General features: G+C 70.8%; 54 protein-coding genes and 1 pseudogene (1 of these 55 running past the window's edge). 29 read left to right on the top strand and 26 right to left on the bottom strand.

What is annotated here, in order from left to right; all coding sequences use genetic code 11:
- From BJY18_RS32080 to BJY18_RS32065, 4 genes are all read right to left on the bottom strand, one after another.
- On the bottom strand, positions 1–444 hold the 5' portion of the coding sequence (locus tag BJY18_RS32080) for a cobalamin B12-binding domain-containing protein (RefSeq protein ID WP_184783613.1). Its footprint begins 39 nt before the window's first position; 444 of the gene's 483 nt are visible here — the first part of the coding sequence; it begins with the start codon at positions 442–444; its stop codon lies beyond the left edge, outside the window.
- Positions 441–1,655 (bottom strand): type III PLP-dependent enzyme domain-containing protein, encoded by a 1,215-nt coding sequence (locus tag BJY18_RS32075; protein WP_184783612.1) that lies wholly within the window; start codon positions 1,653–1,655, stop codon positions 441–443. The genes BJY18_RS32080 and BJY18_RS32075 overlap by 4 nt, the downstream gene beginning before the upstream one ends.
- Positions 1,652–3,112, bottom strand: coding sequence for an AMP-binding protein (locus tag BJY18_RS32070; protein WP_184783611.1), 1,461 nt, complete (start codon positions 3,110–3,112; stop codon positions 1,652–1,654). Before BJY18_RS32070 ends, BJY18_RS32075 begins: the two co-directional genes overlap by 4 nt.
- 163 nt (positions 3,113–3,275) lie before the next feature.
- On the bottom strand, positions 3,276–3,866 hold the full coding sequence (locus BJY18_RS32065; RefSeq protein ID WP_184783610.1) for a TetR/AcrR family transcriptional regulator: 591 nt from the start codon (positions 3,864–3,866) through the stop codon (positions 3,276–3,278).
- A gap of 100 nt (positions 3,867–3,966) precedes the next feature.
- On the opposite strand from BJY18_RS32065, the gene BJY18_RS32060 reads away from it, so the two are divergent.
- Positions 3,967–4,968 carry an SAM-dependent methyltransferase gene (locus BJY18_RS32060; protein ID WP_184783609.1) on the top strand — a complete coding sequence of 334 codons (1,002 nt, stop codon included), beginning with the start codon at positions 3,967–3,969 and terminating at the stop codon, positions 4,966–4,968.
- 4 nt (positions 4,969–4,972) lie between these two features.
- Here the strand turns inward: BJY18_RS32060 and BJY18_RS32055 are convergent, their stop codons facing one another.
- Positions 4,973–6,496, bottom strand: coding sequence for an AMP-binding protein (locus BJY18_RS32055; protein ID WP_184783608.1), 1,524 nt, complete (start codon positions 6,494–6,496; stop codon positions 4,973–4,975).
- Between the two features lie 133 nt (positions 6,497–6,629).
- Between BJY18_RS32055 and BJY18_RS32050 the strand changes: the two genes are divergently transcribed.
- Complete coding sequence (locus tag BJY18_RS32050) at positions 6,630–6,875, top strand: phosphopantetheine-binding protein (protein WP_184783607.1); 246 nt, start codon at positions 6,630–6,632, stop codon at positions 6,873–6,875.
- Here the strand turns inward: BJY18_RS32050 and BJY18_RS32045 are convergent.
- Together BJY18_RS32045 and BJY18_RS32040 are read right to left on the bottom strand one after the other, a co-directional pair.
- A complete protein-coding gene (locus tag BJY18_RS32045) occupies positions 6,868–7,824 on the bottom strand; it encodes an ACP S-malonyltransferase (RefSeq protein ID WP_184783606.1) in 957 nt (318 codons plus the stop codon). The two genes, BJY18_RS32050 and BJY18_RS32045, sit on opposite strands and share 8 nt — an antisense overlap.
- Positions 7,817–8,752, bottom strand: coding sequence for a proline iminopeptidase-family hydrolase (locus BJY18_RS32040; protein ID WP_184783605.1), 936 nt, complete (start codon positions 8,750–8,752; stop codon positions 7,817–7,819). Before BJY18_RS32040 ends, BJY18_RS32045 begins: the two co-directional genes overlap by 8 nt.
- A gap of 230 nt (positions 8,753–8,982) precedes the next feature.
- Here BJY18_RS32040 and BJY18_RS32035 point away from each other — a divergent pair, with 230 nt between their 5' ends.
- From BJY18_RS32035 to BJY18_RS32025, 3 genes are read left to right on the top strand one after another with little or no spacing between them, the layout of a single operon-like run.
- Positions 8,983–10,245, top strand: a complete 1,263-nt coding sequence (locus BJY18_RS32035; RefSeq protein ID WP_184783604.1) for a nucleotide disphospho-sugar-binding domain-containing protein — start codon at positions 8,983–8,985, stop codon at positions 10,243–10,245.
- Positions 10,236–11,354 carry a sensor histidine kinase gene (locus BJY18_RS32030; protein ID WP_184783603.1) on the top strand — a complete coding sequence of 373 codons (1,119 nt, stop codon included), beginning with the start codon at positions 10,236–10,238 and terminating at the stop codon, positions 11,352–11,354. The genes BJY18_RS32035 and BJY18_RS32030 overlap by 10 nt, the downstream gene beginning before the upstream one ends.
- A gap of 20 nt (positions 11,355–11,374) precedes the next feature.
- Complete coding sequence (locus BJY18_RS32025) at positions 11,375–12,028, top strand: response regulator transcription factor (RefSeq protein WP_184783602.1); 654 nt, start codon at positions 11,375–11,377, stop codon at positions 12,026–12,028.
- A 1,272-nt stretch (positions 12,029–13,300) separates the two neighbouring features.
- On the opposite strand, the gene BJY18_RS38165 is transcribed toward BJY18_RS32025, so the two are convergent.
- From BJY18_RS38165 to BJY18_RS32010, 3 genes are read right to left on the bottom strand one after another with little or no spacing between them, the layout of a single operon-like run.
- On the bottom strand, positions 13,301–13,729 hold the full coding sequence (locus tag BJY18_RS38165) for an acyl-CoA carboxylase subunit epsilon (protein ID WP_184783601.1): 429 nt from the start codon (positions 13,727–13,729) through the stop codon (positions 13,301–13,303).
- Complete coding sequence (locus BJY18_RS32015; protein ID WP_376774774.1) at positions 13,729–15,330, bottom strand: acyl-CoA carboxylase subunit beta; 1,602 nt, start codon at positions 15,328–15,330, stop codon at positions 13,729–13,731. The genes BJY18_RS38165 and BJY18_RS32015 overlap by 1 nt, the downstream gene beginning before the upstream one ends.
- The gene (locus tag BJY18_RS32010; RefSeq protein ID WP_184783599.1) at positions 15,296–16,066 is read right to left on the bottom strand and encodes a thioesterase II family protein; all 771 of its coding nucleotides are present in this window, start codon (positions 16,064–16,066) and stop codon (positions 15,296–15,298) included. The genes BJY18_RS32015 and BJY18_RS32010 overlap by 35 nt, the downstream gene beginning before the upstream one ends.
- Before the next feature lie 214 nt (positions 16,067–16,280).
- Here BJY18_RS32010 and BJY18_RS32005 point away from each other — a divergent pair, with 214 nt between their 5' ends.
- Positions 16,281–17,123, top strand: a complete 843-nt coding sequence (locus BJY18_RS32005; protein ID WP_184783598.1) for an alpha/beta hydrolase — start codon at positions 16,281–16,283, stop codon at positions 17,121–17,123.
- Here the strand turns inward: BJY18_RS32005 and BJY18_RS37175 are convergent.
- On the bottom strand, positions 17,110–17,787 hold the full coding sequence (locus BJY18_RS37175) for a protease (protein WP_184783597.1): 678 nt from the start codon (positions 17,785–17,787) through the stop codon (positions 17,110–17,112). The genes BJY18_RS32005 and BJY18_RS37175 overlap by 14 nt on opposite strands.
- A gap of 219 nt (positions 17,788–18,006) precedes the next feature.
- On the bottom strand, positions 18,007–18,780 hold the full coding sequence (locus BJY18_RS31995; protein WP_184784974.1) for a GNAT family N-acetyltransferase: 774 nt from the start codon (positions 18,778–18,780) through the stop codon (positions 18,007–18,009).
- Between the two features lie 124 nt (positions 18,781–18,904).
- On the opposite strand from BJY18_RS31995, the pseudogene BJY18_RS38160 reads away from it, so the two are divergent.
- Both BJY18_RS38160 and BJY18_RS38155 read left to right on the top strand, forming a co-directional pair.
- Positions 18,905–19,054, top strand: a pseudogene (locus BJY18_RS38160) (hypothetical protein); the annotation flags it as partial.
- Positions 19,055–19,489: 435 nt separating this feature from the next.
- Positions 19,490–20,083 carry a VOC family protein gene (locus BJY18_RS38155; RefSeq protein ID WP_376774773.1) on the top strand — a complete coding sequence of 198 codons (594 nt, stop codon included), beginning with the start codon at positions 19,490–19,492 and terminating at the stop codon, positions 20,081–20,083.
- Between the two features lie 291 nt (positions 20,084–20,374).
- Here BJY18_RS38155 and BJY18_RS31985 read toward each other — a convergent pair whose 3' ends face one another.
- Positions 20,375–21,322, bottom strand: coding sequence for an SDR family oxidoreductase (locus tag BJY18_RS31985; RefSeq protein WP_184783596.1), 948 nt, complete (start codon positions 21,320–21,322; stop codon positions 20,375–20,377).
- Between the two features lie 119 nt (positions 21,323–21,441).
- On the opposite strand from BJY18_RS31985, the gene BJY18_RS31980 reads away from it, so the two are divergent.
- Complete coding sequence (locus tag BJY18_RS31980) at positions 21,442–22,077, top strand: TetR/AcrR family transcriptional regulator (RefSeq protein ID WP_184783595.1); 636 nt, start codon at positions 21,442–21,444, stop codon at positions 22,075–22,077.
- A gap of 9 nt (positions 22,078–22,086) precedes the next feature.
- Positions 22,087–22,590: a GNAT family N-acetyltransferase gene (locus tag BJY18_RS31975; RefSeq protein WP_312874028.1), complete on the top strand. Its 504-nt coding sequence runs from the start codon at positions 22,087–22,089 to the stop codon at positions 22,588–22,590.
- Between the two features lie 7 nt (positions 22,591–22,597).
- On the opposite strand, the gene BJY18_RS31970 is transcribed toward BJY18_RS31975, so the two are convergent.
- Positions 22,598–23,029 (bottom strand): Lrp/AsnC family transcriptional regulator, encoded by a 432-nt coding sequence (locus BJY18_RS31970; protein WP_184783594.1) that lies wholly within the window; start codon positions 23,027–23,029, stop codon positions 22,598–22,600.
- Positions 23,030–23,198: 169 nt separating this feature from the next.
- Here BJY18_RS31970 and pdhA point away from each other — a divergent pair, with 169 nt between their 5' ends.
- The 3 genes from pdhA to BJY18_RS31955 are packed head-to-tail and all read left to right on the top strand — an operon-like array spanning position 23,199 to position 26,568.
- Positions 23,199–24,296: a pyruvate dehydrogenase (acetyl-transferring) E1 component subunit alpha gene (pdhA, locus tag BJY18_RS31965; protein ID WP_184783593.1), complete on the top strand. Its 1,098-nt coding sequence runs from the start codon at positions 23,199–23,201 to the stop codon at positions 24,294–24,296.
- Positions 24,293–25,312 carry an alpha-ketoacid dehydrogenase subunit beta gene (locus BJY18_RS31960; protein WP_184783592.1) on the top strand — a complete coding sequence of 340 codons (1,020 nt, stop codon included), beginning with the start codon at positions 24,293–24,295 and terminating at the stop codon, positions 25,310–25,312. Before pdhA ends, BJY18_RS31960 begins: the two co-directional genes overlap by 4 nt.
- Complete coding sequence (locus tag BJY18_RS31955; RefSeq protein ID WP_184783591.1) at positions 25,312–26,568, top strand: dihydrolipoamide acetyltransferase family protein; 1,257 nt, start codon at positions 25,312–25,314, stop codon at positions 26,566–26,568. Before BJY18_RS31960 ends, BJY18_RS31955 begins: the two co-directional genes overlap by 1 nt.
- A gap of 19 nt (positions 26,569–26,587) precedes the next feature.
- Here BJY18_RS31955 and BJY18_RS31950 read toward each other — a convergent pair whose 3' ends face one another.
- A complete protein-coding gene (locus BJY18_RS31950; RefSeq protein WP_184783590.1) occupies positions 26,588–27,076 on the bottom strand; it encodes a carboxymuconolactone decarboxylase family protein in 489 nt (162 codons plus the stop codon).
- Between the two features lie 46 nt (positions 27,077–27,122).
- Between BJY18_RS31950 and pdxR the strand changes: the two genes are divergently transcribed.
- From pdxR to BJY18_RS31935, 3 genes are read left to right on the top strand one after another with little or no spacing between them, the layout of a single operon-like run.
- On the top strand, positions 27,123–28,520 hold the full coding sequence (pdxR, locus tag BJY18_RS31945) for a MocR-like pyridoxine biosynthesis transcription factor PdxR (protein ID WP_184783589.1): 1,398 nt from the start codon (positions 27,123–27,125) through the stop codon (positions 28,518–28,520).
- Between the two features lie 56 nt (positions 28,521–28,576).
- Complete coding sequence (locus BJY18_RS31940; RefSeq protein WP_184783588.1) at positions 28,577–29,185, top strand: acyl-CoA-like ligand-binding transcription factor; 609 nt, start codon at positions 28,577–28,579, stop codon at positions 29,183–29,185.
- Positions 29,186–29,202: 17 nt separating this feature from the next.
- Complete coding sequence (locus tag BJY18_RS31935) at positions 29,203–30,732, top strand: FAD-dependent monooxygenase (RefSeq protein ID WP_184783587.1); 1,530 nt, start codon at positions 29,203–29,205, stop codon at positions 30,730–30,732.
- Here BJY18_RS31935 and BJY18_RS31930 read toward each other — a convergent pair.
- Positions 30,713–31,762, bottom strand: a complete 1,050-nt coding sequence (locus tag BJY18_RS31930; protein ID WP_184783586.1) for a methyltransferase domain-containing protein — start codon at positions 31,760–31,762, stop codon at positions 30,713–30,715. The genes BJY18_RS31935 and BJY18_RS31930 overlap by 20 nt on opposite strands.
- A gap of 54 nt (positions 31,763–31,816) precedes the next feature.
- Between BJY18_RS31930 and BJY18_RS31925 the strand changes: the two genes are divergently transcribed.
- Positions 31,817–33,244 (top strand): xylulokinase, encoded by a 1,428-nt coding sequence (locus BJY18_RS31925; RefSeq protein ID WP_184783585.1) that lies wholly within the window; start codon positions 31,817–31,819, stop codon positions 33,242–33,244.
- Positions 33,245–33,256: 12 nt separating this feature from the next.
- Entirely contained in the window at positions 33,257–33,931 is a 675-nt protein-coding gene (locus tag BJY18_RS31920) for an alpha/beta hydrolase family protein (RefSeq protein WP_184783584.1), read from the top strand.
- A 60-nt stretch (positions 33,932–33,991) separates the two neighbouring features.
- Here the strand turns inward: BJY18_RS31920 and BJY18_RS31915 are convergent, their stop codons facing one another.
- Entirely contained in the window at positions 33,992–35,155 is a 1,164-nt protein-coding gene (locus BJY18_RS31915) for a S1C family serine protease (protein WP_184783583.1), read from the bottom strand.
- Positions 35,156–35,528: 373 nt separating this feature from the next.
- A complete protein-coding gene (locus BJY18_RS31910) occupies positions 35,529–35,762 on the bottom strand; it encodes a hypothetical protein (protein WP_184783582.1) in 234 nt (77 codons plus the stop codon).
- A 388-nt stretch (positions 35,763–36,150) separates the two neighbouring features.
- On the opposite strand from BJY18_RS31910, the gene BJY18_RS31905 reads away from it, so the two are divergent.
- The 4 genes from BJY18_RS31905 (at position 36,151) to BJY18_RS37165 (ending at position 39,632) form a co-directional block, all read left to right on the top strand.
- Complete coding sequence (locus tag BJY18_RS31905; protein ID WP_184783581.1) at positions 36,151–36,474, top strand: hypothetical protein; 324 nt, start codon at positions 36,151–36,153, stop codon at positions 36,472–36,474.
- 91 nt (positions 36,475–36,565) lie between these two features.
- On the top strand, positions 36,566–37,633 hold the full coding sequence (locus BJY18_RS31900) for a VanZ family protein (protein ID WP_184783580.1): 1,068 nt from the start codon (positions 36,566–36,568) through the stop codon (positions 37,631–37,633).
- 50 nt (positions 37,634–37,683) lie between these two features.
- On the top strand, positions 37,684–39,168 hold the full coding sequence (locus BJY18_RS37170; RefSeq protein WP_184783579.1) for an AlkA N-terminal domain-containing protein: 1,485 nt from the start codon (positions 37,684–37,686) through the stop codon (positions 39,166–39,168).
- Positions 39,159–39,632 (top strand): methylated-DNA--[protein]-cysteine S-methyltransferase, encoded by a 474-nt coding sequence (locus BJY18_RS37165; protein WP_184784971.1) that lies wholly within the window; start codon positions 39,159–39,161, stop codon positions 39,630–39,632. Before BJY18_RS37170 ends, BJY18_RS37165 begins: the two co-directional genes overlap by 10 nt.
- A gap of 15 nt (positions 39,633–39,647) precedes the next feature.
- On the opposite strand, the gene BJY18_RS31885 is transcribed toward BJY18_RS37165, so the two are convergent.
- On the bottom strand, positions 39,648–40,655 hold the full coding sequence (locus BJY18_RS31885; protein ID WP_184783578.1) for an alcohol dehydrogenase catalytic domain-containing protein: 1,008 nt from the start codon (positions 40,653–40,655) through the stop codon (positions 39,648–39,650).
- A 59-nt stretch (positions 40,656–40,714) separates the two neighbouring features.
- Positions 40,715–41,347 carry a peptide deformylase gene (locus BJY18_RS31880; protein ID WP_184783577.1) on the bottom strand — a complete coding sequence of 211 codons (633 nt, stop codon included), beginning with the start codon at positions 41,345–41,347 and terminating at the stop codon, positions 40,715–40,717.
- 79 nt (positions 41,348–41,426) lie between these two features.
- On the opposite strand from BJY18_RS31880, the gene BJY18_RS31875 reads away from it, so the two are divergent.
- The 5 genes from BJY18_RS31875 to BJY18_RS31855 all read left to right on the top strand — a co-directional run bounded on the left by BJY18_RS31875 (position 41,427) and on the right by BJY18_RS31855 (position 45,878).
- Positions 41,427–42,623: a cysteine desulfurase-like protein gene (locus BJY18_RS31875; protein ID WP_184783576.1), complete on the top strand. Its 1,197-nt coding sequence runs from the start codon at positions 41,427–41,429 to the stop codon at positions 42,621–42,623.
- Between the two features lie 374 nt (positions 42,624–42,997).
- Positions 42,998–43,420, top strand: a complete 423-nt coding sequence (locus tag BJY18_RS31870) for a hypothetical protein (protein WP_184783575.1) — start codon at positions 42,998–43,000, stop codon at positions 43,418–43,420.
- A gap of 115 nt (positions 43,421–43,535) precedes the next feature.
- Positions 43,536–44,168 (top strand): Rv1733c family protein, encoded by a 633-nt coding sequence (locus tag BJY18_RS31865; RefSeq protein ID WP_184783574.1) that lies wholly within the window; start codon positions 43,536–43,538, stop codon positions 44,166–44,168.
- A gap of 737 nt (positions 44,169–44,905) precedes the next feature.
- Complete coding sequence (locus BJY18_RS31860; protein ID WP_184783573.1) at positions 44,906–45,340, top strand: helix-turn-helix domain-containing protein; 435 nt, start codon at positions 44,906–44,908, stop codon at positions 45,338–45,340.
- A gap of 7 nt (positions 45,341–45,347) precedes the next feature.
- Positions 45,348–45,878, top strand: a complete 531-nt coding sequence (locus BJY18_RS31855; RefSeq protein ID WP_312874025.1) for a toxin — start codon at positions 45,348–45,350, stop codon at positions 45,876–45,878.
- Here the strand turns inward: BJY18_RS31855 and BJY18_RS31850 are convergent.
- The gene (locus tag BJY18_RS31850; protein WP_184783572.1) at positions 45,817–49,317 is read right to left on the bottom strand and encodes an aminotransferase class I/II-fold pyridoxal phosphate-dependent enzyme; all 3,501 of its coding nucleotides are present in this window, start codon (positions 49,315–49,317) and stop codon (positions 45,817–45,819) included. The two genes, BJY18_RS31855 and BJY18_RS31850, sit on opposite strands and share 62 nt — an antisense overlap.
- 568 nt (positions 49,318–49,885) lie before the next feature.
- Here BJY18_RS31850 and BJY18_RS31845 point away from each other — a divergent pair.
- Positions 49,886–51,022, top strand: a complete 1,137-nt coding sequence (locus BJY18_RS31845; protein ID WP_184783571.1) for an MAB_1171c family putative transporter — start codon at positions 49,886–49,888, stop codon at positions 51,020–51,022.
- Here the strand turns inward: BJY18_RS31845 and BJY18_RS31840 are convergent.
- The 4 genes from BJY18_RS31840 to BJY18_RS31825 all read right to left on the bottom strand — a co-directional run bounded on the left by BJY18_RS31840 (position 51,004) and on the right by BJY18_RS31825 (position 53,657).
- Positions 51,004–51,657, bottom strand: a complete 654-nt coding sequence (locus BJY18_RS31840) for a DUF998 domain-containing protein (RefSeq protein WP_184783570.1) — start codon at positions 51,655–51,657, stop codon at positions 51,004–51,006. The genes BJY18_RS31845 and BJY18_RS31840 overlap by 19 nt on opposite strands.
- Before the next feature lie 71 nt (positions 51,658–51,728).
- Entirely contained in the window at positions 51,729–52,037 is a 309-nt protein-coding gene (trxA, locus tag BJY18_RS31835) for a thioredoxin (protein WP_184783569.1), read from the bottom strand.
- Positions 52,034–52,423, bottom strand: a complete 390-nt coding sequence (locus BJY18_RS31830; RefSeq protein ID WP_184783568.1) for a MerR family transcriptional regulator — start codon at positions 52,421–52,423, stop codon at positions 52,034–52,036. The genes trxA and BJY18_RS31830 overlap by 4 nt, the downstream gene beginning before the upstream one ends.
- 46 nt (positions 52,424–52,469) lie before the next feature.
- Entirely contained in the window at positions 52,470–53,657 is a 1,188-nt protein-coding gene (locus tag BJY18_RS31825; protein WP_184783567.1) for an FAD-dependent monooxygenase, read from the bottom strand.
- A gap of 285 nt (positions 53,658–53,942) precedes the next feature.
- Between BJY18_RS31825 and BJY18_RS31820 the strand changes: the two genes are divergently transcribed.
- Positions 53,943–55,499 (top strand): alpha/beta hydrolase, encoded by a 1,557-nt coding sequence (locus BJY18_RS31820; RefSeq protein ID WP_246459028.1) that lies wholly within the window; start codon positions 53,943–53,945, stop codon positions 55,497–55,499.
- Between the two features lie 42 nt (positions 55,500–55,541).
- Here the strand turns inward: BJY18_RS31820 and BJY18_RS31815 are convergent, their stop codons facing one another.
- Positions 55,542–55,949 carry a hypothetical protein gene (locus BJY18_RS31815; protein WP_184783566.1) on the bottom strand — a complete coding sequence of 136 codons (408 nt, stop codon included), beginning with the start codon at positions 55,947–55,949 and terminating at the stop codon, positions 55,542–55,544.
- Positions 55,950–56,012 lie beyond the last annotated feature (63 nt).

The following is a 56,012-nucleotide window of genomic DNA, read 5'->3' as shown; positions in this document are numbered from 1 at the left end:
TGCAGCGGCGAACCGGCGGAACGCGGCCGCGCCCTGCTGGTCGTCGAACACCGCGTCGAACCCGGCGAACAGCAGTTCCGCGGTCTGCTCCTCCGACAGCGGGCCTCCGGTGCCGAGCTTCCCGCCGATGACGATCGGCAGGCTCCGCAGCTCCGGAAACGACCGCAGCCGCTGCACGACACGCAGCCCGTCCTGGTAGCCATGCCCGTTGACGCTGCTCAGCACGAGCATTTCCGGCCTGCGACTGAGGGTTTCGGACTCCAGTAGTTCATCCGGCACGCAGGCGCCGAGGTTCACCACGTCGAAGCCGAGTTCACCGACCAGCAGCTCGAGGTAGACCAGGTTCCACGTGTGCGAATCGGAGGCCATGCTGCTCACGATCACCGTGCTACGGCCGGGTTCGGTGACCACCCCACCGCCGTACGCGCGGACCTCCTCACTCATGACGAAACCTCGTACGCGCGCTGGTAGTCCAAACGCGACACCGACACGATCTCCTCACCACGCACCACCACCTCGGTCGGCGCGGGTCGGCCCAGGAAGCTGATCAGGCTCGCGGTCACGCCGTAGGCGCCGACGTTCGGCACCGTGACCACGTCACCCGGGGCCAGCTCGGGCAGCTTCGCCGCCTTCGCCAGAGAATCGCCTGGTGTACACAGTGGACCGACGAGGTGTCCCGGCTCGTGGCCGGCCTGCTCGATGCCCACCGCGGCGGGCAGCAGCCGTCCGATCCCGGAAAGCCCGCCGACCACGTTGATCCCGGCGTCGAGGATCACGAACCGGCTGCCCCGGCTCTCCTTCACGTTCACCACGCCGGCCAGCAGCGTGCCGCAGCTGCCGGCGAGGTACCGGCCGGATTCGCACGCCAGCTCCACCTCGCCGGTACGCCAGCCCGGCAGGTACAGGTCGAGCAGCTGCTCGAGTCCGGCGCGCAGCTTCGGATAGTCGGTCCGCTGCCCGACAACCGCGTATGGCGACGAGAAGCCGCCGCCGATGTCCAGTAGCTCCAACGGAAGCCCGGCTTCCTGCCGAAGCTGCGCGGCGGACTGCAACACGAACTCGTACTCGCCGAGCAACGAGTCCTCGTCCTGGGCATTGCTCATGGTGAAGAAGTGCGCACCGACCACCCGTGTCCCGGCCACAGCCTTGAACGCGGGCATCGATCCCGGCAGGGTTTCGGCGTCGATCCCGAACTGTGAAGGCCTGCCCATCATCCGGATACCGGTCGAGGCACTGCCCTGCGTGGTGTTCACCCGCAGCAGGCAGCGCGCGACGGTGCCGTGCCGGTCCGCGACGGCGCCGACGTGCCGCAGGTCGGTCAGCGACTCCACCGAGAACAGCCGCACGCCCGCGGTGATCGCGGCGTCCAGTTCTCCGTCGGTTTTGCCCGGTCCGGTGTAGAGGATGTGCTCCGGGGCGAACCCGGCGGTCAGCGCGTTGGCCAGTTCGCCGGTGGAACTGATCTCCGCACGACAGCCGCCCTCGCGAAGCTCCCGCGCGAGGTCCGGGTGCGGGTTGGCCTTGAGTGCGTAGTACAGCGCGAAGTTCTCCGGCAGCAGGCCGAACAGCTGGTCCCGTGACCGGGCCGCGACGTCGAGGTCGTAGACGTAGGCCGGCGTGCCGAACCGCTCGGCCAGCGCGTCGTGGTTGCTCATTTCGCGACACCTTCCACCAGCAGGGCGAGTTCCTTCGTGGCGTTCTTGCCGTGCGCGGTGAGCGGGAACTCGTCCACGACGTGGCACAGCGCGGGCACCTTCTGCGGTTCCAGCCGTTTCGCCAGCTCCTTGAGCACAGTCGTCGGCGGCAGATCGCTCTCCACGCACAGAGCCAGATCCCGGGTGTCGCTCGGCGGAATCGCGCCGGCCGCGCGTACTCCGGGAATGTCCATCGCGGCCGCTTCGATTTCCACAGTGGACATACGGATGCCCTTGCGCTTGAACATGTCGTCGCGGCGGCCCTCGAAGTAGAGGTAGCCGTCCTCGTCGAGCCTGCCGTAGTCGCCGGTGTGCAGCCGCAGCTGCCCGGTCGTTTCGTCACGGCGGAACGCACGGGCGGAAAGCTCCGGCGCACGCCAGTACCCGGGCATCACATGCGGTCCGGCGGCCACGATCTCGCCGATCTCCCCGGCGGGCAACGCCGTGCCGTCCGCGGCCAGGATGTGCACCGAGGTGCCAGGCAGCGGCAGACCGGACGAACCGGGACGGTCGCGGTCCTGCTCCGGCGGCATCACGGTGATCCGTTTGCACTCGGTCTGCCCGAACTGCCGGACCACTCGCACACCCGGAAACGCCTCGCGCAGCTTGCTGATCGTCGAATCCGGCAGCGCCGCACCGGTGTTGGTGAACAGCCGCACCGGGGCGGCCGGACCCGCGTCGCGCTCGGCGAGAGTGGCGATCATGCTCGCCAGCGACGGCACGATCGGCACCACGGTCGCACCGACCTCGCGCATCCGCCGCAGCAGCCGCAGGTCGGATTCGGCATCGGCGAGGACGATCTCACTGCGCCCCAGCGTGGCCAGGAGAACCTTGTACAGCCCGTAGTCCCAGGACATCGGGAACCGGCAGAAGACGACGTCGTCGCGGCGGTAGCCGAGCACCTGCTGGATCGCCCTCGAAGCGAAGGTGACCTGCCGATGCGGGCCGATCACGCCCTTGGGAGCGGCGGTACTGCCGGAGGTGTAGACCAGTACCGCGATGTCGTCCGGCTCCACCGCGGTGGCCGCGGCCCGCTCGCCGTCCGCGTGGGCTTGTTCGACTTCGGTCCAGAGTGGACCGAACTCGTCCGGACGCAGGACCAGCACCGGATCCGCGTTGGCCACCACGGAATCGAAGTGGAACCGCTTCATCGCCGGATTGATCGGCACGAACACCGCGCCCCGGCGCGAGGTGCCGTGGAACAGCGCGACGAGCGCCCGGTCCGTGGGCAGCTGCACCACCACGCGGTCACCACGGCGCACACCGCGGCGCGCGAGCACTGTCTCCACCGCGTGGCTCCACGCGGCCAGCTCGGCGTAGGTCCACCTGCCCACGCGATCGCGCACCGCCGGCGCGTCCGGCGCGTCGGCCACCGCCGCGTCGAGCAGAGCATGGACCGCGGACCCGGAATCGTTCACGACTGCCACTCCCCAGAATCACCGTGCCGGCGGGGGATTTCCACTCCCCGACGCGGGGAAAGCTATCCGTGCGCGCAGCGGAGGCCACACCCCTAGCCGCCCCTAGGCAGCAGGCGCTAAGGGGCGCTCACTCCCGTCCGGTCCCGGGTCCGCGCGCGGCCGGTCAGGGCAGGACGAACTCCGTGTCCAGCGTGTCCACCGCGGCCCGCACCGCACGCAGTTCGTGCCGGGCGATCTCGATGAACGGCTTCGCGCAGTCCGGGTCCGACCACTCGGCGTAGGCCCGGCCGAGCACGAACGTGCCCAGCTGGGCGGCGAGGCCCGCGGTGACCTCCGGCAACCCGCGCCGGGCCAGCCCGTCCTCGATGGCCGCGCCGAGCCGGGCGGACTTCTGCGCGTTGCGCTCCTGCAGCTCCGGATTGCCGCCGATCACCGCACGGAGCCGCGGGCCGAACGAGCGCCGTTCCTCGGGGAAGGCCCCGGCGACTGCCTCCAGCGCGGCGGCGAGCATTTCGAACGGCGTGGCGGAGCCGGGTGCGTCGGCGACCCCGTCGGAGAGCAGCTGGGCCAGCACGTCCTGACCGGCGAAAAGCACCTCGCGCTTGTCGGGGAAGTGCCGGAAGAACGTGCTCTTCGTGAGCCGGGCCCGTTCGGCGATCTCCACCACCGTGGTCTTTTCGTAGCCCTGCTCGGTGAACAGCTCGAGCGCGGCCCGCACCAGCCGCTCCCGCGCGTGCGGTTCCCATCTGCCCATGGGACCAGCCTAGGTGACGGTACCGGGTACCGTCACTGAACCGGTGATCGAGCCCGCTAGGGTGGTTATCGCAGGTGAACCGACCACGGCAGGAGCGACCATGGCTGAAGACGGCGGCGTCGAACGGATCCAAGCAGCGATGGCCGCCCGGTCGGCGGTGCGGGGCTGGTCCACCGGCGCCGAACTGCTCGCCCTCCTGCGGGCCGCGCACGACGCGGGCTGGCTCAGCCGCCTGCGGAACGGGGCGACCGCAGCGGAACTGGCCGGCTCCTCCGGAATCGCGGCCGGGCAGGTCACCGACGCCCTGTCCGTGCTCGGCAACGCCGAGGTGGCGCAGGCGCACGAGGACTACTGGCTGCTCACCCCGGCGTTCGCCGCGCTGGTGGACGGGGTCGCGGGCATCGAGTTGCCTGCCGTCCTGGCCGCAGTGGACTTGAGCCGAAGCGAAATCGCGCGGGTCGCCGAGCCCGTCCGCCGCCTCGGCGGCGCGGACGCGCTGACGCTGGCCGAGGACTCGGGCCTGCGGGTCACCGCCGGCACGCAAACACTGTTCGGGCTGATCCACGAGGCCCTACCGGAATTCCGCGAGCTGCTGGAGAAGGGCGGCCCGCTGCTCGACGTGGGCAGCGGGGTCGGCGGATTCCTGCTGACCACCACGTCCCTCTTCGACCGGCTCCACGCGGTCGGCGTCGAGGTGGTCGAAGAGGTCGCCGCCGAACTGCGTTCCCGCGCGCACCAGGCAGGACTGGCCGAACGAGTGGAAATCCGCACGCTGGACGCCCGCGAGCTCACCGACGAGGGCACGTTCGCGGCGAGCTTCTGGGCGCAGCCGTTCTTCGCCGCCGAAGCCCGGCCCGGCACACTCGCCGCGATCCGCCGCGCGGTGCGCCCCGGCGGGCTGCTGCTGATGCAGGAGCTGTTCCCGCCGCTGACCGAGCAGGCCGGGTCGCGGGACCGTCTCGACCAGCTCTTCCACCGACGCCAGGGCGCGACATTCGGCCGTTCCGCCGAGGAACTGGCGGCGGAGGCGGTAGCGGCCGGCTTCCGCGATCCGGAGATCGTGGAAACACCGCTGGGCCGGCTCGTCGCCGTGCGCCGCTGACCGGTCAGCCGACCGGAACCGGCACGAGCAGTTCGGCGGCACGGGCGGACAACGCCTTCCGGTCGATCTTGCGGTTGGAGTTGAGCGGGAACTCCGCCAGATGCCGGTAGTGCCGCGGGATCACGCCCTCCGGCAGGACCGCGCGCAGCGCCCGCACCAACTCGATCACCGGCCGCTGCACGCCGGTGTAGAACACGAACAGCTCCGTGCCGCTGCTTCCGGAAACCCCCAGCGCGACCGCGTCGGCCACCCCGCAGTCCCGCAGCGCCTGCTCCACCTCGGTCAGCTCCACGCGCCAGCCGAGCACCTGCACCTGCGAATCGAGCCGGCCGAGGTAGGCGAGATCGTCGCCGCCGAGCCGGCGCACCCGGTCGCCGGTGCGGTAGAACCGCCGGCCCTCGTGGTCGAGGAACCGGCCCCGTTCGTCTGCCGGATCGAGGTAACCCGGCGTGACCTGCGGACCGGCGATGGCCAGTTCCCCTTCCCCCGCTTCGGTCTCCTCCAGCAGCAGGTACTCGTGCCCGTCGTGGACGGCGCCGATCGGCACGACGCCGTTGACCGCCACGCGCGGGGTCTGCACGTCGTCCCACCGGTATCCGGCGACGGTGATGGTCGCTTCGGTCGGGCCGTAAAGGTTCTCGACCACGGAGTTGCCTGCCGCGCCGCGCCACTCGGCGACGTCGTGCACGGTCAGTGCTTCCCCCGCGAAGAAACTCCAGCGCAGGCCCGCCAACGCGCCCGCGGTGAGCCGTCCCGTCCGGCGCACCAGGTCGATCGCGCTCGGGGTGGAGAACCACACGGTCAGCCCGTGCTCGGCGATGAACGCCGGGACGTCCCGGTAAGCCGCGCCAGGCAGGACGACAGCCGGTGCCCCGGCGCCCCAGGCGCAGAAGAGATCGAACATCGCGCAGTCGAAGTTCAGGTCGAACGTCTGGGAGAACACGTCGTCCGGGCCGAAGTCGTACCGGTCGTCGAGCAGGCCGAAATAGTGTTCGGTAGCGCTGTGCCCGATCCGGACCCCCTTCGGCCGCCCGGTGGAACCCGAGGTGAACAACACGTACGCGGTGTCGCTCCGCCGCACCTCGCGTGCGGCGACCAGTGCCTGCGCCGGCCGCGCGCGCAGTACCCCGCTACCCGTCCCGCATTCGGGGGCCAGGACCGGCAGCCCGGCACCGACTTCGGGAGCCAACGCGAGACCACGCTCGTCCGCGACGATCGCGTCCACCTCGGCGGCCTCGACCATCTGCGCGGTGCGGGCCGCCGGGAAGTCCGGCCGCAGCGGTACCACAGTGGCGCCCGCGTAGAGCCCGGCGAGGATCCCGGCGTAGGCGGTCACGCCCTTGCCGGCCAGCACCCCTACCGTGCGCGCCCCGGACTCGGCCAGCGCGCCGCCCCACAGCAGGGCCCGCTCGTGCAGCTCGCGGTAGCTGATCGGCTGCCCGCCCACGTACACGGCCGGGCCGTTCTCGGAACGGGCGAGGCCACGCAGGAAACGCGCGTGCAGCCCGGGAATGGTGCTCAGGTCCATCTTCGTCCTCCGCGGTGAATAGGGGTGCCGGCACGTCGCTCCCGGACGGCGGCGCGGGGTAGAGTCCAAAACCGAACCGGGCGGTCGGTTTCCCTGCCTGGTGCCAGTGCCCGACCCAGCCACCGGAGTAGCCATGTGGGACAGCTCTTTCGACGAGACCCTTCGTCCGTTCCTCCCGTTCCTGCCCGCCGACGAGGCGCTGAGCCCCGAGACCCCGCTCAAGGAGTACGGCCTCGATTCGCTCGCCACCGTCGAACTGCTGGCAGTACTGGAGGAGACGTACAACGTCCGGTTCTCCGACGACGCCCTGACCCTGGAGACGTTCGAGAACCCGGGACGGCTGTGGGCGACGCTGGCGCGGCTGCAGCCGGCTAGCTGACCCGGGGGCCCGCGCCGCGGCGGCGAGGCTGCAACGCCAGGCGCGGGTTCACCGTGGTCACCTCGAACCGGCTGGTGGTCGCGCGGACGCGACCGAAGAGCGTGTCCGGGCCGGCCACCCACAGCTTGCGCACGCCGAGCTGCTCGAGCGACGAGACGACGTCCGGCCAGCGCAGTGGCTCGACGATGCTGTCCAGCAGCATCGCGCGCACCTGGTCACCGGTGCGCAGGATCGCACCGTCCTGGTCGGCGACGATCGGAAGGAGGGGGTCGTGGAAGTCGAGAGCACCGAGGACTTCGTCCTCCGCTTTGCGCCGCAGCGCACCGAAAGCACGCGAGTGCAGCGGAGGACGCATGGTGTACAGGGACAACCCGCCCATGCTCCGCACGGTCTGCTTGAGCCAGTCCAGGTTCCGCTCCCGCACCGAGACCATGTAGAAGTCGTGGTCGATGTAGCAGGAGATGTCGGACCATTCGCCGCGGCCGTCGAGTTCGGTGAGCGCGTCCCGCAGCTTCTCTTCCGGGGTGCGGACGAACGAGTGCGTGACCACGTCGGTGTACTCGGTGGCGAAGAACTCGTCGAGGCAGCGCGCGAGCTCCGCGGTCATCCACACCGCGTCCGGGAAGGTGAGCGATCCGGCGTACACGCTGGCCGGCTTCTCGCCGAAACTCGGGCCGGTGCAGTAGTCCGGGCTCATCCCGTACTCCTGCTCGGCCCATTCGGCCAGCGCGACGCAGGTGAGCATGAACCCGACCTGGGCGTACTCGGAGTAGTCGCCCTCGGTTTCGCGGAAACGGTCGACCAGCGAATAGCCCAGCCGCGCGTCCGCCTCCTTGATCAGCCTCCGCGCGAACGGGTTGATCAGCAGGAACTTGCCGAAATCGGCGAACCGGCACGGGCTCATGCCGGGGAACACGACCGCCGAACCGGACCGGCTTTCCTCAGCCATGACTGGCGACCTCGCTTTCGGCGGGGAGGGGGTGGACGTCCCGCAGGAAACCCAGCAGGACCTCGTGGAACCGTTCGGGTTCCTCGAGATGCGGGACGTGACTGGACTCCGGAAGGATTTCCCAGCGCACATCGTGGATGTGGTCGTGGTACGGCTGCACGGTGGCCGGGGTGGCCTCGTCGTGCGCACCGGAGATGAGCAGGGTCGGCACCTCGATGTCCTCGAGGCGGTCGATCACCGAGTAGTTGTTGAGCGTGCCGGTGACGGTGAACTCGCTCGGGCCGTTCATCACCGAGTAGACCGTGTTGTCGTCGGCCATTTCCATGAACGACGCGAGGTAGTCGGCAGGCCAGGGCAGCACCCGGCACACGTGCCGGTCGTAGAACACCCGCATCAGGTCGAAGTACTCCTGGCTGCCGGTCGTGCCCGCGGCCTCGTGCGCACGCAGCCCCTCGTCGACACCGGGCGGCAGCTGTGCACGCAGCACGTCCATCTCGCTGCGCCACAGCTCGTAGGAGGCCGGCGAGTTGGCGATCACGAGACCACGCAACCCGTCCGGGCGCGCCGCTGCGTGCCGGGCCACCACCAGCCCGCCCCAGGACTGTCCATACAGGACGTAGTTGTCCTCTATACCCAGCCGGTACACGAGGTTGTCCAGCTCGTCGGCGAACAGCTCCGGCGTCCAGAACTCCGCGCCGGCGTCCGGCAGACGGGTCGAACCACCACTGCCGAGCTGGTCGTAGTGGACCACCGGGAAACCGTGCCGGGCCAGGTCACTCAGGCCCAGCAGGTAGTCGTGGGTGCTGCCCGGACCGCCGTGCACCACGACCACGGCGGGCAGCGCGCCCCCGAGCACTCCGGTGACCCGGTACCACGTGCGGTACTCGCCGAACGGGACCCAGCCCTTCGCGGTGGGTGCCACGGCCATGCTCATCACCTCGTTCGTCTTCCGCGTCCGGTTTCCATTCCGGACCGGTTACCTGTCTATCCGCCGCGGCCACGCCGCGACCAGCCCCTAAGGGGGATCTAAAGCGGGCCTGAACCACTCCGCGCGCCCCGGCGGCGGCGACCCCTAACCGCGTCTTTCCGGGTCGGCGCCGTGGGCCCGCGGCCCTACCGTCTTCCCTGTCGCCCGAACGAAAACCCCGGAGAGCCGCGATGCGTGTGATGCTGATGGTCTTCCCGACGAGGACGCACGTCTACAGCATGGCCCCGGTCGGCTGGGCCCTGGCCGCGGCGGGGCACGAGGTGCGCTTCGCCGGTCAGCGCAATCCGCGCGAGGTCGCCTCGTTCGCCGAGACCGGGCTCGACGCCATGTGGTTCGGGCCGGAGCTCGACATCGCCCGTCACCGGCAGCTGCAGGTGGACGGCGACAACGCGATGCAGGGCGACTTCCGGATCTCGGAGAGCCGCCCGGAGCGCTACACCGAGGAGTACGTGCGCACGGTGTACGAGCACTGGGTCGAGGTGTTCCGCTGGACCACCCCGGACGTGCTGCTCGACGAACTCGTCCGCTTCGCCCGGCACTGGCAGCCCGACCTCGTCGTGTGGGATCCGATGATCTACGCGGCCCCGATCGTCGCGCAGGCGATCGGCGTACCGCACGTGCGGATGATGTACGCGGCCGACCAGACCGCGCGAATCGGCGCGCAGTACCGGGACCTGCGGGCGAGCCGCTCCGAGGACGACGCGGCGGACCCGTTCGTGACGTGGATGTCCTCCGCGGTCGGCCGGTTCGGCGCGGACTACGACGAGGCCTTGCGTTACGGCGTGAAGACGATCGACTGCCATCCGTCGTACCTGCGGTACGACGGCGTGGACGTGGACTACCTGCCGGCCCGGTTCGTCCCGCTCAACAAGCCGATGGCGATCCCGGACTGGGTGCTGCGGCCGCCGCCGCGGCCCCGGGTGCTGCTCACGCTCGGGATCTCCAACCGGCAGGTGCTGGGCGTCGAGGAGACGTCGGTGGGCGACCTGCTCGAGGGACTGGCCGAACTCGACATCGAAGTGGTCGCGACGCTCAACGCGGGCCAGCTGGCCACGGTGGGCGCGATCCCCGGCAACGTGCGCGCGGTCGATTTCGTGCCGATGAACGAACTTCTCGCGTCGTGTTCGGCGATCGTGCACCAGGGCGGCGGCGCGACCATCGGCAACGCCGTGGTGAACGGTGTGCCGCAGCTGGTCATCCCGGGTACCACGTGGAGCGAACGCGGCTCCGCGGTGGCGCAGGTCAAGCGGGGCAACGGGTTGCTGCTGGACCTGGAGGACGTGACGCCGGCCGGCGTACGCGAGGGCGTGCGCCGGCTGATCGAGGAACCCTCGTTCCGGGACTGCGCACTCGAGGTGCGGGACGAGATGCTGGCCACCCCGGCACTGGACGATCTGGTGCCGGAACTGGAACGGATCGCGGGATGCCGGTGACCCCGCGGCCGCCCGCGATCCGCGCGATCGGGTTCCTCGTGCTGAGTTTCCCGATCCGGCTGGCCGCGTTCCTCGTCGTGCTGATCACCCTGCTCGTGGGGCTCGGCACCACCATGCTGTGGATCGGCATTCCGATCCTGCTCGTCTCGACGTCGCTTACCTATACTTTCGCCTCGTTCGAACGGCGGTGGGTACGGACGATGCTGCAGGCCGGCATCGCCGAACCGGTCCTGCGCCGCCCGCACGGCCCCGGGCTGCTGGCGCTGTGGCAGGCACGGCTGCTCGACCGGGCGACCTGGCGGGCGCTGACGTTCGTGCTGATCGCCTTTCCGTTGGGGATCGTGGAATTCGTGGCCGGGGTGGTGTCGATCGCGGTGCCCCCGTTCGGCATCTTCGTGGCACCGCGGATCGGGACGATGCACGCCGCGCTCGCGGCGTCGTTCCTCGGGCCGGACCGCACCTCGCAGCTGGAGGCACGTACCCAGCAGCTGCAGGACTCGCGCGCCCGCGGCGTCGACGCCGTGGAGGCCGAGCGCCGGCGGATCGAACGGGACCTGCACGACGGGGCCCAGCAACGGCTGGTGGCCGTGGCGATGAGTCTCGGCCGGGCACAGCTGAAACTCGACAACGACGACGCTTCCGCGGTGCGCGACCTGATCGGCGCCGCGCACGCGGACGCCAAGCTGGCCGTGTCCGAACTCCGCGACCTGGCCCGCGGCATCTACCCACCCGTGCTGCAGGATCGCGGCCTCGACGCCGCGCTTTCGTCGTTGACCGCTCGCATGCCCATCCCCGTCGAGGTCGAGGTTACCGTGGAACCGCGGCCGCCGGCACCCGTCGAGACCACGACTTATTTCATCGTGAGCGAAACCCTCACCAACGTGACCAAGCACGCCGGCGCCGACCGCGCGTCGGTGCACGTGACCCGCGATGACGACACCGTCGTCGTGGAAATCATGGACAACGGTCACGGCGGCGCCTCGGTGCGGCCCGGCGGCGGCCTGGCCGGGCTGGCCGACCGCGCCGCCACGATCGATGGCGTGCTGACCGTCGTCAGCCCCGCCGGCGGGCCGACCGTCGTGCGTGCCGATCTTCCTGTCCGCTGGTGACTGACTGTGGAGGCCCGACCATGCGTGTGGTGATCGCCGAGGACTCCGTGCTCCTGCGTGCCGGGGTGCGGAGCCTGCTGGCCGATGTCGGCATCGAAACCGCCGCCGCCGTCGACAACGGCGACGAGCTGCTCGGCGCCATCCGCGAACACCGACCGGACCTGGTCATCGCCGACGTCCGGATGCCACCCACCTTCACCGACGAGGGACTGCGGGCCGCGCTGGCCGCCCGCAAGGAGATTCCCGGGCTGCCGGTGCTCGTGGTGTCGCAGTACGTGGAGGGCAGTTACGCGGTGGACCTGATCGCCGAAGGCACCTCCGGAGTGGGTTATCTGCTGAAGGAACGAGTCGCCGACGTGGCAGATTTCCTGGAAGCGGTCCGCCGCGTGGCCGGCGGCGGGTCGGCGATCGACCCGGACGTGGTGGCCCAGATGCTGTCCCGCAGCCGCGATCCGCTGGACAGCCTCACCGCCCGCGAGACGGAGGTCCTGTCCCGGATGGCCCAGGGCCTGTCCAACGCCGCGATCGCGAAGGCACTGGTGATCACCCAGGGAGCGGTCGAAAACCACATCAGCAACATCTTCGCGAAACTGGGCCTGGAAGCCAGCCGCGACGAGAACCGCCGCATCCGCGCCGTACTCACCTACCTGGACCGCACAGCCGTACGCGCGTGAATCACCGGATCGATACCGTGCACATGTTCGAGGGGGCGCGGTAGCTTGGGTTCATGCGCACTACCGCCGTTCTTGCCGAGTCTCTTGTGGACAGTCTGTTTTCCCTGCTGTGCCTGTGGTCCGATCGATGCACGGGTGCTACCCGGCACCGAAGACGGTCGGTCCGGACGCGCCGCTCGCTCCGGACTTCGCTGGAGCAGCGACCGTCCTCTCCGGACCAGCTGACGGACTCACCACTCGCTGACCCGCTGGTGTCCGACTCACCACTCGCTGACCCACCGCCGCCCGACACACCACTCCTCAACCCACCGCCGCCCGACACACCACTCCTCAACCCACCGCCGCCCGACACACCACTCCTCAACCCACCGCCGCCCGACACACCACTCCTCAACCCACCGCCGCCCGACACACCACTCCTCAACCCACCGCCGCCCGACACACCACTCCTCAACCCACCGCCGCCCGACACACCGTTCGCCGAGGCCCCTCCCGACCTCACCAGCCCGCGGGCTCCCGAACTCGCCACCCCGCACCTGCCGTCCCGCAATTCACCAATCCAGAAGGCAACGCAGGCCAATCCCACTCCAGACTCATCACCTCCCAGCCGACACAACGGCGAGCTCACCACTTCTCGACCGCACCGGCGAACTCACCACTTCTCGACCGCACCGGCGGACTCACCGTCCCCCGCCCACCGCTCCGCGACCCGCCACTCCCCCATGCACCACTCACCAAACCCGCCCCGCTCACCATCCCCCGCCCACCGATCCGCGACCCGCCACTCCCCCATGCACCACTCACCAAACCCGCCCCGCTCACCATCCCCCGCCCACCGATCCGCGACCCGCCACTCCCCCATGCACCACTCGCCGAGCCCACTCCCGAACTCATCACTTCTCAGCCGACGCAACGGCGAACTCACCAGTTCACGACCCGCCACCCCAGAGCGCACCACACACCAAGCCCCACCCCAAACCCATCACTCCCCAACCGACACAACGACGAACTCACCACTCCACGACCCCGTCGTTCCCGGACTCACCGCGCCCATTCAGCCGCTCTCGGGCTCACGGCGCCCAAGCCGCCGCTGCGAAAAGCACCACTCACCCGCCACTTCCCCGCACCACCGCAGGACTCACCTCGGGCACTCTGCGCCATTCTCGGTGTCAGCCCCGGTGCGCCAGCCACGTCGAGCAACCCGACCGGTACCGCAAAAAGCCGCGCCCACCCGGGAATCACCCGGTATGCGCGCGGCTATCCGCCACAACGTCAGCGAGCCGTCCGCCAACTGGTCGCCGGAACGAAAACCGGCCGTCGCGGCCGTGGCACGCTCACCTCGGGCACCGACGCCGCCCCGGCACCCGAAGCACCCGCCGCACCGCCAGCACCCGCCGCACCGCCAGCACTCGCCGCACCGCCGGCGCCCATCAGACCGCCAAACCCCACCGAACCGCCAACACCCACCGAATCGCCGGCGCCCATTCGACCGCCAACACCCGCGGCACCGACAGCACGCACCCCACCAGCAACACCCACCGCACTGCCAACACCCACCGCTCCGACAGCACCGGCCACACCGGCAGCAGTACCGGCACCCACTCCACCCGGAAAACCCAGCGCCGAAAGCACCGCCACCAGCGCGGCCGTCTCCACGTCGTCCGGGTTCCCGCGCACGATGCGCAACGTCGGCTCCGGCATCAGACCGGCGGGTTCCCGTGTTTGCGCGCCGGGATGTCGGCGTGCTTCGCGCGCAGCATCGCGAGCGAGCGGATCAGCAGTTCGCGCGTGCGGCCGGGCTCGATCACGTCGTCCACCAAACCCCGTTCGGCGGCGTAGTACGGATGCATCAACTCGGTCCGGTACTCCTTGATCTTCATGCGCCGCACCGTTTCCGGGTCGTCGGCCGCGTTGATCTCGCGGCGGAAGATCACGTTCGCCGCGCCCTCGGCGCCCATCACGGCGATCTCGTTCGTCGGCCAGGCCAGCGACACGTCCGTGCCGATCGACCGGGAGTCCATCACGATGTACGCCCCACCGTAGGCCTTCCGCAGGATGACCTGCACTCGCGGCACCGTCGCGTTGCAATAGGCGTACAGCAGCTTCGCCCCGTGCCGGATGATCCCGCCGTGCTCCTGTGCCACCCCGGGCAGGAAACCCGGCACGTCCACGAGCGTCACCAGCGGGATGTTGAAGGCGTCGCAATGCTGCACGAAACGCGCCGCCTTCTCGCTCGCCTCGATGTCGAGCACCCCGGCGAGCGTCGCCGGCTGGTTCGCCACGATGCCGACCACGTGCCCGTCCAGCCGGGCCAGCGCGCACACCACGTTCGTCGCCCACCCCGCGTGCACCTGGAGGAATTCGCCGTCGTCCACGACTTCCTCGATCACCGCGCACATGTCGTACGCCTGCGCCGCATCGGTCGGCACGAGGTCGAGCAGCCGGTCGGTGCGCCGATCGGCCGGGTCGGCGGTCGGCTCCACCGGTGGGGCCTCGTTGTTGTTGGCAGGAAGGAGCGAAAGCAGGTACCGCACGTCTTCCAGACACGAGCGCTCGTCGTCGTACACGAAGGCCGCGACGCCCGTGGTCGAGGCGTGCACGTCCGCGCCACCGAGGCCGTTCTGCGTGATCTCCTCGCCGGTCACGGCCTGCACCACATCCGGGCCGGTGATGAACATCTGCGACGTTTCCCGCACCATGAACACGAAATCCGTCAGCGCAGGCGAATAGGCTGCGCCGCCCGCGCAGGGTCCGAGCATCACCGAAATCTGCGGGATCACGCCCGAACAGCGGGTGTTGCGCTGGAAAATGCCGCCGTAGCCGGCGAGCGCGGTCACCCCTTCCTGGATTCGCGCACCGGCGCCGTCGTTGAGCGACACCAGCGGTGCCCCCGCGGCCGCGGCGAGATCCATCACCTTGTGGATCTTGTGGGCGTGTGCCTCACCGAGCGCACCGCCGAAAATGCGGAAATCGTGTGCGTAGACGAAAACCGTGCGGCCGTACACTGTTCCCCAGCCGCAGACGACACCGTCGGAGTACGGACGCCGGTGCTCCAGCCCGAAGCCGGTCGCGCGGTGCCGCCGCAGCGCCTCGAGTTCGGTGAACGTGCCGGGGTCGAGCAGCAGCTCGATCCGCTCGTGCGCGGTGAGCTTGCCCCGGCTGTGCTGCCGGGCGGTCGCCGCGTCGTCGGGCCCGCGACGGGCAGCCTCCTTGATCTCACGCAGCTCCCCGAGCCGGTTCTCGAACGCTCCCTCAACCGCCGCTGCCTCAGACATGCGCACGCCCCCTGTCGACGAGCCGATCGGTCAGATGCCGGAGAATCACGTCCTGATGGCGGGTCAGAAAGAAGTGCCCGCCCGCGAGCGGCACCAGCTCGAAGTCCCCCGCGGTGTGCTCGCCCCACGAACGCACCTCGTCCACGGACGCGACCGGGTCCTCGGTCCCGGTGAACGCGACGACGGGTGCGGCCAGCGGCGGCCCAGGCTGGTAGCGGTAGGTCTCCACGGCGCGATAGTCGTTGCGCACGACGGGAAGAATCATCCGGACCACGTCGTCGTCGCCCAAGAGGTCCATCTCGGTGCCGCTCAGACGGCGCAGTTCGTCGAGCACGCCGTCGTCGGTGCGAGTGTGCACGTTCTCGTCGCGGTGCCGCGAGGGCGCGCGGCGGCCGGACACGTAGAGTGCCTCCACGGGGCTGCCCGCTGCCTCCAGAATGCGGGCGACCTCGTAGGCGACCATCGCGCCCATGCTGTGCCCGAACAGTGCCAGCGGCAGATCATCCCGCCCGCGCACCAGTGCGGCGATGCGTTCGGCGAGGGCGCTGATCGTGGTCAGAAACGGTTCGTGCCGTCGGTCCTGGCGCCCTGGGTACTGCACTGCCAGCACCTCGACGTCGGGCGCGAGTGCCTTCGACACCGGGAAGTAGAACGGGGCCGATCCCCCGGCGTGCGGAAAGCACACCAGCCTCGCCCGCGCACCGGGCGAGCTGTGGAAGCGGCGAAACCAGCTGTCCTCGTCGGTGTCCGCGCTACCCGTCATGTCGTCCCACCGCCTCTCCGTCCTCAGCACCGGGACGGCCCCGGATTCCTGTCGACAGGCCACGTTATCCGCGCAGCCCGAAGCACAACGACCCCTAAAACCCCCTAGCCACCTGCGATATGCCCCGCACCTGACCATCCACAATGGACTCCGACATCGTGCTTCCGGCAAAATCCGGTCTTCCCGTCGCGGCACATGTGGCAGGATCAGCGACATGCATCCCACGTTCGTTCTCGTGCCCGGCTCGAACACGGGCGGCCGGTGTTTCTCCGCGCTGCAGCGGGAGCTGGCGTTGCTCGGCCACCGGTCCCTCGGCGTCGACCTGCCCGGCCGCGGCACGGCCGGGTTCTCGATGGCCTACCACACCCAGGATCTGGCGGCGTTCGCCGAGGAAGCCTCGCCGATGGCCGCGGTCACGCACGCGGACGTGACGGCGCACGTGATCGACCTCGTCCGGCGGGCGCGGGAGCACGGACCCGTCGTACTCGTCGGGCACAGCCGTGGCGGACTCGCGCTCACGAGCGTCGCGAACGCGGTGCCGGAACTGGTGCAGCGGCTCGTGTACGTCTCCGCCTGGTGCTGCGTGGACAGCACCGTCGCGGGTTACTCGGCAGAGCCCGCGTTGCAGTCGACGGCGCTGGCCGAGGCGGCAGCCGTGCTGGTCGCCGATCCGCAACGGCTCGGCGCGCTCCGGATGAACTGGCGTACCGGCGATCCCGCGCACCTGGCCGCGCTGAGACGGGCGATGGTGCACGAAAGTACCACCGACGCCGAACTGCTCGCGTTCCTCGCGATCATGGACCCGGACGAGTCCCTCGACGGCGGCACCGACCGAGCCGACGCCGGAACCTGGGGCACGGTGCCGCGCACCTACGTACGGTTCCCGGAAGACACCAGCATGCCGATCGCCTTGCAGGACCGCTTCATCGAAGAGGCCGACGCACTCACCCCGGCCAACCCGTTCGACGTGCACTCCCTCCCCGGCGGCCACATCGATCCGCTACTGCATCCCCGTCCGTTGGCGGAAATTCTCGCCCGCACGGTCACACCCCGGTAGACGACCCCGGCCGCACGATCATGATCACCGTGACGACCACCCAGAGCAGGTTGAACACCCCGGTCGTCATCCCCAGCCGAGCCGCAAGCCGCGCCACCCCCGCGGACGGGTGGGGCGCTATCGCGGCGCCCGGGGCCCCAGCCGCCGCACCGACCGGCCTGGCCGGTGGGCCCGCCGCACCGACTGGCCTGACCGGTGGGCCCGCTGCCCCGACGTGCCCGGCTGCCCGCCCCGCCACCCCGACCGGCCCGGCTGTCAGTCCCGTCGCCCCGAGCGGCCCCGCCGCCGGTTCCTCCGCGGTAGCAGCCGGTCCGGGCGTGCCGCCAGGTTCCTCCGCTGTTACGTCGGGCGCGAGTTCGGCGAGGGCGGCTCGCTGGTTCGGCAACATCAGCAGTACCAGCACCGCGGCGGCCAGGGCAGTCAGGCCGATCGAAACGAGCACCCACGTGTCCCCGGTGACTTTCATGGTGCCCGCGACCGCGAAACCGAACACCGGCACCGCCAGCGACACCCAGGCGTAGACGCGGCAGATCCGGTACAACGTCTGCAGCATCCGGTGATCACCACGCCGTATCGCCGGCGGGACCATACTGGCAGCCACCGCGACCGGCCCGACCGCCAGAATCGCGGCCACCACATGGATCGACAGGAGAACTTTGCTCACGCGAGCACGTTAACGCGTCGCCGACGCCTTTCGACACCGGCCGGATCGCCGTCTTTCGCCAGATTCCCGCCAGAAGAGCAATCCCGCCCGAACCCTGGGCCGACCGCCACACACCGCCGAACCGAGCTACACCACACCGCCGGTTCACATACCGGCCACTGCGCCCCGGAGAACCCGTGCGCAAGCCCGGCCGCGGCGCATTCGGCCGGGCTTGCCCGGTTACCGATCCGGGGTGCGGTAGGTGGTGAACCGTACAGTCCGGTTGAGCCGGAAACCGAGTTGCTCGTACAACCGGATCGCGCCGGTGTTGACGGCCGCGGCGTGGAGGAACGGCTCGTCACCTCGGCTTCGGATGCCCGCCACGACCGCCTGCACGAGCCGGCCGGCCAGCCCGTGTCCCCGGAACGCGGGGTCGGTGCACACTGCACTGATCTCGGTCCACCCGGGCGGCCGCAGCCGCTCACCGGCCATCGCGACGAGCGCGCCATCGTGGCGAATGCCCAGGTAGTTCCCCAGCATCACGGTGCGCGCGAGGAACGGCCCCGGCCGGGTGCGGGCCACCAGGTCGAGCATCTCCGGCACATCGGCATCGGTCAGGCGAACGAGTTCCGAAAGAGCGTCGAACCGGCTCGTCGCGGGCAACGCCACCCGGTCACCAGCGAGCGCGGTGTCGCCCAGCTGGTCGGTGACGCCCACAACCGCTGGGTCTTCGCTCGGGAGCGCGGTGCCTTCCATCTGCACCGCGGGCGTTTCCGCCACCTGCGCCCAGCCCTCCGGCAGGGGCAGATCCACTCCGCCCACGACCGCCACCGTGCTGGCCGGGCCGGCCAGGTCGGCGATGTCCTGCCAGACGCCGGCGTCCGGATGGTCCGGAACGGCCAGGAACGGGGAGACGTCCGTCGGGTAGCGCAGGACCTGGCCTTTTCGTTCCGCGAGAGGAGCGTGCGGACCGTCCAGTGCGGCCCATGCCGGGTTGCCGAGTGGCCACCTGATCACTACGTGCCTGCCGATCGGGGGTCGAAGCGGAAAGGAGTCCGAAGATCAGCATGCGCTCGGTCGCCGACGCGCGGCCACTGCCTCTCACATCGTGAGCGAACGAGGACCGGAGCTGTCCGCGATGCGAATTAGCGTGCCGGCAGTCGCCCGAGGAAGCGGAGAAACGATGAGCGCAGTCGACCAGAACCAACCGCTCGGCACGCCGGTGTGGATCGAGCTGACAGTCCCCGACCTCGATCGCGCGCGGGCCTACTACGGCACGGTCTTCGGCTGGGAATTCGGAGGCGAACGGTCCGGAAGCGGGGAGTCCGGAAGCGAGGACCCCGAGGGCAGGGAGAGCGGGTCCGGGAAGTCCGGAAGCGAAGGGCCTGACAGCGGGAATGCCGACAGCCCAGAGTCCGACAGCCGAGAGTCCGGAAGCAGAGGGTTCGGAAGCAGAGGGTTCGGAAGCGGAGGGTTCGAGAACGGGGAGCCCGGAACCGGGGAACGCGGGAGCGGGGAACGCGGGAGCGGGGAGTCCAGAACCAGGGAATCCGACCGCAACGAATTCGGCCACAGGGATCCCCGAGCCAGCGAGTCCGGAGCCAACAAGCCTCAAACCAACAAGCCCCAAGCCAACAAGCCCCAAGCCAACGAGTCCCAAGCCAGCAAGCTTCAAGCCAACGAGCCCCAAGCCAGCGAGTCCCGAGCCGGGGACCGCGGCGGTGTGGACTGCTTGTTCCGCGGGGTTCCGGTCGCCGGGCTCACGCGGGGTGGCACCGCGGGCTGGACGATCTACCTCGCGACCGACGACTGCGACCGGTCGGCCGAAGCCGTCGTCGCCGCGGGTGGGGTGGTCGAGGTGCAGCCGCACGAACGGGGCGACCGCGGCCGGGCGGCGCTCGTGGTCGATCCGACCGGGGCGCGGTTCGGGCTGTGGCAGGGGCGCACTCTGCCGGGCTGCCGGCTGGTCAACGAGCCGGGAACGTTGATGCGCAACGACCTCATCACCCCCGACCCCGAGCCGGCGCGCGAGTTCTACCGCACGGTGTTCGGCTTCACCCTCGACGGTAACGAAGACCTGCCGGGCATCGACTTCACCTTCCTGCGCCGGCCGGACGGGCACGAGATCGGTGGTGTCACGGGGAATCCGCAGGCTGTGTCCGGATGGGGCACACTGTTCCTGGCCGACGACGCCGATGCGGCCGCCGCCCGTGGGGCCGGCATCGGCGGCGTGGTCGTGGCCGCTGAGGACACGCCGTACGGGCGAGTGGTCACTGTGCGCGATCCGTTCGGCACGGAGTTCGCCCTGGGCTCGTGAGCGGCCCAGCGGCGACAGTGCCTTCGCGAAAAACCGATCTCCCCCGGGACCCGACTCCCGCTTCCGCTCCTAGCGAAATGGTCGGCAGGCAATATCGGTCAGGGCGCCGCCGCCCTTGTGCGGCACAGCACCAGCGTGACCCGAGTGGAAGGAGCACGTAGCGGCAACGCAGAAGGCGCTGGTCGGCACGCCGGGCCGTGTGGGGGCAGCCGGAAGGCACCGGCCAGGCCCACCCCGCCGATCAGAAACCCGGCCGCCTCGGACGTGCGCACCGATCCCGCGGCGCGCACGTCAACGGTTGTGTGGCGCCCAGACTTCCTCGGCGCGGATGCTGGCCTCCGGGGTGAAGTAGTCGCCGTCCTCGAGGTCTGCCAGCAACGTCGCGTGCTCTGGCGTCCAGCCCAGCAGGGCCCGGGTGTGCTCGCTGGCCACCGGCACATCGAGGGAGAAAAACCGGGCCAGGAAAGGGCTTCCGAGGTGGTCGGCGGCCTGCGCCAGGGTCAGCGACACGGCGGGCAGGCCGAGGACCTGCCCGATCCGCTCCGCGACACTCCTGATCGTGACGGCACTTTCGCCGACTCCGTGCAGCACGCTGCCGGCGGGCGCCTTTTCCAAGGCCAGCCGGAACAGGACCGCGGCGTCGGCACGGTGGACCGCCGGCCAGCGATTGGTGCCGTCACCGAGGTAGGCCGAGACGCCCACCCTGCGCGCAGCCGCGATGAGGGCGGGGATGAATCCGTGATCGCCCGGGCCGTGCACGGTCGGCGCGAGCCGGACGACGGCGGCGCGGACTCCCCGAGCGGCGAAGTCCAGACAGGCCTGTTCACCGGCGATCCGGAAGGCGGCGACCGAATCGGAATCCGGCGGATCCTGCTCGGTGCTGACCCGGCCTGCCCTGGCCACCAACGTGCCCGACGTGCTGACCAACGGCCTGCCGGACCCGGCCAGCGCCTGACCGAGCGCCTCGATCGCGGCGCAGTCACGGCGAATGAGGCCGTCCGGGTCGGCGAAGTCACCGCCGTAGGCCATGTGCAGGACGCCGTCCGCGGCTTCGGCGCCGCGACGCAGACTGTCGAGATCCTCGAGGGAGCCGCGGTGTGGGGTGGCGCCCAGCGACTCCAGCCGGGCCGCGGCGGAGTCCGAGCGGGCAAGGCCGGTGACGGTGTGGCCGGCCGCGACGAGTTCGGTGACGACGGTGGGGCCGGTCTGGCCGGAACCACCGGTGACGAAGACATGCATCGAAAACTCTCCTCGTTGTTCCTTGTGACGGGGTAGCGCCAGTCACTGACACTACCCGTAGCGTCAGTGACTGGCGCAACGTGACGCCAGTCACTGACACATCGTGGTAGTTTCGGGGAGTGCCACGCAGCGGAGCAGCAGCGCGCCGCCGTCTTCAGCAGGCGGCCCTGGAGCTGTACCAGGAACGGGGATTCGACCGGACCACCGCGGCGGAGATCGCCGCCCGAGCCGGGGTCAACGAGCGCACGTTCTTCCGGCACTTCCCGGACAAGCGTGAAGTGCTCTTCGACGGTGAAGCCGACCTTGGCGCCGAGCTGAGGCAGACGGTGGTCGAAGCGCCCGCAGGCCTGGAGCCTTTCGAGACGCTGCTGCACGCGTTCCGGAAAACCGCGCAGGCTCTGGAGAACAACCACCCGTGGTCCGAACCGCGCTGGAAAGTCATCGCAGCGACCCCGGCGTTGCGCGAACGCGAGCTGGCCAAGCACGCATGGCTCACCGACGCCGCGGCGGAGGCGCTGCGGCAGCGCGGTGTCGCGGCCGGGTTGGCCGGCCTGGCTGCCCGGACCGGCTGGGCTGCTTATCAGCACGCCGTCCAGTCGTGGATCGACGACCCCACGCAAAGGCTGGACGCATGTCTGCGGCAAGCGTTCGACGACCTGCGTGCCCTCTCCACAGCCACGCTGCCGGGACAGCCGCGCACCGAAAGCTGGGCGGCCAGTCCGAAACTCGTTGCACGCCGGAAGGACCACCGCTAGACAGGACAGGTGGAGCTTGACGAACTACTCGGCCTCGCCGGCACCCGGTTGCGCCCGGCGACCCTCGACGACGCGGCGGAGCTGCTGGTCCTCCAGCGTTGCTGCTGGATGCAGGAAGCGCTGCTGAACGACACCATGGAGATCCCGGCACTGCACGAGGACCTGGCGGACGTGCGCGAGTCGATCGGAACGTGGCAGGGCTGGGTGGTGCGACAGGGGCCGCGGCTCATCGCCGCCGTCCGCGCCCGGGAAGAGGACGGCGCGTGGGAGGTCGGCCGGCTGATGGTCGCCCCCGATCTCACCGGGCGTGGACTCGGCCGCTTCCTGCTCGAGTACGCCGAAAGGCAGGCGCCGGCGGCGCTGCGGCGGTTCACCCTGTTCACCGGTGCGGCGAGCAAACGCAACATCACCATGTACGAGCGCGCGGGCTACCGCGTCACGCCGCAGTCCGCCGAGGCGGACGGACATCTTCAGCACGCCGTCTACCTGGTGAAGGACCGCGCGGAGGGCTGAAAGCCGGTCACAGCTCGTCGAACACCAGGACCGTGTGCGTCGAGAGCACGTCCGGCATGGCTTGCAGGCGCTCGAACACCAAGTCGCGCAGGCTGTCCGCGTCGCGCGTGCGGACGAACAGGATCAGGTCGTTGTCGCCCGAGACCAGGCCGCCGTGTTCGATTTCGGGTATGTGCTTCAGTTCGGCGCTGACCGTGCGCCAGCTGTTCTGAGTGACTTTCAGGTATACGAACGCGGCGAGTCCCTGTCCGAGGCGCCGCGGGTCGGTCACCGCGGCGTATCCGGTGATCACGCCTTCGCGGTGCAGCCGCTCGACGCGCGTGTAGCAGCCCGCGCGCGAGATGTGCGCCCGCTCGGCCAGCGCGCGCATCGACGCGCGGCCGTCCGCCTTCAGTTCGGCGATGAGCTTCAGGTCGACCTCGTCCAGGGCCGCCGCCATTCGTCCACCCGGCTCGGGCACGGTGCTTCCTCCGGAGACCAATCGTCCATCGTTGACAGCCAACGCCGGCCAGTGTTCCACACTTCCGGCACATCGCTGGATACTTGTTCGACCGAGAGCGAGGATTTGCGGTACTCGTCTTGGCCGCACGCATCGATGGGAGCTGCCGGTGACCACCACGGAACGCACCGCCGCGTCGTATTTCCTGCCCAGTGACGAACCGCTGGGCTTGGTGTTCCCGGACGGCGCCGCAGCCGACGCGCCCGCGCTTCCGATGCCGGCGGACGACGTCCTGCTCCGGCTTTACCGCGGCATGGTCTCCGGCCGCCGATTCGACACACAGGCGACCGCGCTCACCAAACAAGGACGGCTCGCGGTGTATCCGTCGGCGCGTGGGCAGGAAGCCTGCGAGATCGGCGCGATCCTCGCTCTGCGACCCCAGGACTGGCTGTTTCCCACCTACCGCGACTCGATGGCGGTGGTCGCCCGTGGCGTGGACCCGGTCGAAGTCCTGACGCTGCTTCGCGGTGACTGGCACTGCGGCTACGACCCGTACGGCGCGAACGTCGCCCCGCAGTGCACGCCGCTGGCCACGAACACCCTGCACGCCGTCGGTTTCGCGCACGCAGCGCGCGCGAAGGGTGAGGACACCGTGTCGCTGGCGCTGTTAGGCGACGGCGCGACCAGCGAAGGTGACACGCATGAAGCGCTGAACTTCGCCGCGGTCTGGAAGGCACCGGTGGTCTTTCTGGTGCAGAACAACGGCTACGCGATCAGCGTGCCGCTCTCCAAGCAGACTGCGGCGCCTTCGCTCGCGTACAAGGGCGTCGGCTACGGCATGCCCTCGATGCTGGTGGACGGCAACGACGCAGCGGTCGTACACGCCGCCGTGGAGCAGGCGGTGGCGCGCGCGGCAGCGGGCGAGGGACCGACGCTGATCGAAGCCGTGACCTACCGCATCGAGTCGCACACGAACGCCGACGACGCCACGCGCTACCGCGAACGCGCGGAGGTGGAGGAATGGCTCGAGCGCGACCCGATCGCCCGGCTCAAGCGGTATCTCACCGACCACGGGCTGCTCACCGAGCAGGTACAGCAGGAGATCGACGCGCGTGCCGAGGACGAGGCGTCAGCGTTGCGGGAGCGGATGAACGTCGACACTGTGCTGGACCCGGCTGAGTTGTTCGAGCACGTCTACGCCGAACCCACCGCCGCGTTGCGTGACCAGGCGAGCGAACTCGCCGCGGAACTCGAGGAGCGCGCATGACCGCGACGCTGGACACCACGGTCTCTCTCGCCGGTGCGCTCAACCGCGCGCTGGGCGACGCACTCGCCGAGGACGAGCGCGTGCTGGTCTTCGGCGAGGACGTCGGCACGCTCGGCGGGGTCTTCCGGGTCACCGACGGACTGGCGAGCCGGTTCGGGGACAGCCGGGTGTTCGACTCGCCGCTGGCCGAATCGGGCATCGTCGGCACCGCGATCGGGATGGCGATGAACGGCCTGCGTCCCGTGGTGGAGATGCAGTTCGACGCGTTCGCCTACCCGGCCTTCGAGCAGATCACCAGTCACCTCGCCAAGCTGCGCAACCGTACGAAGGGCCGCGTCGAACTGCCTGTGGTCATCCGGGTGCCCTACGGCGGCGGCATCGGCGGCGTCGAGCACCACTGTGACTCGTCCGAGGTCTATTACACGCACACGGCGGGCCTTCGCGTCGTCACGCCGGCGACGCCGGGCGACGCGTACAGCTTGCTGCGCGAAGCAATCGACTGTCCGGATCCGGTGATCTTCCTGGAGCCGAAGCGACGTTACTGGGAGAAGGGGTCCATCGACCCGGCGCTCAGCTCGCCAGGGCTGGACCGCGCCGTCGTACGCCGCGAAGGCAGCGACGTCACGCTCATCTCGTACGGCGGAGCGCTGGACACCACGCTCGAAGCCGCCGAAGCCGCGGAAGAAGAGGGTTACCACGCCGAGGTGATCGATCTGCGCAGCCTCGCGCCGTTCGACCTGGCCACCGTCGCCGCTTCGGTGCAGCGGACCGGTCGGGCGGTCGTGGTGCACGAGGCGAGCCGCTTCTGCGGCTACGGCGCGGAGGTAGCGGCCCAGCTGTCGGAGACCTGTTTTCACTACCTGGAGGCCCCGGTGCTGCGCGTCGGCGGCTTCGACATCCCTTACCCGGCACCGAATCTGGAGCGGCACCACCTGCCGGACGTGGACCGGATCCTCGACGCGATCGACCGGCTGCAGTGGGACGACAGCGCGCCGCTGCGCGACGGGGAGGCGTGATGGCCGTCTTCAAGCTGCCCGACCTGGGCGAAGGGCTCACCGAAGCCGAGATCGTCAGCTGGCACGTCGCGGTCGGCGACACCGTGAAGGTGGACCAGACCGTAGTGGAGGTCGAAACGGCCAAGGCCAGCGTCGAGGTGCCCGTGCCGTTCGCCGGCCGGGTCGCGACGTTGCACGGCGCGGCCGGGGAAGTGCTCACCGTCGGCAGCCCGCTGATCACCGTGGCGGAGGCGGCGGACTTCACCGAGCCCGGCGTCGTCACCCCGGAGGGCAGCGGCAACGTACTGATCGGCTACGGCACTCCGGCCGCGCAGGGCCGCCGCACCCGCCGGGCCCGCGGTGCACGCCCGGCAGCCGCGCCCACACCGTCCACATCGGACCGTAAGCGAGTGGTTTCCCCACTGGTGCGTCAGCTCGCCCGCAAGTCCGGAGTGGACTTGCAGGCGCTGGCCGGCACCGGGACCGATGGCATCGTGAGCCGCGCCGACGTGGAACGTGCCATCGCCGCACTCACCGAAAGCACCGCAGTCACCGAAAGCACCACACAGCCTGCCGCCGCTCAATTCGAAGGCGACCAGCGGATCCCGTTGCGGGGCCTGCGCAAAACCGTCGCGGACAAGCTCACCCGCTCGCGGCGGGAGATCCCCGAGGCGACCGTGTGGGTGGACGTCGACGCCACCGAACTGCTTCGGCTGCGGGCCGCGCTCAACGCCGATCCGGACGTGCCGAAGATCAGCCTGCTCGCCCTGTTCGCCCGGTTCACCGTGGCCGGCCTGCAGCGATTCCCGGAGCTCAACTCACGGGTCGAGGGCGACGAAATCGTGCTCTCGAAGGCGATCCACCTCGGTTTCGCCGCGCAGACCGACCGAGGCCTGGTCGTCCCCGTGCTGCGGGACGCCCACACCCGGTCCGTCGAGGACCTGTCCGCGGCGCTGGCCGAGCGCACCGGAGCGGCCCGCGGCGGCGCGCTGGCCCCGGCGGACCTGACCGGCGGCACCTTCACCGTGAACAACTACGGAGTGTTCGGAGTGGACGGTTCGGCCGCCATCATCAACCACCCGGAGGTCGCGATCCTCGGCATCGGGCGGATCATCGACCGGCCGTGGATCGTCGGCGGCGAGGTGCGCGCACGCAGCATCACCGAGCTGACCCTGGCCTTCGACCACCGGGTGTGCGACGGGGCAGTGGCGGGCGGGTTCCTGCGGTTCGTCGCCGACTGCGTGGAGAACCCGCTGCGCCTGCTCCGCAGCCTGTGACGAGCAGGGCCCGTGCCGGTCAGTGTGCCGCGGGCTCGTACTCACCGGGGAGCATGCGGGTGGTGACGCCGAACCGGTTCCACGCGTTGATCACCGTGATCGCGGCGATCACCTGGGCCAGTTCGGCCTCGTCGAACACCGCCGCGGCCCGTGCGTACACCTCGTCCGGGACGAATCCGTCGGTGAGGACCGTGACGGCCTCGGTCAGCTCGAGTGCGGCGACCTCCTTCGCGGTGTAGAAGTGCTTCGACTCCTCCCACGCCGAGAGCTGCACGATCCGCTCCACCGACTCGCCGGCGGCCAGCGCGTCCTTGGTGTGCATGTCGAGGCAGAAGGCGCAGTGGTTGAGCTGCGACGCACGGATCTTGATCAGCTCGTGCAGGACCGGGTCGATCCCGCGCCGGACCGACGCGTCGAGGCGGATCATCGCCTTGTAGGCGTCCGGCGCGAGTTCCGCCAGGTTCAGCCGGGGAACGTGCGGGGCAACGCGATCTTCGGTAGTGGTCATGTCTTCGAAGTTACTGCCCACTGGTCTCCTGCTATGGTCCATTTCCGTGCACGATCAGTGGGCCACTTCGTCAGGTGACGACCTGCACCTTGACCTCCGCGGCTCCCGGTTGCGCGAAGGCCTGATGGAGGCGCTGCGTGACGCCATCCGCACCGGCCGGCTCGCTCCGGGCGCGAAGCTGCCGTCCAGCCGCACACTCGGCGCGGACCTCGGCATCGCTCGAAACACCGTCGCGCACGCGTACGCGGAACTGGTGGCCGAAGGCTGGCTGACTGCCCGGCAGGGCGCGGCAACCCGGGTTGCCGCCAGGGCGTCGGCCGTCTCGGCCAAGGCAGCTCCGGCGCCCGCCCGATCGCGGCGCCGGGTCCACGACCTCCGCACCGGACTGCCGGACACTTCCACGTTTCCCCGCGTGGAGTGGGCGAAAGCGACCCGCCGGGCGCTGACCTCGGCATCCGACGACGCGTTCGGCTTTCCCAGCGCGCTCGGCCGGGTGGAGCTGCGGACCGAACTGGCGGCCCATCTCGCGCGGACCCGCGGCGTCCGCACGCATCCGGACCACCTCGTCATCTGCTCCGGCGTGACGCACGGCCTCCTGCTGCTGGCCGAGGTGCTGAAACGCCGTGGTACGCCGGAAATCGCGCTCGAGTCGTACGGCCTGTACACGCATCGGCGCCAGCTCGCCGACGCCGGGATGAGCACGCCACCGATCCCGGTCGACGCCGACGGCGCCGTGGTCGACCGGCTCGGCGAACTGCCCCGGGCGGGTGCGGTGCTGCTCACCCCTTCGCACCAGTTCCCCACCGGCGTCGCCCTGCACCCGGATCGCCGGGTGGCCGCGATCGACTGGGCCCGCCGCACCGGCGGCCTGGTGCTGGAGGACGACTACGACGGCGAGTTCCGGTACGACCGCAGCCCGGTCGGGGCCCTGCAGGGGCTGGATCCGGAACACGTGGTGTACCTCGGCACGTCCAGCAAGGCGTTGAGCCCGGGGCTGCGGCTCGGCTGGCTCGCGCTGCCGCCGCGGCTCGCGCACGCGGTCGCCGAGGTGAAGGGCGAGCCCGACCTGCATACCAGCACCGTCGACCAGCTCACCATGGCCGAGTTCCTGTCCTCGGGTGGCTATGGCCGGCACGTCCGCGCGATGCGGCTGCGCTACCGGCGCCGCCGCGACCAGCTCGTGGCCGCGCTCGCCGAACAAGCCCCGGACGCCCGGGTGACCGGCCTGTCCGCGGGCCTGCACGTGCTGGTGGAACTGCCTTCCGGCAACGAAAGCGCGGTGGTGCAGGGTTCGGCGTGGCAGGACCTCGCAGTGCAGGGCCTCGCCCAGTTCCGGCATCCGGAAGCCGAAGCGGACCGCGATGCCCTGGTCATCGGTTACGGCACGCCCTCGGCGAGTGCGTGGTCCGGAGCACTCGCCGCCCTGTGCCGAGCCATTCCCTGAACTTGCGGAGCACGCATAGTTTGCGTGTCACGCACGTTTGCGCGTAAGGTCGGGTCATGACCGAACGTCCCAGCCTGCGTGAGCGCCGCCGCCAGGAGACCCGCCGGGCCATTTCCTGGGCGGCGATCGCGCTCGCGGTCGACCGCGGGCTGGGGAACGTGACCATCGACGACATCGCCGGCGAGGCGGGCGTTTCCCCGCGCACGGTGAACAACTATTTCTCCAGCAAGGCCGAAGCGATCGTCGCGCGGCAGTACGACCGGGCACAGGGCATCGCGGACCACCTGCGGGCGCGTCCGGCCGACGAGCCATTGTGGACCGCGCTGCGGCAAGCGGCAGTCGGCCAGCATCAGGAAGATCGCGAAGGCGACAGCGCGCCACCCGATCCACAGTGGACCGAGGGCGTCCGGCTGATGCTCACCGAACCCGCGCTGCAGGGGGAATTCCTGAAGGCCGGTGCGGCGACCGAACAGGCGCTCACCCAGGCTGTCGCCGAACGCCTCGGCGCCGACCCGGACCGCGACCTGCGGCCACTGCTCATCGCGACCGCCGCCGGGGGTGCGGTCCGCGCGGCCATGGCGCAGTGGCTGCGCGCCGATCCCCCGGTGCCCTTCGACACCGTGCTGCACCAGGCGTTCGACCAGCTCGCCGAGGTGCTGCCCTGACCCCTTGAGGGAGTGCCATGCCCGAGATCGTGATTGCCGGCGGCGGACCGAACGGCCTGCTGCTCGCCGCGGAGCTCTGCCTGGCCGGAGTACGCCCGGTCGTGCTGGAACGGCTTCCTGGTGACAAGGAAGAACAGCGCGCCAACGGACTCGTCGGCCAGGTCGTGCAACTGCTGCACCGGCGCGGCCTCTACGCACGGCTCAGCGGAACGGACGAGCCGGCACCGGCGCCCGCCTACCTCTTCGGCGGGTTCCGGCTCGATCTCGCCGACCTGCCCGAGCATCCGGTCCACCTGCTGCCGAAACCCCAGCGTGAACTGGAACGGACGCTGGCCGAGCACGCGGCTTCGCTGGGTGCGGACATCCGCCGTGGACACGAGGTCACCGGGTTCTCGACGCATCCGGACTCGGTGACGGTGCGGGTGAACGGGCCCGGCGGCCGGTACGAGCTCACCGCCGGGTACCTGGTCGGCGCGGACGGCGGCCGCAGCCTCGTGCGCAAGCTCGCCGGGATCGGATTCCCCGGCGTCACCCGCGACGACACCGTGTCCTTCGCCGCGCAGGTGCGGATCCCGGCGGAGCTGACCGACCCGGCGACCGGCGGGCTGCGGGCGGGCAGTCACGTGATCCCGCCGTTTCTGCACTACCGCACGGAAACCGGGGTGTTCACCTACGCGCCGTTCACCGTGGCCGCGCCGATGGTGAACTCCACCGAACGGGGTGTACCCGTCCCGCCCGACGATGGTCCGCCGACGCTGGACGAGGTGCGCGCGAGCATCCGGCGGGTGCTCGGCACCGACCTGCCGATCGAAGCACCCCCGGCCGGGTCCGGTCCGCCCCCGCGGCGGCTGGCCGGTGGCAACACCCGGATCGCCACCCGTTTCCGGGCCGGCCGGATCCTCCTGCTCGGCGACGCGGCCCACGTGCACTCCGCGATCGGCGGTCCCGGGCTGAACCTCGGCCTGCAGGACGCGGCGAACCTGGCCTGGAAACTGGCCGCCGAGGTACACGGCTGGGCCCCGCCCGGCCTGCTCGACAGCTACGACGCCGAACGCCGTCCGGTCAGCCGGCGGGTCGTGATGCACACACAGGCGCAGGGCGCGCTGACCGCACCGGGACCGGAAGTCACCGAACTGCGTGCCCTGTTCCAGGAGCTGCTGAGCCACGACGTGGTCCGCGGGCACCTCGCGGATCTGCTGTCCGGCAACGACATCCGGTACAGCGACGAACCGCATCCGCTCGTCGGCCGGTGGTCGCCGGACCTCCGGCTGGCCGACCCGGAACCACTCGCCGCCGCGCACCGCGCTGCCCGTCCGGTTCTGCTCGACCTGTCACCCGGCGCGAAGGCGGCCGCCGCGGCCGGTCCGTGGCAGGACCGCGTCACCATCGTGTCCACCAGTGCGGCCGGCGAGACGCCCACCGCGCTCCTGATCCGCCCGGACGGCTACGTCGCCTGGGCGTCCGACGACGCCGGACCGGACCTCGACGCGCTCCGGTCCGCGCTGGCCCGGTGGTTCGGCGCCGGAGTCACGACCGCAGCCGCGTGACCGCCACGTGCACCCGCGCCTTCGCCGGGAGGCGGCCCTCCGCGGTGACCTGGTCCCGGGTCGCGACCTTGAACGCGGTCCGCAACCCGGTCAGCTGCGTTTCGTCGAGCGAGTCCATCTGGTAGTAGGTCTCGCAGCAGGTCTGCCACACCTGCTCCGGCGGGCCGGATACGTCGATCAGCACCTCGTGCCACGCCACCGGTTCGAACCCGGCCGGGGCCAGCAGCTCGTCGAGGCCGGCGCGGGTCCGGGTCCGCGGATCGCCGGCGGTCGGCACCCGGCGGTCTTCCGGCACGACGGCGAACAGCGGGCGCGCGATCTTCGGGAACACCTCCAGTGCGCCTTCGCCAGGCCCACCCACGCCGAGCGCGAACGTCCCACCGGGCGCGAGCACCCGCGCCGCCTCCGCGACCACCTTCTCGACGTCCACCATCAGCATCAGCGCCATGAACGACACGACGGCGTCGAAGGCACCATCCGCGAACGGCAGCTCCTGCGCCCGCCCGGCACGCAGGTCCGCGCCCGCCAGCGCGGGCCGCTCCAGCGCCCGCCGGATGTGCCCGGGCGACAAGTCGATCCCGGCCTGCGTCCGCGCGCCGCGGGCGGCGAGCACGGCCAGCAGCGCACCGTCACCGCACCCGAGGTCGAGCACCCGGACAGGCACCCCCACGTGATCGGCGAAGACCTCGTACACCGTGCGATCGTCGCCCACGATGTGCCCCGCCACGGCCAGTTCGGACGCCGCTTCGGGCTTCCGGTCGTGGTAGTCGCGCAGGAAGACTTCGGCGGGCGTGGTCATGCCCGCGACCGTAGCGCGAACCGTCACGTCCGCAGCCGGGTTTTCGCGATGTCGATCCCGAATCCGGCGGGCAGCAGCCCCGCGCGACCCGCGGGTCGGCGGTGGCCAGCTGGGGCGGTGCCGGGCGAGTTCCAGCTGCTGCGCGGACAGATCGACCCCGGCCAGTGCCTGCGCGCCGTGGTCGGCGAAGACTGCCAGCAGCTCGCCGTCACCGCAGCCCAGGTCGAGCACTCGGCGGAACGGCCTATGGCGCGACCGTGGCCGACTGCTGGTACCCCTGGTGTCATGAACCGGGACACCCTGCTCGGCATCGATGTCGGAACCACCGCGGTCAAGGTCGCCGCGTTCTCTCCCGATGGAGAGGAACTCGCCGCGCACTCCGTTCCCTACCCGATCAGCCGGCCGCGTCCCGGCTGGGCGGAGCAGGACCCCGAACAGTGGTGGCGAGCGACGTGCACCGCGTTGCGCACCGTCCTTTCCGGACTTCCCGACGGCGCGGTGCGGGCGGCCGGGATCGTCAGCCAGGTCAACACGCACCTGCTCGCCGACGCCGGGCTGAACCCGCTGACCCCGGCGGTGATCTGGCAGGACCAGCGGTGCGCGGAGATCGCGCGGGAGCTGGACGCACGGTTCACCGAGGCGGACAAGCAGCGCATTTGGGGCGGACCGGTCACGCTGGATGCCTCGTTCGCCGCCGCCCGCGCTGCCTGGTTCGCGCGGGAGCGGCCCGAAGCGTGGGCACGGGCACGCTGGCTGGTGAGCCCCAAGGACTTCATCGGCGCGCGACTCACCGGGCGGGTGGCCACCGATCTGCTGTCCGGCGTCCGGATCGCCGGCGCGCACGGATACCTGCCGGAAGCAGTGGAACTCGTGGACGGGCTCGGCGAACGGTTGCCGGAGCTGCTCGCGCCGGAGGAACCGCTCGGCCGCTGCGCGGAACTCGGCAACGCACCGGTCGTCGTGGGGACCATGGACGCGTTCGGCGCGGTCTTCGGCACGCGCACGACAGAACCGGGCCGGGCGATGGTGTCGTGCGGAACGTCCCTTGTCGTGGCCGCTGCGTCGCGGAGCAGCAAACGGGCGCGCGGGCTGGTGGCTTTCCCGCCGCGCGGCGACGTCGTGGTGCACGCGGGGCCGACGCAGGCAGCCGGCGACGCAGTGCGGTGGTGGAGCCGGGTGTCCGGGCTGGAGGTGCCGGAGGTCTTCGCCTCCGCTGCCGAAGGCACCGCCGGGGTCGTGTTCACGCCGTACCTGCAAGGCGAACGGGCGCCGTTGTGGGACGCCGACGTACGGGGCAGCTTCCTCGGGCTCACCTCTTCGACCACCACAGCGGATCTTTCGCGTGCCGTACTGACCGGTGTCGCGTTCTCCGCGCGTCACGTGCTGGAGACTGTCGAGCAAGCGTGCGGAAAACTGCCGTCGGTCACGTTCTCCGGTGGAGGCGGGCGCAGCGACCTGTGGACGCAACTGCACGCCGACGTTCTCGAACGGCCGGTCGAACGTCTCGAGGTGCTCGACAGCGCCGCCCTGGGTGCCGCCTTGCTGGGTTCCGTCGGCGCGGGGCTGCATCCCGATGTGGAAACCGCTGCTGCGGCAGCCGTGCACGTCTCGCACGTCTTCGAGCCGACAGCGGATCTGAACCCGCTGTACGAGGCTTACCGCGCGTCGTACGACGGCCTCGCGCGAGTGCACGAACTGCTGGCGCAGCGGTGATCTAATGGACCGATGGAGACGCTTCGCTACGGTGCCGAACCCAGCCAGTTCGCCGAACTCCACGGAGAGGCGCCCGCGAAGGGCACCGCGATCCTGCTGCACGGCGGCTGGTGGCGAGCCAAGCACGACCTGCACCAGATGGACGCGATGGCCGCCGATCTGGTCGACGACGGCTGGCGCGTGGTGAACGTCGAATACCGCCGCATCGACGGCGACACCGGCGGCTGGCCGCAGACCCTCGACGACGTGCTCAGCGCTGTCCGCGCAGCCGCCCCAGCCGCCCCGGCCGTCGCGATCGGTCACTCCGCGGGCGGCCATCTCGCGCTGCTGGCCGCGAAATCCGGGGGCCTGTCCGGAGTCGTCGCGCTGGCCCCGGTCACCGACGTGCCTCGCAGCGCGGCCGAGGAGCTGGGCGAAGGCGCGGCGGTCCTGTTCCTCTCGGGGGACGATCCGGCGGCATCCCCGCTGGAACAGCTCCCGCTCGGCTGCCCCCAGCTCGTCGTCCATGGAGACGCGGACGTGCGGGTGCCCGTGACGCACAGCCGCGACTACGTCGCCGCGGCCCGCGACGCCGGTGACGAAGTGGACTACGCGGAGCTGCCGGGAGTCGACCACTTCCGGCTGATCGACGCGGCGGACACGCCGTGGCAGCACGCCCGCCGGTGGCTCGACGAACGGTTCGGCTGAGGCCTCTCCGGTGCCGACTGACGCCCTCCGTACGCGGTCCGACGGCTACGGCTCGGGTCGTCAGCCGGCCGGTCCGTCGCTCGCGGTCACCGTCACCGAGGCCTGCGCTCCGCCCTGTCCGGAGACGGTGATCTTCAGCCGGTCGCCGGGGTGGTGCCGGTCCAGCACCGCGACGAGCTCGGCCGCGGACCCGATCGGCTGATCGTCGACCGCGACCACCAGCAGGTCCGCCTTGAGCCCGGCCTTCGCCGCCGGGCCACCCGCGACCAAAGAGGCGATCATCGCGCCGGAGCCGTTGCCGCCGTCGTTCACGGTCAGCCCCACGAACGCGCTGGGTCCGATGTGGACGGTCTCGGAGGCTTTCCCCGCGACGATCTGCTGTGCGATGGCCGCGGCGGGGGTGATCGGGATGGCGAAGCTCTCGTGCGGGCGATCGCTTCCTTCGAGCTCGTACCCGGTGCCGGCCGCGGTGTTCACCCCGATCACCCGGCCCGCGGTGTCGGCCAGCGGGCCGCCCGAGTCCCCTGACCGGACGTCGGCGTCGGTCTGGATCAGCCCGTGCAGCGTCTCCCCGGCGCCGGTGCTCTCGTCGTAGGCGACGATCGAACGCCCGAGCGCGGTCACCTTGCCCGGGGCTGACGACGGTTCGCCGCCCGTCCCGCCCGCGTTGCCGACGCCGAGCACCGGGTCGCCGGGCCCGGTCTGCCCGGAATCCCCGAGGGTCGCGGTGGCCAGCCCGCTCGCGTCGGCGAGCTTGATCACCGCGAGGTCGTGGGTGCGGTCGTAGCCGAGCACGGTCGCGTCGTGGACCCGGCCGCCCGCCAGCACGGCCCGAATCGCGACGGTGCCTTCGACCACGTGGTTGTTCGTCAGCACCACACCGTCCGGGCTCAGGACGATGCCGGTGCCCGACGCGACGCCGGCGCCGAGCCCGAGCACCGTGTCGATGACCGCGACACCAGGACGCACCTTCGCGTACACCCCGCTGATGTCGAACGGCTCCGCCGGCGGCTTCGGCCTCGGGTCCGGTTGCGTCGCGTAGTGCGTGACGGTGAATCCGGCCAGCGCCAGCAGCACGACCAGACCGGCGGCGAGCGCGAGCCCCCGCCACGGCCGTCGCGGCGGGGAAACGGGTTCCGGGTCGGATGCCGGAACCGGTGCCGGTGCCACCGTCTGCTGCCCGGACCAGGGGGCGCCCAGCGGCGCGTTCGGGTTGTCGCTCATCCTCGGCTGTCCTGCTGCTCCTGTCGCGGTCGTCCCCCCACCCGGTGTTCGCGCACCAGCGTGGTCTCGCCCACCCGATCGGGGAACGACCCTGCCCCGCCGGGTCCCGGTGGGCTAGGTTCGGTGATGATCTTGCCGGAAGGCTCGTTCACCAGGTCGGCCGGCGCGGGTGCGGTGCACTGGGACCTCCGCCCCGGCTGTCCGACCACCCGGTCGTCGGGAGGGCGGCGCACACCGCCTCCCGACGGCCCCGGACCGGCACGACGCGTCCCTCCGCAGCCGGGCTCGCTCCGGTCACGGTCAGGCTCAGCCCGGCCACCGTCAGACCCGATCCGGCCACGGTCAAGCTCCGTCCGGCCACCGTCAGACTCCGTCAGCCCGGGTTCGGACCGCTGGCCACCAGCGGGCTCGTGGCGGCTCCGTGCCGGCGGGTCACGCTCACCAGCCCCCGCCGCCGCAGCCGGTCCACCGCCGCCGTCTCCCACGGTGGCACGCGCCCGCCCGCGGACCACAGGTAGCACTCCCCGGCCCCGACGAGCCCGTTGCGAACCACCACCAGTCCGCGCCGGACGTCGTCGAGCGCGCGCACGTCCTCTTCCACGAGCATGCCGGCTCCTTCCGTCCGCCCTCATGGTGAGCCGAGCCGGCGCGCGAGGACACCGGTAACGCACGGCAGGGGTGTACGGGGGAAACAGGGGCGCCCGGATGGCCACCTTCCGGCACGATCGCGTGCGCGAAGTCGCCCGCAGGCCCGCCACCGGCGACGTGGGCGAGCGGGCAGGTCAGGCCCCACCCGCGGGCGATCCTCAAGCCTGCGGAACGGGGTTGCCGGCCTCGGTGGGATAACCTCGTGCAGTTCGGCATTCCGACTGGTGGGGTGAAGTTTCGAGTGTCCGATCCCTTGGTCGCACCGGTGAAGGAGACCTCGGCGGTGGCCGGGGTTCGTTGACGAGCACCACGTCAGCAAGGAAGACCAGGCGAAGCTCAAGCAGGACATGGATCCGGCGGATCACCAGAAGTTCATGGACGAGAAGCGGCAGATAATGAAGGACGGGCTCGACGACATCGAGTTCAACGCCTCCGTCGACTACCCGCTCGCCGACGGCAAGAACAAGGGTGACGGGTTCTCCGGTTTCGACGACTACAAGGACATGTACAACCGCTTCAACGATCTCGGCAACAATCCGGGCAAGTACGACGCGGCCGTCGACAAGCTGTTCGATGACTTCAACGGCATGAATCCGCCCCGCGGTAGCCACGACACCATGGCCGAATGGGAGAACCGCCGCGGCAGGCTGCCGCCGGTGTCGCTGCCCTGAGCGCGGGCCGGGCCACCTTCCGCCGCCGGGTCCACCGGGCCCGGCGGCCGGACGCCCGCTACCCTCGCCGGGTACGGAGGGTGGAGTTTCGATGACACAGTGGAGCGGCCCGACGCTCATCGCCGTCCTGGCCGGGTTCGGGCTCGCGTTCGTCCTGGTGGTGCCCTACGTCGCGGTGACCTACCGCAGACGGGGCGAGCTGGGCACGTTCCGCGCGGTGGCCGCGCCCGCGTTCCTCGTGTACGCGTTCGCGCTGGTCACCTACACCCTGCTGCCGATCCCGGACGTGAACGCGGCCTACTGCGCGACTCACGGCGAGCTGGCGCACCCGGAGTGGAACCCGGTGCAGTTCCTGAGCGACATGCGGGAGTTCGACACCAGCCTGCTGCACAACCCGGCGCTGCGGCAGGTGCTGTTCAACGTCGCGTTCTTCGTCCCGTGGGGTGTGTTCCTGCGGCGGCTGTTCGGGCGCAGCACCGCGTTCGCCATCGCCAGCGGGTTCGCGATGTCGCTGCTGATCGAAACGACCCAGCTCACCGGTGTCTGGTTCCTGATGCCGTGCCCGTACCGGCTGTTCGACACCGGCGACCTGCTGACCAACACCCTCGGCGCGGCGATGGGCGCGCTGCTGGCACCCCGGCTGCGCCGTCGCACCCGGGCGCCGGCCGGTGAACCGCGACCGGTCCGCACCCGCCGCCGGCTGCTCGGCATGATCCTCGACCTCGTCGCCGTGACGCTGTTCGGCGCGGTGCTGAACGTCGTCGTACTGGCGGTCGAGTACGTCGCCCAAGGCACCGTGCACAACAGCCCGGCAGTGGACACCCTGCTCTACACCTGCCTGCCCGCGGTACTGCTGCTGCTCGTGGTCCCGCTGGCGACCAACGGCGCGACACCCGGACAGCACGCCGTCCTGCTCACCGTCGTGGACGCCACCGGCAGGCGGCCGTCGCCCTGGCGGTCCCTCGTCCGGTTCGTCCTCGGTTCCGGCGGCTACTTCCTGCTCTCCGGCTTCTCCCCCGGCTGGTCGGCGCTCTGGCTGGTGGCGAACCTGGCGTTGCTGCTGCTCACCCGCGGACCCCGTGGGCTGACCGGGCGATGCGCCGGGCTCACCGTGGCCGATGCCCGTGACCCGGCGCAGGTCCCCGTCCCGCAAGGGTGATGTCGTTTTTTCGCGAGGTTCAACGTACGGCGCGAGGCAGACTGGACCTCGTGCACGAGCAGACCGAGCACTGCGTCCGGGCGGTGCAGGCGAAAGACGACCGGTTCGACGGCTGGTTCTTCACCGCGGTGCTCACCACCGGCATCTATTGCCGGCCGAGCTGTCCGGTGGTCCCGCCGAAGGTGGCGAACATGCGCTTCTACCCCAGCGCCGCCGCCGCGCAGGCCGCCGGATTCCGCGCCTGCAAACGGTGCCGTCCGGATGCGTCGCCGGGCTCACCGCAATGGAACGAACGGGCCGACGTGGTGGCCCGCGCGATGCGGCTGATCGCCGACGGCGTGGTGGACCGCGAAGGCGTCCAGGGCCTGGCCACCCGGCTCGGCTACAGCGTCCGGCAGGTGGAGCGGCAGGTCCGGGCGGAACTCGGGGCCGGCCCGCTCGCGCTCGCCCGCGCGCAGCGCGCGGAAACCGCCCGGCTGCTGATCGAGACCACCGCGATGCCGATGGGCGACATCACGCACGCCGCTGGGTTTTCCAGCATCCGCACGTTCAACGAGACGGTGCGCGGCGTCTTCGCGCTGACGCCGAGCGAGCTGCGGTCGAGGGCACGCGGCGGCGGGCGGGACAAGTCGCCGAGCGTCCTCGCGCTGCGGCTGCCGTTCCGGCGTCCGCTGTGCCCGGACAACCTGTTCGGGCACCTGGCCGCGACGGCGGTGCCCGGCGTCGAGGAGTGGCGTGCCGGCGCGTACCGCCGCACGCTCCGGCTGCCGCACGGGCACGGCGTGGTGTCGCTGCGTCCCGAACCGGACCACATCGCGTGCCGGCTGAGCCTCACCGACCTGCGTGACCTGGCGGCGGCGATCAGCCGATGCCGCTGGCTGCTGGACCTGGACGCCGATCCGGTGGCGGTGGACGAACAGCTGACGAGCGACCCGGTGCTCGCCCCGCTGGTGGACGCGGCGCCGGGTAGGCGGGTGCCGCGCACGACCGACCCGAAGGAGTTCGCCGTCCGCGCCGTGCTCGGCCAGCAGGTCTCGACCGCGGCCGCCCGCACGCACGCCGCCCGGCTCGTACTGGCACACGGCACGCCGGTCGAGGACCGCGAAGGCGGGCTGACGCACCTGTTTCCCGCTCCCGACGACCTTGCCGCCCTCGACCCGGAGACGCTGGCGATGCCGAAATCCCGGCGGACCACCTTGCTCGGCCTGGTCGATGCGCTCGTCTGCGGCGAGGTCGACCTTGCCGTCGGCGGGGACTGGGACCGAACCCGCGCGCAGTTGTCCGCATTGCCCGGATTCGGGCCGTGGACGGTGGAGAGCATCGCGATGCGCGCGCTCGGCGACCCGGACGCGTTCGTGGCCACCGACCTCGGCGTCAAGGTCGCTGCCGAAGCCCTCGGCCTGCCTGCCCGGCCGGTAGCGCTGGCCGCTCGCGCCACCGCGTGGCAGCCGTGGCGCGCGTACGCCGTGCAGCACCTGTGGGCCACCGGCGACCACCCGATCAACCGCATTCCCGCCGAGGAGGAATCAGCGTGAACCACACCGTGCTCGAAAGCCCGGTCGGCCCGCTCACCGTGGTGGCACGGGACGGCGCGCTGGCCGGGCTGTACCTGGAGCGGCACCGGCATCAGCCCGACCCGGCGACCTTCGGTGACCGCGACGACCGTCCGTTCACCGAGGTCAAGCGGCAGCTGGGCGAGTACTTCGCGGGCGAGCGAACCGAGTTCGACCTGCCGCTGGCCCTGCGCGGCACACCGTTCCAGCAGACCGTGTGGCAGCAGCTCACGCGGATCCCGTACGGCGAGACGATCACCTACCGCGAGCTGGCCGAGCACATCGGACGGCCCGGCGCGTTCCGCGCGGTCGGCCTGGCCAACGGGCGCAATCCGGTGAGCATCGTGGTGCCGTGCCACCGCGTCGTCGGCAGCAACGGTGACCTCACCGGCTACGGCGGCGGGGTGGACCGCAAACGCCGGCTGCTGGAACTGGAAGCAGCCTGATCGTCCTCTGTGGACTCAGGACGTGAAGTCGAGCACCACCCGGAACCGCGCCTTGCCCGACAGCATCCGTTCGTAGGCTTCCGGAACCTGGGTCCACGGGACCGTCTCGACCATCGGCCGCACGCCGCGGGCGGCGGAGAACGCGAGACAGTCCTCCTTCTCGATCGCCGTGCCGGTCTTGCTGCCGGCCACCGAGACGGTGCCGTTGATCAGATCTGCAGTACGGACCGAGATCGGATCCGGCGCCGCGCCCACCACGACCAGCTGTCCGCGCGGCGCGAGGCCGGGCACCAGCGGGGACATCGACGTCCCGCTCGCCGCCGTCGCCAGGATCAACGCCGCGCCGCCCCTCTCGCGCAGCGCCTCACCCGGATCCACCGCGGAGCTGTCGAGGTAGTCGTCGGCACCGAGTTCCTGGGCCAGCTCGGCCTTTTCCGTGCCCCGCGCGATCGCCACCACGCGGTACCCGAGCGCCTTCGCGTACTGCACACCGAGGTGCCCGAGACCGCCGATCCCCTGGATCGCGACCAGCGAACCCGGCCGCAGCCCGCCCTGTTCCAGCGGACGGTAGGCGGTGATCCCCGCGCACATCAGGGGCGCCGCGTCCACAGCGGACAGTCCATCCGGGAGCCGCGCAAGGCCGCTCGCGCGGACCAGCACGTATTCCGCGTAGCCACCGTCGACGTCGATCCCGATCCGCGGCTGGTCGGCGCAGTTGACGAAATCCCCGCGGCGGCAGGGATCACACTCACCGCAGTGCCCGCCGAGGAAGCCGACGCCGACCCGCTCGCCTGCCCGCCATGCCCGTACCCCCGCGCCGACCGCGTCGATCACGCCGGCGATCTCGTGCCCGGACACGATCGCGTCGCGCCGCTCGCGCTCCACGGCGAGCACGTCGGTGTGGCAGATCCCGCAGGCCTGCACCCGTACCCGGACCTGTCCCGGGCCCGGCTCCGGCAGCGGACGCTCGACCAGGCCGAACTGCCGTGGCCCGGTGACCTCGAACGCGCGATATGTCGTCATGAGCATGCATCACACCGGCCACGGCGGGCAGTGTCAACCGCGAACGCTCCACAGTGGACTCAGGGCAGCTCGAACCCCAGCTCCCGCGCGGCCTCGGCCGGGGTCGGCTGCGCCCAGCGGCGGGCGACCGCCTCGTGCGTGGACAGCGAGCGCGTTTCGGCCCGGTCGAGGTAGAGGATGCCGTGCAGATGGTCGGTTTCGTGCTGGACGATGCGGGCCGGCCAGCCGGACAGCTCCTCGTCCACCACCGCACCGGTCTCGTCCTGCGCGCTCAGCCGTACTCGCAGCGGACGAGCCACCACCGCCTGCCAGCCGGACACGCTGAGGCAGCCTTCGAAGAACGCCGCGGTCTCGTCACCGGCCCGGGTGTAGGACGGGTTCACCAGCACCCGCAACGGCAGCGGCGTGATCCCGCGCGTCTCCAGCGTGGCCGCGGGCACGCCCGGGCGCTCGTTCGCCCGGTCCTCGACCACCGCGATCCGCACGCCGAGCCCGATCTGCGGCGCGGCGAGCCCGACGCCGGGCGCCTCCCGCATGGTCACCTTCATCCCCTCGATCAGCGCGGCGAACGCGGCCTCGCTCAGCTCGCCCTCGTACGGCCGGGCCGCGGCGCGCAGCACCGGATCACCGGCCTGCACGATCGGCCAGGGCAAGGGCCGGGCGAGCAGTTCGTCCACCAGGTCGGCGAGCACGGGCGGCACCTTTCCACGCGGGTGCCCGGATGATCCCACGGCTGGCCGGACCGGCACGCGATCGGGCAAGCTGTCGGCTGTGGCCTACGACGTAGATGCGATCCGCAAGCACTTCCCCGCGCTCGACGGCGGCGCCGCCCACTTCGACGGACCCGGCGGCTCCCAGGTACCGGCCAAGGTCGGCGAAGCCGTGGCCGCCACCCTCTGCTCCGCCATCGCCAACCGGGGCACAGTCACCGCCGCCGAACGCCGTGCCGACGGCGTGGTGCGCGAGGCCCGCCAGGCCGCGGCCGACCTGCTCGGCGCGCGCCCCGAAGGCGTGGTGTTCGGCCGCAGCATGACCCAGCTGACCTACGACTTCTCCCGTGCGCTGGCCAAGCAGTGGCGGCCCGGCGACGAGATCGTGGTCACCCGGCTCGACCACGACGCCAACATCCGGCCGTGGCTCCAGGCCGCGCAGGCCCGGGACGTGACCGTGCGCTGGGCGGACTTCGACCCGGAGACCGGGGAGCTGTCGGCGTCCGCGTTCGCCTCGCTGCTGACCGGCCGGACCCGGCTGGTCGCGGTCACCGCCGCGTCGAACCTGCTCGGCACCCGCCCGGACATCCCGGCGATCACCGCGGCCGCCCGCGAGGCCGGGGCGCTGAGCTACGTGGACGGCGTGCACCTCACCCCGCACAGCCCGGTGGACGTCGCCGAACTGGGGGCGGACTTCTACGTGTGCTCGGCCTACAAGTTCCTCGGACCGCACCTCGGCCTGCTGGCCGCCGCGCCGGAGCTGCTGGAGACCCTGAGCCCGGACAAGCTGCTGCCCTCCAGCGACGCCGTGCCCGAACGGTTCGAGCTGGGCACTCTCCCGTACGAGCTGCTGGCAGGCGCGACTGCGGCGATCGACTTCCTCTCCGCGCTGGTCCCTGGCGAGGGCAGCCGCCGGGCGCGCCTGGCCGTGTCGATGCGGGAGCTGGAAGACCACGAGACGGCGTTGCTCGACCGCCTCGAAGCCGGGCTGGCCGAGCTGCCCCGCGTCGTCCGGTACGGATCGGCGACCCGGCGCCGCACTCCGACAGTGCTGTTCACGGTCACCGGCACCGGCCCGAAAGCCGTGTACGAGCACCTGGCCGGCCGAGGCGTCAACGCACCGGCGTCGACCTTTTACGCCATCGAGTGTTCTCGGCGGCTCGGGCTCGGCGACACCGGCGCGGTCCGTGCCGGCATCGCGCCGTACACCACGGCGGCGGAGGTCGATCTCCTCCTGAAGGCGCTCGCGGAACTCTGATCCCGCGGCGCCGGCCACCGGGCGCACCGCGCGGGCGGTCGTTGCCGGGCGCACCGGCGCGCAGGCGGTCGCTTCCGGGCGCACCGGCGCGCGGACGGTCGCTGTCGATCACGCTCGCGACACGCGCCCACTGTCGGCTTACCGGCGCATAGCGCCAAACCGGGGGTGCGTCGCCGCCATGCACCCCCGGCATTTTCACGTCCCGTATCCGGCCTACCCCGACAGCATTACCGAACTCGATTAATCGCATTTCGAATACCATGCGTGACCTGCGAGCCTCTTCGGGTGAAAATCGTTGTCACCTGCTTCCACGGGCACGTTTTTTCCCTATCTTTCTCGTGGGCATCCACGGGGGTAGCGGAAGGAACACAGCCATGACCCAGTCGCTCGAGGTTCCGACCCAGGAATTCTGTCTCGACTGGACAATGGACGGCGCCGAGGGCGGGCGCGTCCGGTTCACCCTGTCCGGCCGGGTGAGTCTGCTCGACGGCAAGCGCTTCTACAAGGTGGACGGTGTGCTCTACATCGCCGAAGGCGGCGTTTACTGCCGGGAGATCGGGAATCCACGGTTGCACGTGCGGCGCAACGGGGTCGAGCACACCGGACGGCAGTGGGGCTGGGAGCCGATCAGCTCCCGCAAGAGCGCCAACCGTCTCTGCGCGATGGACGGCTATTTCGTGCGCACCGGTTACTGGGCCCCGGCCGACCGCAGCATCCAGCTCGGCATCGTGGCCGAATACGGCTTCAGCCGCCGCCGGACACACAGCCGGACGGCCACCGTCCGGTTGATCGACTGAACCGCGGCGTTCACCCACACGCGTGGCAGGCGTGCGCAGGAACACACCGGATTCCCAGTAAAACCGGGAAAAACGTTGCCCGGATAACAGCGCTCGCCTGGGTGAGGGGAGGACCATGGCAGGCATGCGGTACAGGACTCGGGCAGGCAGACCACCACACTTCTGTAAACGATTGCTGCGACGCCTCGGCGTCGCCCGGAACCCTTTGGTCCGCCGCTCGGACCGGGTCGAGGGCGCGCTCGCCGGAGTGGCCGTCCTGATTGCGTTGCTGGCGATCCCGCTCGCCGTCGCGTTCGCCCGCGCGGACATCGCCTCCGAGACCGCCGCCTCGGACGCGCAGCAGCGGTCACGGCACCAGGTCACCGCCACGGTGCTCACGACCGCGCCGCAACAGCAGACGTCACTGGGTGACAGCGCCCCGATCGCGAGCACCGCGCAGGTGAACGCGCTCTGGCACGTCCCCGGCGGCGCGCAACGCACCGGCCCGGTCACCGTCCCCTCGAGCGCGGCCACCGAAGGCGCCACGACCGCGATCTGGCTCGACCGCACCGGCAGGCAGACCACCGCCCCGCTCACCCACACGGACGCAGTGACCAACGGCGTACTGGTGGCCACCTTCACCTGGCTGTGCGCCGCCGGCGTACTGGCAGGCGCCTTCTGGGCGGCCCGCCGAGTACTCGACCACCGCCGCGCGACCCGCTGGGCAGACGAATGGGCCCAGTTCGCCGGCCCGGAAGCAGTCCGGTAGCCGGTCGGCTGTCCGGGTCGACGGTCGGCAGTCCTGCGGTCGGTTCGGCGGCTGACACGCACGCCGACAACTGGGCGAGTAGCCGGCAGGCATGCTGACAGCCGAGCGAGGAGCCGGCAGACAGTCCGGTGATCGGGCCAGCAACCGACGCGCAGGCCGATAGCCAAGCTGTATTCGGCAAGCAGTCGAACAAGCGGGCCGACAGCCGACAGATCGATGCGGCCCAACGGCCGATCACCCGGTCAGCCTTGGGCGTGCCGCGATAGCTCGTAGGCAGTTGGCGCCAGCTGCCGTCCAGCACGCTCACGGCGCAGGCGGCGAGTCACGGCTTGGCCTCAAGTCACGGCCCGGCGACAGCTCACCAACACCGTCGCCAGTCACAACCCGTCGCTAGTCATAACACCGGCGACAGCCACAACACCGTCGCCAGGGCACAACCGGCGCCAAGTCACCAACCCGGCGCCAGGCCGCCGCGCCCCGGCGGTACAGCTCAGCCCGGAGGCAGTCCGGTAGCTGCCCCCGGGCCCGCGCGCGGCGGACCGGCGGGGCGGCACCCCCAGCGTCGCCCCGGCCCGGTCTACGCCTGTCGCTGTGCCCGGGTGTGCGCGGTTAGCCATCAGTTAACTCGCGACGCACACAGTCTTGTGGAGGCGACCGGCCATTGTCAACTGTCCGCTAATCTGAGATAGTCGTGTTAGCTGAGAGCAATCAGCTGGACACTGGAGGGGCGAGTCAGCATGTCCGAAGACACCCGGCCGACTCTGGCCGCCAGACTCGACGACCTGTTCCGCAGCGTGCGCCCGCAGGGCAGGCACTGGACCAATGCCGAGGTCGCGGCCGAGCTGAAACGAGCGTCGCCGGAGCTGAAGGTCGGCGGGGTGTACCTTTCTCAGCTGCGCACCGGCAAGCGCACCAACCCCTCGCAGGAGCTGCTCGCCGCGCTGGCCAAGTTCTTCGGGGTTTCGGTCGCCTACTTCTTCGACGAGGAGGTGGCCGGATCGGTGCTGTCGGAGCTGGCCGCGGTCGAGGCCATGCGGCAGGCCGGGGTGCGCGCCGTCGCCATGCGCGCGGCCGGGATGCGGGAGGAGAACCTGCAGGCGATCACCACGATCATGGACCAGTACCGGCAGATGCAGGGCCTGCCGCCGGTCAGCGACGAAACGGCGAAGTGAGCCTGCTGTGCCCGAAGCCGTGGAGCGTCGCGACCAGCTGAGGCGGATGCGCGAGGAAGGGGTCCGGCGGATCGCCGAGCTCGGCCTTCCGGCGAACTACGACCTGGCGACCCTGTGCACCCGCCTCGGCGAGATCCGGGAGCGGCCGATCACCCTCGTCCCGCTGCCGATGCCCGCCTCCCACCCGTGCGGCATGTGGGTGGCCGCACGCGGGGAAGACCTCATCTTCTTCGACGCCAACACCACCGGGGCGCACCAGGAGCACATCATCTTGCACGAGCTGGGTCACATCATCTGCTGCCATCGCGGCTCGGGTCTGCTGGACGACGAGAGCGCCCGTTCGCTGTTCCCCAACCTCGACCCCGACCTCGTGCGGGACATGCTGATGCGCGCCACCTACGACGACGAACAGGAGCAGGAAGCCGAGATCATCGCCTATCTGCTCTCGGAAGAGATGGGCCGCAAGCCGAAGACGATCACGGAACCACCGGTGGCGCAGGAGAACCCGATCCAGCGGATCGAGCGGCTCCTGCAGTGAGGACGTTGCCGCGCAGGGCGGCGAGTTCCGTGGCCACAGTGGACACTGCGTACCGCAGCTGGTCCTCCTCGTGCTCGCTGGTGAGGAAGAACCGCAGCCGGGTCTGCTCCTCGTCCACCGCAGGGTGCAGGATCGGATCGACCACGATGCCGCGCTCGTACAGTGCGCTCGCCAGCCGCAGCGTGGTGGCCGAGTCGCCGACCAGGCAGGGCACGATCGGGGAGCCCTCGGCGGACCCGGTGGGCAAGCCGGCCTCGCGAGCGAGCCGGAGGAACAGCCGCGAGTTCTCCCGCAGCCGCACCAGCCGTTCCGGTTCTTCCCGCAGCAATCGCAGCGCGGCAAGGGAAGCCGCGGCGTTGGCCGGCGTGATCCCGACGCTGTAGACGAAACCGGGCAGCGAATAGCGAAGCCAGCGCACGGCCGCGGCGCTGCCGGCGAGGTAGCCACCGCAGCCGGCGAGCGATTTCGACAGCGTGCCCATCCACAGGTCGACGCCGGACCGGTCCACCCCGAAGTGATCGCCGACCCCGGCCCCGCGTGGGCCGACGGTGCCGATGCTGTGCGCCTCGTCGACCATCAGCAGGGCGCCGTAACGCCGTTTGAGGTCGATCAGCCGCGGCAGGTCGGCCAGATCACCGTCCATGCTGTACACGCCCTCGACCACGATCAGCACCCGGCGGAACCGCGAGCGCGTGCGGCGCAGCACGTCCTCCAGCCGGTCCAGATCATTGTGCGGGAAGGGCCGCCGGGTGGCACCGGAGAGCGCGCAGCCCTGCAGAATGCTGTCGTGCGCGAGGGAATCGTGCACGACCAGGTCGTCCGGACCGGCCAGGTGGCCGATCGCGCCGACGTTGGTGGCGTGCCCGCTCACCAGCACGAGGCAGTCGCCGGTGCCGAGGAACGCGGCGAGTTCCGTTTCCAGCGCCCGCGAAAGGTCCCGGTCACCGCCGAGCAACCGGCTGCCGGACACCGACGTGCCGTACCGCTCCACCGCCGCGTGCACGGCCGCGGTCACCACCGGATGCCCGGCGAGCCCGAGGTAGTTGTAGCTGGAGAAGGACAGGTACTGCCGGTCGCCGACGGACGTGGTCGCGTCCATGCGTCCCTGGTGCTTGCGGAAGTAGGGATTGCGCACGCCCGCCTGCTCGAACTCCCCCAGCCGCGCCTCGATCGCGGCCGCCTCGGGGAACCGCTCGATCGTCGCGGTCGCCGGGTCCCAGTCCGGCTCGCCCGAGTCCGCCGCAGGCACCGGCACGGTCCGCTCGACGCTCTCCGGCCCGGCCCCGCCCGGAGCTAGCAGCGCCGCCACGCCACGCACGGTCAGATTTGGCTGCTGGTCGAGTTCCAGGGCCGGCACCGGAAACCGCTTGCGCAGCTTGGCTTCCAGCTCGGTGAGCATCAGCGAATCGAACCCGAGGTCGTCGATGAGCAGCTGCCACGGGTAGAGCTCGTCCACCGGGAACGCACTCGTGCGGGCGACCTCCTCCAGAACCACGGCCAAGACGGTGTGGGCGGACGAGGGGCTCGCCGTCTCCGGCGAGGTTCCGGGCGAGGCGCTGGTTCCCGCGCCCAGCGGTGGCTGGGCCTGCGCCTTCACGAGCTTCGCGTCGTCGACGATCCAGTGCCGTCGCGGGCTGAGCGGACTGGGTGGCAGGGTGCACCGCGGCAGCCCGGTGGACGGCGGGCGCACCCCGGTTCCGGTCACCGCGCGACGGGCGAGCTCCGCCGGGGTGCCCGACGGCGCCGCGTCCTCCTTGCCCGGCGCGACGACGCCGGCGTGTACGTCCGGCGCCAGTTCACCGGTCTGGCCGGATGCGAGGGCCACCGACGCGGCGGTCAGCTTCGCCACCGCGTCACGCAGGTCGTCCGCAGCCAGGGCCAGCCGTTCCGGGAACAGAGTCCGCCGGGCCAGCGTCCCCTCGACCTCCGCCAGCGACGGGTTTTCCCTGGTCAGCGCCTCGGCGACCTCGCGGGCGTGCCGGGCCAGCCCGGCCCGGTCACGAGCGGTGAGCAGCAGCAGCCGCGGCTGCGCGGGCGGCTCCACGGGAGTGCAAGCCGCGGCCGGCTCCTCGATCACCACGTGCACGTTCGTACCGCCGAACCCGAACGCGCTGATTCCCGCGCGGCGCGGCCCCTGGCTCTCCCACGGCCGGAGCGTGGTGGCCACCCGCAGCCCCGCCTCCTCGAGCGCGAGGTGTTCGGCGGGCTCGAAATCCGGCTGCGGCAGAATCTGTCCCTTGTGGACGGACAGAATGGACTTGATCAGCCCGGCGATGCCCGCGGTGCCGAGCGAGTGCCCGACCACCGACTTGGCCGCGCCGAGATACGCCGGGCCTGCCACGTCCCGGCGCAGCTCGCCCAGCGCGGCGATCTCCACGTCGTCGCCGACCGAGGTCGCGGTGCCGTGCGCTTCCAGGTAGCCGACCGAGCCGGGGTCGACGCCGGCATCCGCGTAGGCACGGCGCAGGGCATTCAGCTGCCCGGCCTCCTGCGGCATCATGCCGCCCTTGACCGTGCCGTCGTTGGAGAGCCCGACGCCGCGGATCACCGCGTAGACCCGGTCGCCCGCCGCCTCGGCGTCCTCCAGCGGCCGCAGGACCAGTACGCCGGCCCCCTCGCCGAGCACGAAACCGTCCGCCCGCCGGTCGAACGGCCGGCATTCGCCGGTCCGGGAGATCGCGCCGATCCGGCACAGGCCGACGAACAGGTCGGGGGTGAGCACCAGCTGCGCACCTCCGGCCACGGCGATCCTGCACCGGCCGGACCGCAGCGCGAACACCGCGTTGGCCACCGCGGTGAGCCCGCCGGAGCAGGCGGCGTCCAGAGCGTAGCTCTCGCCGTGCAGGTCGAAGATGTTGCTGATCGAGCTGGGCCCCATGTTGAGCAGCAGCCCGGCGAGCGCGGTCGCGTGGAACCCGCCGACCGCGGACGCCGCCTCGGCCAGCTCCGGGCCGCCCGGCCGGCCGAACTCACCACCCGCCAGCTGGCGCAGCCGGATGTGCAGGGTGCTCATCTCGCGGTAGCCGCTCTCGCTGAGCGACATGATCACCGACGTGTCGTCGCGGTCGAACCCGCCGGCCTCCCAGCCCGCGTCCTGCAGCGCCTCCCGCGTGAGGTCGACCAGCAGCCGGTGCTGCGGGTCGAGCGATTTCGCCCGCCGCGGCGGGATCCCGTAGTGCCCGGCGTCGAAGCAGGCGACGTCGTCGACCAGCGCCATCCGATCCGAGTACGCCGCGGACGTGTCCCGGAAATCCTCGCGGTGAAACGCCTGGCGCCGCCACCGCGAATCCGGCACCGGATGAAACTGCGGTTTGGGCTCGCTCAGCAGATCCCAGTACTCGTTCACGTTGCGTGCGCCGGGAAAACGGCAGCCCACGCCGACCACCGCGATGTCCCGGCGATTTCCCGAATTCCCCCGTACCGATACCTCAGACGCCATGGTGTGACTTCCCTCGCGCCGAACCCCGCCCAGTGGCCATGAGGTTGCCCGCCTCCGCCGGGATTTTCAAGACGTTCCCAAAAATCGCACGTGAATTGCGCACCGTGATCCACCCTCGGTAGCCACACGATCACCGCGCACGACACAGAGCCACCTCCCCGCTTCTCCTGCCGAAACGCAACCGATTCGTGATCACCGGCCACGGAAACCGCCTCGGCACAGCGAAACCGCAGCGCACCGGGCCACGGCCGGACCGGTGGTTCACAAAGCGGCAAGCCCTCGTTCACCCGCCGCGCCGGCGCGGCACCCGCTTTCCTCGGTGCTCCGGAGGTTCACCCTGGCCGAAGCCACTTTTCGACGGCTGCGCGACGACGTCGCGGTGGTGTAAGGTCGCCGATCATGGACAGTTCCGCCGAGGCTGCCCGTGGCGTGCACCGGTGTGCGGGAACCGGTGCGGCGGGTACTCGAAGCAGCGCCGGATACGGCGGCGACGGCGTGGCCTGTTCCGAGCGAGCGGGAGCCGGGGCGGCGGCCACCGCGCACTGACCACGATTCTGGGGAGTCTGGTGTGGACGCACTGAGGGCTGTGCTGTTCGCTTTGTCGGCGATCGCGTCGTACGCGGCATTGCTGTACAAGCTCACGGCGATCCGGCGATCGTGGCGGGACTGGGCCTACGTCGCAATCATGTCGACGCTGATCCTGCAGTGCCTCACCTTCACCCTCGGCGCGCTGTCGATCGATGTCTCGCTGTTCGGGGTGCCGAACCTCACCATTCTCCTGCTGCACCTCGTCGCCGTCGCCTATTGCATCAGTGCGCAGATCATGATGCTGTTGTGGGCCAATCCGCTTTCGGCGGTACGCCGCCGGGTGCGGGCCTGGCTGCTCTCCGCGGCGGCACTGTGCGTGGTACTCGGCGTGCTCTTCTCGATCGGCAACCGGCCGGGCACGCCCTCGACGGAATTCTCCAGCGGCAGCAAGGATCCGGTGATTCTGACCTATCTGCTGCTGTTCATCGTGTCGCAGGCGGTGCCGTGCGTGACGATTTACCGGCAGTGCCTGCCGTATGCCCGCGGCACCACGAATCCGTGGCTGCGCCGGGCGATGCGGATGCTCGCGGCGGGCGCGGTGGTGCTGTTCCTCTACTGCGCCGCACGCACGGTGAACATCCTGAGTCCGGCGCTCGGCCTGCACCTGGGCGCGTGGACGCTCGCGGCGTCGGTGTTCAGCGTGCTGGGCATCGTGGTGGTCTCGACCGCGCTGACGATGCCGTCCTGGGGCGGGCACGTGTCCAACGCCCTGTCCTGGCGCCGCAACCTCCGCTCCTACCGGGCGCTCTACCCGCTGTGGCAGTCGCTGTACGAGTCCACTCCGGACATCGCGCTCGAGCCGCCGGCGCCGCGCGGGTCGGCCCGGCGCTGGTCGGACCTGCACTACCTGCTGCACCGCCGGGTGATCGAGATCCGCGACGGCTGGCGGGCGCTGCGGCCGTACATGGACCGCACCGACCCGGCACCGGAGACGCCGGCCGAACAGGCCGCGACGGAGGCCCGCCGGATCAAGCGAGCCCTGCGGGCCAAGGATTCCGGGTCCGCGCCCGAGGTCAGCCAGGACACCGGCGCGTTCGGCGACCACGACGCGAAGACGTTCGCCGCCGAGGTCTCCTGGCTCACCCGGGTCTCGGCCGCCTACGCCCGGCTGGACTGAACCAGCTCGGACGGCTCCGGCCGGTCCGGCAGCAGGGTCTCACCCTTCACCAGCCAGGCGGCACCGAACGCGACGACCGCCAGCGACTCCAGCCACAACGTCGGATGCCAGGCGGCCGTGGCGTCGGCGAAGAACTGCCCGATGACCACGATCAGCACCAGGCTCGCCAGCATCACGATGCCGCACACGCGATACACCACGTTGCGCGAGGTCTTGCGCCTGCTCGGCGCGGCGCCGTCGATCTTGGTGAACAGGAAGAGGCAGAAGAACGCCAGGGTGAGGAAGAAGATCGTGGCGAACACGAGGTGCGCGATGCCGATCGCGTGCTGTCCCGGCGTCGGCGAAGCGGGGGTCGTGGGGAACAGCGCGACGCCGATCGCGGCGACCGCGGCGATGTTGCCCGCGACGTCGTCGAGCACGCCGTAACCGCGGTAGGAGATCAGGAACACGCCGATGGCGCACAGTATGCCGACGAAGACGTTGCGCAGGTCGCTGTAGTAGTAGCTGCTCAGCGAACCGAGCAGGTCACCGCCTTCCAGCAGCTGCTTGCCGGCGATCACGACGATCGGCAGCGCGATCCCGAGCACGCCGATGGCGCGCCGGAGGAACAGATACGATCGGACGAACTGGGTCACGGCGGCGCCTCCCCGGTGTGGTGTGTCCTTTTTACCGGTTCGGCGGGCAGTCCGGTGGTGAATTCACCGGCTCAGCCGAGTGCGTCGTCCAGTTCCGCGAGCAGGGCGGCCTTGGGACGGGCGCCGACGAACGTGCGTACCGGGGCCCCGTCGCGGAACAGCATCAGCGTGGGCAGTGCCATGACCTGGTACTCCCGCGCCGTCTCGGGATTCTCGTCCGTGTTGAGCGTCTGCACGGTCAGGTCGTCGCGCTCCGCGTCGATCTCGGCGAGCACGGGCGCGATCATCCGGCACGGTGGGCACCAGGGCGCCCAGAAGTCGACGAGCACGGGCTTGCCGTGCGCCAGGACGTCGGCGGCGAACGTGGCGTCGGTGGTCATCGGGCATCCTCCGGTGCGGTGCAGGGGTCGGCCGTCCCGGCCGTGGCCGCGGCGAGCTTGTCGAGGAGGGCGGCGCGCACCGCGGCGAGGTCACGCAGGCAGGCTTCGACCTCGTCGAGTTTGCGCCGGTACACCTCGACCGACGCCGGACAGTCGTCGCCCGCCTCGTGCCCGGTGCGCAGGCAGTCGACGAACGGGCGGGTGTCGGCGAGGCTGAACCCGACCGTGCGCAGGGTCTGGATCTCGGAGACCAGGCGCAGGTCGTCCTCGTCGTAGTCGCGGTAGCCGTTGGCCGCGCGACCGGCCGGGAGCAGGCCCTGCGCCTCGTAGAAACGCAGGGCCCGCGTGGTGGTCCCGGCCCGCCGGGCGAGTTCGCCGATTCGCATGGGTGCGACGCTAAACCTTGACCCGCACGGGAAGGCAAGCCCGGGCTCAGGCCACGACCGGCTGCGCGTACTCACGGAACTTCACCGCGTTCGCCGCCCGGGTACCCATGTAGTCGAACAACCGGCCACCGAGCGGGCCCGCGAGCATCCGGTAGGTGCGATTGCGGGACCGGACCTTCCGCTCGGTCGGCGGGACCAGGAACCCACCCGAACCGGCGCCGTTCTTGAGCCCGACGTGCGCCGGCTTGCGCAGCCGCTGCTCGTACCGCGCGAAGGCGGTCCGGTGGTCCCCGCCCGCGGCGGCGAGTTCCCCGGCGAGCACCTGCGCCCCCATCATGGCGAGTCCGGTGCCGGACCCACCCGGCCCGGCACACCACGCCGCGTCACCGAGCAGCACCACCCGGCCGCGCGACCAGCGATCGACGCGGATCTGGCCGACCCGGTCGAAGTACAGATCGGGGGCGTCGGCCATGGCGGCCAGGAACCGCGGCACCTCCCAGCCGGCACCCGCGTACGCCTGGCTGAGGATCTCCTTCTGCCGCGCGAGGTCCGGCCGGCCGTACCCCCGCGGGTCGCCGCGGAAGTTCAGGCCGACGTGCACCGTTGCCGGATCACGGTGGCTGGCGATCATGATGCCGCGGCCGGCCTCGTTGTGGATCAGGCCGCGGTGGTCGAGGGCAAGGTGGTTCGGTGCGACGAACCCCGCAGTGTAATACCCGAGGTCGGTGCGGAACCGCTCCTCCGGGCCGAACGCCGCGGCCCGCACGCCGGAGTGCACCCCGTCCGCGCCGACCACGAGGTCGAACCGGCGCGGCGCACCGTGGCGGAAGGACACCTCGACGCCGTCGGACGTCTCGGTCAGCGTGGTCACGCGGTCGCCGAAAACGTATTCGGTGTAGTCCTTGGTGCGTTCGTGGAGGATTCGGGCCAGGTCACCACGCAGCAGCTCGAGCTCCCCGCTGATGAAGCGGCTCGGGATCGTCAGCACCGGTTTGCCCGCCGGATCGAGCAGCAGCTGGTCACCCATGCCGGTTTCGTATTCGCTGAGCTCCTCGAGCAGCCCCATGGCACGCACGAGCCGCATCTGTTCGCCGCGGAAATCGACGGCCTGACCCCCGGGCCGCAGCGCGGGCGCGGCCTCCACCACGGTGACCGAGTAGCCGTAGCGGTGCAACCAGTACGCGGCGGACGGGCCGGCCACACTGGCCCCGGAAACGAGAACGGACTTGGTCATCGGTACTCCCCTGGATCGTTCGGCTTCGACGCCACCAGAGTGCGGTGAGCCGCTTACCGCGCCCGCACGAAACGCTGACGGTGCCGGTCAGCGCCGGTCAGCGTCGGTCGGTACCGGTCAGCGCCGGTCAGTGGCGGTCAGCGCAGGTCAGCGGCGTGATGGCCCGGCCGTTCGGCCACTCTTGTCCACAATGGACGATCAGCCCCGACTGTGCCGGGATGGTGAGGTTCTGGCAGGATCCACGCCACTGAGGTCACCGGTTCACGCCCGAAAGGCAGGCTGCGCATGGGTTTGGGCAGGAAGATCGCCGTGCTGATCACGGCGGCCGCGGCGCTGGCCGGAATGTCCGCCGGGGTGCCGGCGACGGCTGCGCCGGCGGTTCCGGCCGTGGCAGCGGTGCCGGCGGCGGCAGCTGTCCCGGCGGCGGCAGCTGCGCCGGCCGTGGCGAGCGGAGTCGACTGGAAACCCTGTCCGACCGCCAGTGGCGTCGACTGCGGCAGCGTCACCGTGCCGCTGGACTGGGAGCATCCCGGTGACGGCACCATTCAGCTCGCGCTGGCCCGCCGGAAGGCGACCGACCCGGCACACCGGATCGGCTCGGTGCTGATGGATCCGGGTGGCCCCGGCGGCGCCGGCGCCGGTGAGGTGCAGGACGGCTGGTCGCTGTCACCGAAGATCACCGCGCGGTTCGACACCGTCGGATTCGATCCACGCGGCGTCGGCCAGAGCACCGCGGTGCGTTGCGGTCTCGACGAGATCAGCGGGGACAATCCGCAGCTGCCGAAGAACTCCGGCGAATTCCGGCAGCTGCTGGCCTACAACCGGGCGCTGGGCGACAGCTGCGACCGGATCACCGGGCCGCTGGCCGAGCACGTGGACACCACGAGCGTCGTGCGTGACATGGACGCCATCCGGGCGGCGCTGGGCGAGCGGAAGCTGACCTACTACGGCGTCTCCTACGGCAGCCTGATGGGCCAGCAGTACGCCGAGACCTACCCGGACCGGGTGCGGGCGCTCGTCCTGGACAGCAACATGGACCACTCCATCGGCAGCACCTGGGAGTTCCTGCGCACCGAAACCCAGGCCGTGCAGGAGATGTTCGGCCAGTTCACGCAGTGGTGCGAGCGAACCACGTCGTGCGCGCTGCACGGTCAGAACCTCCACGAGCTGATGGCGGACCTGTACTCGCGGGCGGAGCAGGGCACGCTCGGCACACCGGACGACCGGCTCGACCCGCTTGCGCTCGCCGGGCTGGTCACCCAGCACTTCTACGGACCGACCTGGGGCCGGCTCGCCAAGGACCTGATCTCGCTGCGGGACGGCAAGCCCGCCGGCGCCGCGTTCGGCGCCACCGAGACCAGCGTACCCAGTGCGTTCGGCAGCATTTTCTGCTCCGACTGGCGGCTGCCGGTCACCAGCTACCCGCAGCTGCAGAGCCAGCGCCGCGCGTTGTCGGTGCTCGCGCCGGACATGCGCCTCTCCCCGCTCGGCTGGTCCGCGGCGACCGGCTGCGCGGGCTGGCCGGGTCCGGTGCGCAACCCCCAGCATCCGCTCTCGGTCCGCCCTGGCGTGCCGGTTCTGATGTTGAACAGCCGGTTCGACCCGGCCACGCCCTACAGCTGGGCCGAACGCGCCGCGCGGCAGGCCGGGGCACCGCTGCTCACCTACGACGGCTGGGGCCACGGCGCGTACTTCAAGAACAGCCAGTGTGTCACCGACGCGGCCGACGCCTTCCTGCTGGAGGGCACCGAGCCGGAGACAGGCAAGCACTGCGCGGCGGTGCCTCCGGCCGAACAGTCCAGGGTGGACGGTCCGCGCGCACCGCGTCCGGTCGGGTTCTGAAGCTTGGCCCGGCTCCCCGAGCGAGGAGCCGGGCCAAGCGCGTCAGTAGTCGTCGCGGCCGGTGAACTGCTGTTCCAGCAGCTCGGCCGAACCGGCGACCAGTTCGAGCGGGTCGACGAACTCGTTGAGGTCGAGGTTCACCAGCGGCAGGGAATGCCGCAGGACGACGTGCTCCCCCATCACCACGATGCCGCCCACGACGAGGGTGGCGCCGGCCTCACTGAGCACCTGGTAGAGGTCCACCTCCTCCACCCGGGCGAACGGGGTGGCGATCTGCACCCAGTCCTCGCGCCGGTCGAACACCTCGCGCGCGATCACCACGACCTGCGCCCGTCCCTCACTCTCCGCATCCTGCGCGAACGTGATCCGGATCCGGATCTCGTCCGGGTCCTCCCGGATCACCCGGTACTCGTGCCTGATGAACGCGACCAGATCGGTCCACTGTGCCACGCACTTCCTCCTCGTCGATAGCTCGGCGATGATCAGCTTAGTAGCCAGGCGCAGGTCGGAGCA

It is taken from the genome of Amycolatopsis jiangsuensis, assembly GCF_014204865.1.
In the GTDB taxonomy this organism is placed as follows: Bacteria; Actinomycetota; Actinomycetes; order Mycobacteriales; family Pseudonocardiaceae; genus Amycolatopsis; species Amycolatopsis jiangsuensis.
The sequence above is the reverse complement of the archived record's forward strand: the minus strand, read 5'-3'. Positions and strand labels throughout refer to the sequence as shown.

Bases quoted from the DNA above. Each gene is read 5' to 3' on its own strand.
- BJY18_RS32075 (WP_184783612.1), bottom strand. From the start codon at position 1,655: ATGAGCAACCACGACGCGCTGGCCGAGCGGTTCGGCACGCCGGCCTAC.
- BJY18_RS32065 (WP_184783610.1), bottom strand. From the start codon at position 3,866: ATGGGCAGATGGGAACCGCACGCGCGGGAGCGGCTGGTGCGGGCCGCG.
- BJY18_RS32060 (WP_184783609.1), top strand. From the start codon at position 3,967: ATGGCTGAAGACGGCGGCGTCGAACGGATCCAAGCAGCGATGGCCGCC.
- BJY18_RS32055 (WP_184783608.1), bottom strand. From the start codon at position 6,496: ATGGACCTGAGCACCATTCCCGGGCTGCACGCGCGTTTCCTGCGTGGC.
- BJY18_RS32050 (WP_184783607.1), top strand. From the start codon at position 6,630: ATGTGGGACAGCTCTTTCGACGAGACCCTTCGTCCGTTCCTCCCGTTC.
- BJY18_RS32045 (WP_184783606.1), bottom strand. From the start codon at position 7,824: ATGGCTGAGGAAAGCCGGTCCGGTTCGGCGGTCGTGTTCCCCGGCATG.
- BJY18_RS32040 (WP_184783605.1), bottom strand. From the start codon at position 8,752: ATGGCCGTGGCACCCACCGCGAAGGGCTGGGTCCCGTTCGGCGAGTAC.
- BJY18_RS32035 (WP_184783604.1), top strand. From the start codon at position 8,983: ATGCGTGTGATGCTGATGGTCTTCCCGACGAGGACGCACGTCTACAGC.
- BJY18_RS32030 (WP_184783603.1), top strand. From the start codon at position 10,236: ATGCCGGTGACCCCGCGGCCGCCCGCGATCCGCGCGATCGGGTTCCTC.
- BJY18_RS32025 (WP_184783602.1), top strand. From the start codon at position 11,375: ATGCGTGTGGTGATCGCCGAGGACTCCGTGCTCCTGCGTGCCGGGGTG.
- BJY18_RS38165 (WP_184783601.1), bottom strand. From the start codon at position 13,729: ATGCCGGAGCCGACGTTGCGCATCGTGCGCGGGAACCCGGACGACGTG.
- BJY18_RS32010 (WP_184783599.1), bottom strand. From the start codon at position 16,066: ATGACGGGTAGCGCGGACACCGACGAGGACAGCTGGTTTCGCCGCTTC.
- BJY18_RS32005 (WP_184783598.1), top strand. From the start codon at position 16,281: ATGCATCCCACGTTCGTTCTCGTGCCCGGCTCGAACACGGGCGGCCGG.
- BJY18_RS31985 (WP_184783596.1), bottom strand. From the start codon at position 21,322: ATGCATGTCTTCGTCACCGGTGGTTCCGGCCAGACCGGCCCCACCGTC.
- BJY18_RS31970 (WP_184783594.1), bottom strand. From the start codon at position 23,029: ATGGCGGCGGCCCTGGACGAGGTCGACCTGAAGCTCATCGCCGAACTG.
- BJY18_RS31960 (WP_184783592.1), top strand. From the start codon at position 24,293: ATGACCGCGACGCTGGACACCACGGTCTCTCTCGCCGGTGCGCTCAAC.
- BJY18_RS31955 (WP_184783591.1), top strand. From the start codon at position 25,312: ATGGCCGTCTTCAAGCTGCCCGACCTGGGCGAAGGGCTCACCGAAGCC.
- BJY18_RS31950 (WP_184783590.1), bottom strand. From the start codon at position 27,076: ATGACCACTACCGAAGATCGCGTTGCCCCGCACGTTCCCCGGCTGAAC.
- BJY18_RS31940 (WP_184783588.1), top strand. From the start codon at position 28,577: ATGACCGAACGTCCCAGCCTGCGTGAGCGCCGCCGCCAGGAGACCCGC.
- BJY18_RS31935 (WP_184783587.1), top strand. From the start codon at position 29,203: ATGCCCGAGATCGTGATTGCCGGCGGCGGACCGAACGGCCTGCTGCTC.
- BJY18_RS31925 (WP_184783585.1), top strand. From the start codon at position 31,817: ATGAACCGGGACACCCTGCTCGGCATCGATGTCGGAACCACCGCGGTC.
- BJY18_RS31920 (WP_184783584.1), top strand. From the start codon at position 33,257: ATGGAGACGCTTCGCTACGGTGCCGAACCCAGCCAGTTCGCCGAACTC.
- BJY18_RS31915 (WP_184783583.1), bottom strand. From the start codon at position 35,155: ATGAGCGACAACCCGAACGCGCCGCTGGGCGCCCCCTGGTCCGGGCAG.
- BJY18_RS31910 (WP_184783582.1), bottom strand. From the start codon at position 35,762: ATGCTCGTGGAAGAGGACGTGCGCGCGCTCGACGACGTCCGGCGCGGA.
- BJY18_RS31905 (WP_184783581.1), top strand. From the start codon at position 36,151: ATGGATCCGGCGGATCACCAGAAGTTCATGGACGAGAAGCGGCAGATA.
- BJY18_RS31900 (WP_184783580.1), top strand. From the start codon at position 36,566: ATGACACAGTGGAGCGGCCCGACGCTCATCGCCGTCCTGGCCGGGTTC.
- BJY18_RS31885 (WP_184783578.1), bottom strand. From the start codon at position 40,655: ATGACGACATATCGCGCGTTCGAGGTCACCGGGCCACGGCAGTTCGGC.
- BJY18_RS31870 (WP_184783575.1), top strand. From the start codon at position 42,998: ATGACCCAGTCGCTCGAGGTTCCGACCCAGGAATTCTGTCTCGACTGG.
- BJY18_RS31865 (WP_184783574.1), top strand. From the start codon at position 43,536: ATGGCAGGCATGCGGTACAGGACTCGGGCAGGCAGACCACCACACTTC.
- BJY18_RS31860 (WP_184783573.1), top strand. From the start codon at position 44,906: ATGTCCGAAGACACCCGGCCGACTCTGGCCGCCAGACTCGACGACCTG.
- BJY18_RS31850 (WP_184783572.1), bottom strand. From the start codon at position 49,317: ATGGCGTCTGAGGTATCGGTACGGGGGAATTCGGGAAATCGCCGGGAC.
- trxA (WP_184783569.1), bottom strand. From the start codon at position 52,037: ATGACCACCGACGCCACGTTCGCCGCCGACGTCCTGGCGCACGGCAAG.
- BJY18_RS31830 (WP_184783568.1), bottom strand. From the start codon at position 52,423: ATGCGAATCGGCGAACTCGCCCGGCGGGCCGGGACCACCACGCGGGCC.
- BJY18_RS31825 (WP_184783567.1), bottom strand. From the start codon at position 53,657: ATGACCAAGTCCGTTCTCGTTTCCGGGGCCAGTGTGGCCGGCCCGTCC.
- BJY18_RS31820 (WP_246459028.1), top strand. From the start codon at position 53,943: ATGGGTTTGGGCAGGAAGATCGCCGTGCTGATCACGGCGGCCGCGGCG.